At 73.5% G+C, this 57671-nt stretch carries 48 protein-coding genes (2 of these 48 only partly in view); 40 read left to right on the forward strand and 8 right to left on the reverse strand.

What is annotated here, in order from left to right; genetic code table 11:
* The 6 genes from IEZ25_RS13535 to IEZ25_RS13560 all read left to right on the forward strand — a co-directional run.
* On the forward strand, positions 1-242 hold the 3' portion of the coding sequence (locus IEZ25_RS13535) for an NTP transferase domain-containing protein (RefSeq protein ID WP_191199966.1). It extends 385 nt beyond the left edge of the window; only the last 242 of its 627 coding nucleotides appear in the window; its start codon lies beyond the left edge, outside the window; its stop codon occupies positions 240-242.
* Positions 243-253: 11 nt separating this feature from the next.
* A complete protein-coding gene (locus tag IEZ25_RS13540; RefSeq protein ID WP_191199967.1) occupies positions 254-1540 on the forward strand; it encodes a sensor histidine kinase in 1287 nt (428 codons plus the stop codon).
* Entirely contained in the window at positions 1537-2214 is a 678-nt protein-coding gene (locus IEZ25_RS13545; protein ID WP_191199968.1) for a response regulator, read from the forward strand. The genes IEZ25_RS13540 and IEZ25_RS13545 overlap by 4 nt, the downstream gene beginning before the upstream one ends.
* 97 nt (positions 2215-2311) lie before the next feature.
* Entirely contained in the window at positions 2312-3109 is a 798-nt protein-coding gene (locus IEZ25_RS13550) for an ABC transporter ATP-binding protein (protein WP_191199969.1), read from the forward strand.
* On the forward strand, positions 3106-5061 hold the full coding sequence (locus IEZ25_RS13555; RefSeq protein ID WP_191199970.1) for an FtsX-like permease family protein: 1956 nt from the start codon (positions 3106-3108) through the stop codon (positions 5059-5061). The genes IEZ25_RS13550 and IEZ25_RS13555 overlap by 4 nt, the downstream gene beginning before the upstream one ends.
* Before the next feature lie 66 nt (positions 5062-5127).
* A complete protein-coding gene (locus tag IEZ25_RS13560; RefSeq protein WP_191199971.1) occupies positions 5128-6330 on the forward strand; it encodes a serine hydrolase domain-containing protein in 1203 nt (400 codons plus the stop codon).
* Here the strand turns inward: IEZ25_RS13560 and IEZ25_RS13565 are convergent.
* Positions 6327-6656 (reverse strand): hypothetical protein, encoded by a 330-nt coding sequence (locus IEZ25_RS13565; RefSeq protein ID WP_191199972.1) that lies wholly within the window; start codon positions 6654-6656, stop codon positions 6327-6329. The two genes, IEZ25_RS13560 and IEZ25_RS13565, sit on opposite strands and share 4 nt — an antisense overlap.
* Positions 6657-6774: 118 nt before the next feature.
* Between IEZ25_RS13565 and IEZ25_RS13570 the strand changes: the two genes are divergently transcribed.
* Genes IEZ25_RS13570 through IEZ25_RS22300 form a run of 10 tightly spaced genes read left to right on the forward strand, consistent with a single transcriptional unit; the run spans position 6775 to position 21756 of the window.
* Entirely contained in the window at positions 6775-8163 is a 1389-nt protein-coding gene (locus tag IEZ25_RS13570; protein ID WP_191199973.1) for a serine hydrolase domain-containing protein, read from the forward strand.
* Positions 8164-8199: 36 nt separating this feature from the next.
* On the forward strand, positions 8200-9813 hold the full coding sequence (locus IEZ25_RS13575) for an ABC transporter substrate-binding protein (RefSeq protein WP_191199974.1): 1614 nt from the start codon (positions 8200-8202) through the stop codon (positions 9811-9813).
* A 2-nt stretch (positions 9814-9815) separates the two neighbouring features.
* On the forward strand, positions 9816-10856 hold the full coding sequence (locus IEZ25_RS22295) for an ABC transporter permease (RefSeq protein WP_318152220.1): 1041 nt from the start codon (positions 9816-9818) through the stop codon (positions 10854-10856).
* 2 nt (positions 10857-10858) lie between these two features.
* Entirely contained in the window at positions 10859-12805 is a 1947-nt protein-coding gene (locus IEZ25_RS13585) for a dipeptide/oligopeptide/nickel ABC transporter permease/ATP-binding protein (protein WP_191199975.1), read from the forward strand.
* Positions 12802-13542, forward strand: coding sequence for an ABC transporter ATP-binding protein (locus IEZ25_RS13590; RefSeq protein WP_191199976.1), 741 nt, complete (start codon positions 12802-12804; stop codon positions 13540-13542). Before IEZ25_RS13585 ends, IEZ25_RS13590 begins: the two co-directional genes overlap by 4 nt.
* Positions 13539-16877: a serine hydrolase gene (locus IEZ25_RS13595; protein WP_191199977.1), complete on the forward strand. Its 3339-nt coding sequence runs from the start codon at positions 13539-13541 to the stop codon at positions 16875-16877. The genes IEZ25_RS13590 and IEZ25_RS13595 overlap by 4 nt, the downstream gene beginning before the upstream one ends.
* Positions 16874-18034: a M20 family metallopeptidase gene (locus tag IEZ25_RS13600; RefSeq protein ID WP_318152221.1), complete on the forward strand. Its 1161-nt coding sequence runs from the start codon at positions 16874-16876 to the stop codon at positions 18032-18034. Before IEZ25_RS13595 ends, IEZ25_RS13600 begins: the two co-directional genes overlap by 4 nt.
* Before the next feature lie 32 nt (positions 18035-18066).
* Positions 18067-18948: a GNAT family N-acetyltransferase gene (locus tag IEZ25_RS13605; RefSeq protein WP_318152222.1), complete on the forward strand. Its 882-nt coding sequence runs from the start codon at positions 18067-18069 to the stop codon at positions 18946-18948.
* Positions 18945-20051 carry an o-succinylbenzoate synthase gene (gene menC, locus IEZ25_RS13610; protein ID WP_191199978.1) on the forward strand — a complete coding sequence of 369 codons (1107 nt, stop codon included), beginning with the start codon at positions 18945-18947 and terminating at the stop codon, positions 20049-20051. The genes IEZ25_RS13605 and menC overlap by 4 nt, the downstream gene beginning before the upstream one ends.
* A gap of 40 nt (positions 20052-20091) precedes the next feature.
* Entirely contained in the window at positions 20092-21756 is a 1665-nt protein-coding gene (locus IEZ25_RS22300; RefSeq protein WP_191199979.1) for a PucR family transcriptional regulator, read from the forward strand.
* 42 nt (positions 21757-21798) lie between these two features.
* Here the strand turns inward: IEZ25_RS22300 and ilvA are convergent, their stop codons facing one another.
* Complete coding sequence (gene ilvA / locus IEZ25_RS13620) at positions 21799-23043, reverse strand: threonine ammonia-lyase IlvA (protein ID WP_191199980.1); 1245 nt, start codon at positions 23041-23043, stop codon at positions 21799-21801.
* 186 nt (positions 23044-23229) lie between these two features.
* On the opposite strand from ilvA, the gene IEZ25_RS13625 reads away from it, so the two are divergent.
* Positions 23230-24609, forward strand: coding sequence for an L-serine ammonia-lyase (locus IEZ25_RS13625; protein WP_191199981.1), 1380 nt, complete (start codon positions 23230-23232; stop codon positions 24607-24609).
* Between the two features lie 15 nt (positions 24610-24624).
* Here IEZ25_RS13625 and IEZ25_RS13630 read toward each other — a convergent pair whose 3' ends face one another.
* On the reverse strand, positions 24625-25875 hold the full coding sequence (locus IEZ25_RS13630) for an MFS transporter (protein WP_191199982.1): 1251 nt from the start codon (positions 25873-25875) through the stop codon (positions 24625-24627).
* A gap of 166 nt (positions 25876-26041) precedes the next feature.
* Between IEZ25_RS13630 and IEZ25_RS13635 the strand changes: the two genes are divergently transcribed.
* From IEZ25_RS13635 to IEZ25_RS13660, 6 genes are all read left to right on the forward strand, one after another.
* Positions 26042-27103 carry an NADPH:quinone reductase gene (locus IEZ25_RS13635; protein ID WP_318152223.1) on the forward strand — a complete coding sequence of 354 codons (1062 nt, stop codon included), beginning with the start codon at positions 26042-26044 and terminating at the stop codon, positions 27101-27103.
* A gap of 117 nt (positions 27104-27220) precedes the next feature.
* A complete protein-coding gene (locus IEZ25_RS13640; RefSeq protein WP_191199983.1) occupies positions 27221-27901 on the forward strand; it encodes a response regulator transcription factor in 681 nt (226 codons plus the stop codon).
* A gap of 11 nt (positions 27902-27912) precedes the next feature.
* Positions 27913-30171, forward strand: a complete 2259-nt coding sequence (locus tag IEZ25_RS13645; RefSeq protein ID WP_191199984.1) for an aminotransferase class III-fold pyridoxal phosphate-dependent enzyme — start codon at positions 27913-27915, stop codon at positions 30169-30171.
* A gap of 10 nt (positions 30172-30181) precedes the next feature.
* A complete protein-coding gene (locus tag IEZ25_RS13650; RefSeq protein ID WP_318152224.1) occupies positions 30182-30880 on the forward strand; it encodes a response regulator transcription factor in 699 nt (232 codons plus the stop codon).
* Positions 30877-32565, forward strand: coding sequence for a sensor histidine kinase (locus tag IEZ25_RS13655; RefSeq protein WP_191199985.1), 1689 nt, complete (start codon positions 30877-30879; stop codon positions 32563-32565). Before IEZ25_RS13650 ends, IEZ25_RS13655 begins: the two co-directional genes overlap by 4 nt.
* A 34-nt stretch (positions 32566-32599) precedes the next feature.
* Complete coding sequence (locus IEZ25_RS13660; RefSeq protein WP_191199986.1) at positions 32600-33835, forward strand: alpha/beta hydrolase; 1236 nt, start codon at positions 32600-32602, stop codon at positions 33833-33835.
* Between the two features lie 34 nt (positions 33836-33869).
* Here IEZ25_RS13660 and IEZ25_RS13665 read toward each other — a convergent pair whose 3' ends face one another.
* On the reverse strand, positions 33870-34178 hold the full coding sequence (locus IEZ25_RS13665) for a CBU_0592 family membrane protein (protein WP_191199987.1): 309 nt from the start codon (positions 34176-34178) through the stop codon (positions 33870-33872).
* A 118-nt stretch (positions 34179-34296) separates the two neighbouring features.
* Here IEZ25_RS13665 and IEZ25_RS13670 point away from each other — a divergent pair, with 118 nt between their 5' ends.
* The 13 genes from IEZ25_RS13670 (at position 34297) to IEZ25_RS13730 (ending at position 50554) form a co-directional block, all read left to right on the forward strand.
* Positions 34297-35214 carry a LysR family transcriptional regulator gene (locus tag IEZ25_RS13670; protein ID WP_191199988.1) on the forward strand — a complete coding sequence of 306 codons (918 nt, stop codon included), beginning with the start codon at positions 34297-34299 and terminating at the stop codon, positions 35212-35214.
* A 36-nt stretch (positions 35215-35250) separates the two neighbouring features.
* Positions 35251-37782: an ATP-dependent helicase HrpB gene (hrpB, locus tag IEZ25_RS13675; protein ID WP_318152225.1), complete on the forward strand. Its 2532-nt coding sequence runs from the start codon at positions 35251-35253 to the stop codon at positions 37780-37782.
* A gap of 51 nt (positions 37783-37833) precedes the next feature.
* A complete protein-coding gene (locus IEZ25_RS13680; protein WP_191199989.1) occupies positions 37834-38400 on the forward strand; it encodes a TerD family protein in 567 nt (188 codons plus the stop codon).
* 458 nt (positions 38401-38858) lie between these two features.
* Positions 38859-40211: an HNH endonuclease signature motif containing protein gene (locus IEZ25_RS13685; protein ID WP_191199990.1), complete on the forward strand. Its 1353-nt coding sequence runs from the start codon at positions 38859-38861 to the stop codon at positions 40209-40211.
* Between the two features lie 67 nt (positions 40212-40278).
* Positions 40279-41730 carry a mycothione reductase gene (locus IEZ25_RS13690; RefSeq protein ID WP_191199991.1) on the forward strand — a complete coding sequence of 484 codons (1452 nt, stop codon included), beginning with the start codon at positions 40279-40281 and terminating at the stop codon, positions 41728-41730.
* Positions 41731-42032: 302 nt separating this feature from the next.
* Complete coding sequence (locus IEZ25_RS13695; protein WP_191199992.1) at positions 42033-42830, forward strand: SDR family NAD(P)-dependent oxidoreductase; 798 nt, start codon at positions 42033-42035, stop codon at positions 42828-42830.
* A gap of 9 nt (positions 42831-42839) precedes the next feature.
* Positions 42840-43913 carry a spore photoproduct lyase family protein gene (locus IEZ25_RS13700; protein WP_191199993.1) on the forward strand — a complete coding sequence of 358 codons (1074 nt, stop codon included), beginning with the start codon at positions 42840-42842 and terminating at the stop codon, positions 43911-43913.
* 138 nt (positions 43914-44051) lie between these two features.
* Entirely contained in the window at positions 44052-45389 is a 1338-nt protein-coding gene (locus IEZ25_RS13705) for an MFS transporter (protein ID WP_318152226.1), read from the forward strand.
* Complete coding sequence (locus tag IEZ25_RS13710; RefSeq protein WP_191199994.1) at positions 45389-46297, forward strand: isocitrate lyase/PEP mutase family protein; 909 nt, start codon at positions 45389-45391, stop codon at positions 46295-46297. The genes IEZ25_RS13705 and IEZ25_RS13710 overlap by 1 nt, the downstream gene beginning before the upstream one ends.
* A complete protein-coding gene (locus tag IEZ25_RS13715; protein WP_191199995.1) occupies positions 46294-47733 on the forward strand; it encodes a dihydroorotase in 1440 nt (479 codons plus the stop codon). Before IEZ25_RS13710 ends, IEZ25_RS13715 begins: the two co-directional genes overlap by 4 nt.
* Entirely contained in the window at positions 47730-48452 is a 723-nt protein-coding gene (locus tag IEZ25_RS13720; protein WP_191199996.1) for an isochorismatase family protein, read from the forward strand. Before IEZ25_RS13715 ends, IEZ25_RS13720 begins: the two co-directional genes overlap by 4 nt.
* Positions 48449-49831, forward strand: a complete 1383-nt coding sequence (locus IEZ25_RS13725) for an FAD-dependent oxidoreductase (protein WP_191199997.1) — start codon at positions 48449-48451, stop codon at positions 49829-49831. The genes IEZ25_RS13720 and IEZ25_RS13725 overlap by 4 nt, the downstream gene beginning before the upstream one ends.
* Before the next feature lie 48 nt (positions 49832-49879).
* Entirely contained in the window at positions 49880-50554 is a 675-nt protein-coding gene (locus IEZ25_RS13730) for a GntR family transcriptional regulator (RefSeq protein ID WP_191199998.1), read from the forward strand.
* Between the two features lie 27 nt (positions 50555-50581).
* Here the strand turns inward: IEZ25_RS13730 and IEZ25_RS13735 are convergent, their stop codons facing one another.
* Both IEZ25_RS13735 and IEZ25_RS13740 read right to left on the reverse strand, forming a co-directional pair.
* Positions 50582-51022, reverse strand: a complete 441-nt coding sequence (locus IEZ25_RS13735) for an SRPBCC family protein (RefSeq protein ID WP_191199999.1) — start codon at positions 51020-51022, stop codon at positions 50582-50584.
* Between the two features lie 41 nt (positions 51023-51063).
* Positions 51064-51681 carry a TetR family transcriptional regulator gene (locus IEZ25_RS13740; RefSeq protein ID WP_318152227.1) on the reverse strand — a complete coding sequence of 206 codons (618 nt, stop codon included), beginning with the start codon at positions 51679-51681 and terminating at the stop codon, positions 51064-51066.
* A gap of 94 nt (positions 51682-51775) precedes the next feature.
* Here IEZ25_RS13740 and IEZ25_RS13745 point away from each other — a divergent pair, with 94 nt between their 5' ends.
* Positions 51776-53221 carry a DHA2 family efflux MFS transporter permease subunit gene (locus IEZ25_RS13745; protein WP_191200001.1) on the forward strand — a complete coding sequence of 482 codons (1446 nt, stop codon included), beginning with the start codon at positions 51776-51778 and terminating at the stop codon, positions 53219-53221.
* A gap of 10 nt (positions 53222-53231) precedes the next feature.
* Positions 53232-53660: a Fur family transcriptional regulator gene (locus IEZ25_RS13750; protein WP_191200002.1), complete on the forward strand. Its 429-nt coding sequence runs from the start codon at positions 53232-53234 to the stop codon at positions 53658-53660.
* Positions 53661-53665: 5 nt separating this feature from the next.
* Here IEZ25_RS13750 and IEZ25_RS13755 read toward each other — a convergent pair whose 3' ends face one another.
* Together IEZ25_RS13755 and aztA are read right to left on the reverse strand one after the other, a co-directional pair.
* Positions 53666-54826, reverse strand: coding sequence for a YibE/F family protein (locus IEZ25_RS13755; RefSeq protein ID WP_191200003.1), 1161 nt, complete (start codon positions 54824-54826; stop codon positions 53666-53668).
* A gap of 61 nt (positions 54827-54887) precedes the next feature.
* Positions 54888-55514 carry a zinc ABC transporter ATP-binding protein AztA gene (aztA, locus tag IEZ25_RS13760; RefSeq protein WP_191200004.1) on the reverse strand — a complete coding sequence of 209 codons (627 nt, stop codon included), beginning with the start codon at positions 55512-55514 and terminating at the stop codon, positions 54888-54890.
* Positions 55515-55557: 43 nt separating this feature from the next.
* Here aztA and aztB point away from each other — a divergent pair, with 43 nt between their 5' ends.
* Together aztB and IEZ25_RS13770 are read left to right on the forward strand one after the other, a co-directional pair.
* Positions 55558-56454, forward strand: coding sequence for a zinc ABC transporter permease AztB (gene aztB, locus IEZ25_RS13765; protein ID WP_318152228.1), 897 nt, complete (start codon positions 55558-55560; stop codon positions 56452-56454).
* Positions 56451-57671, forward strand: partial view of an ABC transporter gene (locus IEZ25_RS13770; protein ID WP_191200005.1) — the 5' portion only. It continues 15 nt past the right edge of the window; only the first 1221 of its 1236 coding nucleotides appear in the window; it begins with the start codon at positions 56451-56453; its stop codon lies off the right edge, out of view. The genes aztB and IEZ25_RS13770 overlap by 4 nt, the downstream gene beginning before the upstream one ends.

Consider the following 57671-nt stretch of genomic DNA (forward strand, 5'->3'; position numbering starts at 1 on the left):
CCGCCTGTCGACCGGTGTTCGTGCCGGATCGGGACGGGGTCGGGACGACGGCGCTCCTCCACGGTGCAGACGTGCGGCCCGGCATCGCGTTCGGCCCGGAGTCCGCGTCGCGGCACCGGGGCCTCGGATACACCGAGCTCCTCGACGCACCGTCGGGGATGCGCGAGGACCTCGACACCCCCGACGACCTGCACAGGTCGGGCCTGGTCGTCGCCGGCCGAGAGGTCCTGGCCGCGCGCTAGCCTCTCGGTCCATGGGAGGTCGGCGCACGTGGCTCATCGTGGCCGGCGGCTCCTGGCTGCTCGCCGCGCTGCTGCTGACCGGGATCTCCGCGGCCGCGGCAGGTGCGCCCCCCGCCGAGCTTGCGGGCGCTCCGTCGATCGGCGACGCCGCCTGGGTGGTCGGACTGGTGCTGGTCACCCTGCAGGCGCTCGCGCTGGCCGGCGCGGACCGGCGCGTCCACGCGGCACTGGTCGTGGTGGCCGCCGCCGCGCCGATCGGCGGGCTCGTCGGGCTCGGCCCGGCGATCGGGTGCACCTCCGTGGCCGTGATCGTGGCTGCGTTCCGGGCCAGCGCGGACGCCTTCGTCGCCCGCACGTGGGTGGCGCTGTCGGGGGCCGCGGTGCTGGTGGCCTGCGGCGAGCTGGTCGTCCAGGTGCGGGCGGACGCGCCCGTGGCGCAGGCGCTCGGTGCATCGCTGCTGCAGGGCGTGGGCACGATCGGCCTGCCCGCACTCGTCGGTCTGGTGGTGGCGACCAGACGCGACAGCACCGCCGCCCGTGCGGACCGACTGCGCGCCGAGGCCGGGGAACGAGCCGCGCTGGTGGAGGCCGCCGTCGCGCGCGAGCGCACGGCGATGGCGCGCGAGCTGCACGACATCGCGGCGCACCACCTCACGGGCATCGCCGTCATGTCGGCGGCCATCGGCAAGCAGATCGACCGCGACCCCGAGGCCGCCAAGCTGGCCGTGGCGCAGGTCCGCGAGCAGAGCACGTCGATGCTGCGTGACATGCGCGGGCTCGTCGGCCTGCTCCGGCCGGACCCCACGGACCGCGGCGACGATGACGAGAGGGTGCCCCAGGAGTCGTTCGACGGCATCGCCGGCCTGGTCGACGCAGCGGCGCTGCGGGGTGAGCCCGCGGAGCTGGTCGTCCGGGCGCCGGAGGGTCCCGATCCCCGGGAGCAGGTCGGGCCGCTGGTCCAGCTCTCGGCCTACCGGACGGTCCAGGAGGCCCTCACCAACGCCGCCCGGCACGCGCCCGGCCAGCCGTGTCGCGTCGAGGTCGACGCGCGCTCGGTGCGCGAGGTCCGGGTCACGGTGTCCAACCGGATGCCCGTGCCGGGCAGGTCGGTCACCACCCGGGGCGGGGGGTTCGGCCTCGTCGGGATGCGCGAGCGGGCCGAGCTCACCGACTGCCGGCTGACGTGCGAGGAGGTCGACGGCGCCTGGCTGGTGACGCTGCTGATCCCGGTGCGCCAGGATCCACTGCTGGCCTCGCCCGACGACGGCGGCGCCCGAGCCGAGCGGGAGGCACGATGAGCACGGGACGGATCCGCGTGGTGGTGGCCGACGACCAGCCGCTGGTGCGCGCCGGCCTCAGCACGATGCTCGGGCTGGAGGACGACATCGAGGTCGTCGCGGCGGTGGCCGACGGGGAGCAGGCCGTGCAGGCCGCGCGCGAGCTCCGGCCCGACGTGGTGTGCCTCGACATCCGGATGCCGCGGATGGACGGCATCACCGCGGCCCGTCAGATCTGCGGAGCCGACGCCGACTCGCCCGTCCCGGTGCTGATCCTGACGACGTTCGACATCGACGACTACCTCTTCGGGGCCCTCGAGGCCGGGGTGTCCGGCTTCCTCCTCAAGGATGCCGAGCCGGCCGCGGTCGCCGACGCCGTGCGCTCGGTCGCCGCCGGGCACGGCACCATCGCCGACAGCCTGACCAAGCGCGTCGTGGGGGAGCTCGTCAGCAGGCGTCGTACGCAGCCGGTGACCGCCGCCCGCGCCGACGAGCTGCTGACCGCGCGCGAGCGCGACATCGTCCTGCTCCTCGCCGAGGGCATGTCGAACGACGAGATCGCCCAGGCGCTCGTCGTCGAGACGTCGACGGTCAAGTCGCACCTTGCGCGCATCCTGCCGAAGCTCGGCGTCCGCTCCCGCCTCCAGGCGGCGGTCTGGGCCTACCAGAACGGGCTGGTCGAGGTCGGCGGCTGACCACCCGGACGGCGGGCCTGCATCGAAGGATGCAACCTGCCGGGATCCCTCCTGCGGCTCTCGTGCGCAGGGGTCCGCGATTCCTAGCGTTGCGGGCATGTCCACCACCCACTCCTCCACCGTCTCCGGCGCCCCGTGCGCCTCCACCTCGGCGAGCGACCACGCCGCGGTCCGGCAGGTCGCCGTCCGGCTCACCGCCGTCCGCAGGACGTACGCCGGCAGCGTCCCCGTCGAGGCCCTGCGCGGCGTCGACCTCGAGCTGGTCGCCGCCTCGGTCACCGCTGTCATGGGGCCGTCGGGCTCCGGCAAGTCCACGCTGCTCAACATCGCCGCGGGTCTCGACGTGCCCACCAGCGGCACCGTCGCCGTCGGCGGGCACGACCTCGACACGATGTCGGCGGACGCGCTGACGCGGTTCCGCCGCGAGCACGTCGGCTTCGTCTTCCAGGGCTACAACCTCCTCCCGCACCTCGACGTCCTGTCCAACATCGCCCTGCCGCTGGTCCTCGCCGGACGCGGGCTCGACGCGGCCTGGACCGCCGAGCTCCTCGACCTCCTCGGCCTGACCGGCACGGAGCACCGCCGTCCCGGCGAGCTGTCCGGCGGGCAGGCCCAGCGCGTGGCGATCGCCCGCGCGCTGGTCACCCGGCCCGCCGTCGTGCTCGCCGACGAGCCCACCGGTGCGCTCGACTCGCGCACCGGCCAGCAGGTGCTCGACCTGTTCCTCGGCGTCGCCCGCCGGCTGGGGCAGACGCTCGTCATCGTCACCCACGACCCGTCGGTGGCCGCGGCCACCGAAGAGGTCGTGCTCCTCGCCGACGGTCGGGTCGCCGACCGCCTGGCCGCGCCGTCCGCCGAGCAGGTCTCCGACCGGCTCCTGGCACTGGGCCGGTGAGCGCCGTGATGACCTCCACCTGGGCGATGGCCGCCTCCTCCGCCCGTGAGCACCGCGCCGACCTGGCCGGCACCGGGCTCGTCCTGGCGGCGGCGGGCGCCGTCGTCTCGCTCACCGGAGTCCTCATGGAGTCGGGCATCCGCGCCTCGGCCGAGCACCCGGGCGCGGGGATGCTGACGGCACTCGCGTCCTCCTTCGCCGGGACGGCGCTGGTCGTCGTGCTGATGGTCGTCACGTCGGCCGTCGCCCTGACCCTGCGCCAGCGCCGCCGGGAGATCGCCCTCCTGCGCACCGTGGGGGCGACCGCGGAGCAGGTGCGCCAGCTGGTCTCCCGCGAGGTCGCCCTCCTCGCCGTCGTCGCCGTGCCCGTCGGCGCGGTGCCGGCCCTGGGGGGCGCGCACCTGCTGACGCCGCTGCTCGTCGACGCCGGCATGGTCGCTCAGGGCTTCCCCCTCACCGTGTCACCACTGCCCGTCCTGGTCGCCGTCGCCGGGCTGGTGCCCGCAGCCCTGCTCGCCGGGCGGCTGGCGACGCGCGAGTCCTTGCGGGCCGCCCCGGCCGAGACCGTGGGGCTCAGCGCGATCGAGGACCACCGGATCGGCGACGTGCGACGGATCTCGGCCGTCGCGCTCGCGGTCGGCGGCCTCTCCGCCGCGCTGAGCCCGGTGCTCGTCCCCGGCACCATCGGCGCCGCGTCCGCGGCCAGCTCCGCGCTCCTGCTCGTCGGCGCCGCCGCGTGCGCCGGCCCGGCCGTGGTCCACACGGTCTTCGGGAGGGCGGCGGCCCTGGCCCGACCCGGGGGCCGGCCGAGCACGCGCCTCGCCCTCACGAACGTGCACGGCTTCTCCCGCCGCCTGACCGCGGTCGTCGTACCCCTCGCCGCCGTGGTCGCCGTCGGCACCATGTCCTCCAGCGTCGACCAGGCGATGGAGCGGGCCGCCCACCGGCAGCTCTCCGACGCCGTGGGCGCCGACCTCGTCGCCGTCCCGACGACGACCGTCGAGCGGGCCGACCTCGACCGGCTCGCCGACGACCCGTCCGTCGCGGCCGTGGCGCCGCTCGGCTCGCTGGCTGCGCAGGTGCGCTCGGACCCCGACCTGCCGGACGCGCTCGCCTGGGAGACCGCCGGCCTGCGCGTGGTCGACCCGGCCACCGCGAGCGACGTGCTCGACCCCGACGTGACGTCCGGGGAGCTGGCGGCGCTGGCCACACCCGGCTCCGTCGCGCTGGGCACCGACGCCGCCTTCGAGCTGGGTGCGTCGGTGGGTGACCGCGTCGCGATGCGGGTCGACGGGCAGGAGCTGCAGGCCACCGTGGTGGCGCTCCACGACCGCGGGCTGGGCCTCGGCCAGTACCTGGTCGGCCCCGCCACCACGGCCGCGGCCGGCGCCGGTGCACCGGTCGACACCGTCCTCGTGCAGAGCAGGGACGGCCGGGCGGGTGAGGCCCGCGCCGCCGCCGAGCGCGACCTCGGCGCCTCGACGGTGGTGCGGCCCGCGCCAGACTGGGTGGCGTCGACGACCAGCCCGGATGCCGCCGGACAGCGGCTCTCCTCGGTCCTCCTGCTCGCCCTGCTGCTGTTCGTCGGCCTCGGCGCGGCCAACGCGATGGCCCTGTCCACGCGCAACCGCCGTGACGAGCTCTCGGTGCTCGCCCGCACCGGCGCGACCCGCCGTCAGCTGCTGCTGATGGTGCTCAGCGAGGCCGTGGTCACCGCCGGCCTGGCTTGGATCCTCGGGACGCTCGCCGTGCTGCCCGCCGTCCTCGCGGTGACCGCCGCGATGCTCGGTGCCGCCGTGCCCGCGATCCCGCTGGCGACGTACGCCGGTCTCTCGCTCGCCGTGTTCCTCGTCGCCGTGGTCGCGTCGCTGGCCGCCGCCGTCGCGATCACCCGCCGGGCGGTCGGCACGGCACGGACCCGCGGGACGCCCGGCCTCGCGGTCGCGCACTGACGCACCTGCGCATCCGGTCGTCCCAACCACCTGCGCCACCGACCCCACCACAGAAGGAGAGCTCCCATGTCCCGCATCCGAACCAGGTCCGGACTCCGCACCGCAGCACTGGCCACCACGCTCGTCGGCGTGACCGCCACGCTCGTCCCGGCGACCGGCGTGGCCGCCGCCGACACCTGGACCCCGGCGTCCGCGTCGGTCCACGCCAAGGACGCGGCCGGCCGCGTCCAGCAGCGCCTCGACGAGCTCGTCTCCGAGACCGGGCTGCCCGGTGCCATCGCGACCGTGAAGGACTCCCGGGGCCGGACCCGCACCTACGTCGCCGGCACCGCGAGGATCGGCACGGACCAGGCCATCGACCCGGACTCCCGGGTGCGGGTGGCCAGCAACACCAAGATGTTCACCGCGACCGTGGTGCTCCAGCTCGTCGCCGAGGGCGACGTCGAGCTCGACCGCCCGGTCGAGACGTACCTGCCCGGCCTGGTGCGCGGCTCGGGCAACGACGGTCGTCGCATCACGGTCCGCCAGCTGCTCCAGCAGCAGAGCGGCCTGCCCGACTACGACTCGCTCGTCATCGAGGCCGGTGGCTCGATGGACGCGGTGAAGCACACCTACTTCGAGCCGCACGAGCTGTTGGACGCCGCTCTGGCCGAGCGACGCGAGTTCCGTCCCGGCACGAAGTGGGCCTACAGCAACACCAACTACGTCGTGCTCGGCATGCTGGCCCAGAAGGTGACGGGTCGTCCCATCGGGGAGCTGATCACGCGTCGCGTCATCGAGCCGTTGGGCCTGACCGACACCTACTGGCCGCGGGTGGGCGAGCAGCGCCTGCGCGGGCCGCACCCGCACGGCTACCTCGCCGAGGCGCCCGACGCACCCTGGACCGACGCCACGCGCATGGACCCCTCGCTCGGCTGGGCCGCCGGCCAGCTGGTGTCGACGCCCGGTGACCTCGGTCGGTTCATGGAAGGACTGCTGGGCGGGGAGCTGCTCCCGCGGGACGTGCTCGCCGAGATGAGGAAGGGCGTCCGCGCTCCGGGTTTCGACGCCGAGCCGGGCTGGCGCTACGGCCTCGGACTGGCCTCGCGCGAGCTGGGGTGCGGCGTGACCGGGTGGGGCCACGGTGGCGACATCCAGGGCTTCGAGACCCGCAACCTGATCACCGACGACGGGCGCTGGGCGGCCGTCGCCGTCACCGGGCTCCCCACGAGCCTGGAGATGGTGGCCGCGGTGAGCGGCACCGTCGAGGACCTGGTCTGCGCGTCCTAGCCACCTGCTGCCTCGCGCACCACTCCGGGCACGACCGTCTGGGGTGGTGCGCTGCGCTCGCGGACCTCCAGCACGCCGATGACGCGCTGGAGGCGCCGGCGCACACGTGCCACCTGCCAGGCGCCGCCCATCACCTCGACCTGCACCTGCGCCGTCGCGTGGTCACCCACCGCGCTCGACCTCGCCACCGACTGCGGCAGGTAGGAGAACGCTCCGACGTGGTGCTGACCCAGGACGGCGACGATCCGGTGGAGCATCGCGTCGTCGTGGGCGACGTCGGCCACCAGCGTGCAGCCGTCGTCGACGGTCGTCGTGAGGGGGTCCACGCGTCGCAGTGTGTGGCGGGCCTCGGCGCCGCAGTTGGTGTGGCTCGACAAGGAACGCACCGTCTGCTTGGCCGAGCGTACGAACACCGACGGCTGGGGAGTTCCTAGCGTGGCTCTCATGAGTGACCTGGAGCACATCCGGACCTGGTTCGACGAGCACCTGCCCGAGCTGCTGGAGCAGCACCGGGTGCCCTCCGCGGCGTGGGCGGTCCTCAAGGACGGCGAGGTCGTCGAGGGCGCGCACGGCGTGCTCAACCTCGCAACGGGCGTCACCGCCACGCCGGAGTCGGTCTACCAGATCGGCTCGATCACCAAGCTGTGGACGAGCACGCTGGTCCTGCAGCTGGTCGACGAGGGGCTCGTCGACCTCGACGCGACCGTCCGCACCTACCTGCCCGAGTTCGCGATCGCCGACGAGGCGGCGGCCGAGGCGATCACCGTGCGCCAGCTGCTCAACCACACGGCGGGCTTCGAGGGCGACATCTTCACCGACACCGGTGTGGGGGACGACTGCGTCGAGAAGTACGTCGCCACCCTCGGCGGCACCCCGCAGCTGTTCGCCCCGGGGGAGCAGTTCTCCTACAACAACGCCGGGTACTGCGTGCTCGGCCGCCTGGTCGAAGTGGTCCGCGACACGACGTACGACCAGGCGCTGCGCGAGCACCTGATCGGCCCCCTCGGCCTGCGGCACGCCGCGCCGAGCGTGCACGAGGCGATCATGCACCGCGCCGCCATGGGGCACCTCGAGTCGGGAGAGGAGGGCACCCTCGAGCCTGCCCCCTTCTGGTCGATGGCCCGCTCCAACAGCCCGGCCGGCTCGACGCTGACGATGAGCGCCCGCGACCTCGTCGCCTTCGCCCGCATGCACCTCGAGGACGGGGTGGCCCCTGACGGCACCCGGGTCCTGGCAGCCGGCACCGCCGAGCGGATGCAGGCCCACGAGGTGGACCTGCCCGAGCTGGGCCTGATGGGCAGCTCGTGGGGGCTCGGGTTCGAGCGGTTCGACACCCCCGACGGTCCGATCGTGGGCCACGACGGCAGCACCGTCGGCCAGGGTGCGTTCCTGCGGATGGTCCCCGCAGAGGGCGTCGCCATCGCCCTGCTGACCAACGGCGGCGACATGATCTCGCTCTACCACGCCATCGTCGGGCAGGTGCTGGACAGCGTGACCGACGTCCACCTGCCCGGCCTCCCGCAGCCGCCCGCGGAGCCGGAGCGCATCGATGCCCGGCGCTTCGTCGGCACCTACTCCGCCGACGTCTTCGACCTCACCGTGAGCCAGGACGACGACGGTCGCATCTGGATCGAGCAGGTCCCCAAGGGCCTGTTCATCGAGATGGGCGGGCAGGTCGAGCGCTCCGAGCTGGTGGCCTACCGCGACGACATGCTCATCCCGGTCGAGCCCGACCGCGGGATGTACATGCCGCACGCCTTCCTCGGCGACGACGGGGAGGGCAACGCCCTCTACCTCCACCTCGGCCGCGCTGTCCGCCGCGCCGGCGCCTGACCCACCTCCCACCTCCCGCACGGAAGCGAGACCGGCATGAAGCTCACCCCGATCGGCCCGGCAGCACTGGTCCTGGCGCTCTCGGCGGCCACGCTGTCCGCCTGCGGTGGCGGTGGGGGAGGCGGCGGTGCCGGTGGGACCGACGCCCCGGCGGACTACGTCGACGGCGCCACGTTCACCCTCGGGCTGTCGTCCGACCCCGGCAACCTCGACCCGCTGATGGGTGCGGGCTCCGCGCTGTTCGCGGTCACCCAGTTCGCCTACGACCCGCTGGTCAGCGTCGACGGGAAGACCGGGGAGATCGGCTCCCAGCTCGCCACCGACTGGACGGTCGACGACACCACCGTCTCGCTGACCCTCGCGGACGACATCACCTGCGCCGACGGGGCCGACCTCACCGCCACCGACGTCGCCGACAGCCTCAACTTCGTCGCGGACCCGGAGAACCAGAGCCCGTTCCTGGGCACCTTCTTGCCGGTCGGCGCGAAGGCGAAGGGCGACGATGCCACCGGCACGGTCACGCTGACCCTGGCGAGCCCGTCGCCGTTCGTGCTCAACGGCCTGGGCAGCCTGCCGATCGTGTGCCCGTCCGGCATGGACGACCGCTCGTCGCTGGCGAAGGCCACCAGCGGCACGGGACCCTACGAGCTCACCGAGGCCGCGCCCGGTGACCACTACACCTACACCTTGCGCGAGGGCTACACGTGGGGTCCCGGCGGTGCGGGCACCGACCAGAAGGGCCTGCCTGCGCAGGTCGTGGTGAAGGTCGTCGAGAACGAGACCACCGCCGCCAACCTGCTCCTGTCCGGTGGCCTCAACGCCGCCCAGATCGCCGGTCCCGACGGCGACCGCCTGGAGAAGTCCGGGCTGTCCGCCGCCGAGACCACCGGCCTCGTCGGCGAGCAGTGGTACAACCACGCCGACGGTCGCGTGACCAGTGACCCGGACGTGCGGATGGCGCTCACCCAGGCCCTCGACCTCTCCGAGCTCGCCGACGTCGTGACGTCGGGTCGCGGCGGACCGGCCACCACGCTGGCCGTCAACGAGCCGGTCGCCTGCCCCGGCGACTCCGTCTCCGGTGCACTGCCCGCCCACGACCCGGACGCGGCGGCGAGCCTGCTCGACGCCGCCGGCTGGCAGGAGGGCGGCGACGGCGTCCGCACGAAGGACGGCCAGCGCCTCGAGGTGACCTTCCTCTACCAGAACAACCTCGGCAGCAGCGGTGACGCGGCGGCGGAGCTGGCCGTGCAGCAGTGGAAGGCGATCGGCGTCGACGCCACCGCGAAGTCGCAGAACGAGACGACGCTGACCGGCACGATCTTCGGGGCCGGCGACTGGGACGTCGCGTGGGTCTCGCTCAACGTGGGCTCGCCCGACCAGCTCGTGCCGTTCCTCTCCGGTCCGGCCGCGCCGGACGGCACCAACTTCTCCGCCATCGACGACGACGACTACCAGGCCGGCGTCGACCAGGCGATGGGGATGACCGGCACCGACTCCTGCGACACCTGGCTCGACGCGGAGGCGCTGCTGGTGCAGAAGGCCGACATCGTGCCCTTCGCCAACAACACGGTGCGCACCTTCGCCAAGGACGCCGAGTTCGAGACCCCGGGACAGCTCGTCCCGCTCAGCATCCGGATGGTGGCCAAGTAGCGGTGTCCGCCACCACGACCCCGATCGGCCATGCCGCCCCGGCTGGCCCGACCAGCGCGGGACCCGGCGCCGACGCGGCGCACCCGCGGGTGTGGGAGCGGCCCTGGGCACGGTTCGCCGTACGCCGGCTGGGCCGCCTGCTCGTCTCCCTCTGGGTGCTGGTGACTGCGTCGTTCGCGATGATCCACCTCATCCCCGGGGACCCGGTGCGCGGGGCGCTCGGTCCGACGGCGCCCGCGGACCTGGTGGCCGCGCGTCGGGCCAGCCTCGGGCTCGACGACCCGATCCTGGTCCAGTACGCCCACTACCTGCGGTCGTTGTCCACCGGTGACCTCGGCACCTCGCTCGGCTCCCAGCTCCCGGTGGCCGACATCGTGGGCCAGCGGCTCCCGGCGACCCTCCTGCTGGGCCTGCTCGGCTTCCTGCTGGCCGTCGCGATCGCGGTGCCGCTCGGCACCCTGGCCGGTGTGCTGACCCGTCGCGGGCACGGTCGCCGCACCGAGCTCGGCTTCACCACCTCCAGCATCGTCATCGCGACGGTGCCCGACTTCCTCCTCGGCGTGGGGCTGGTCTACGTCTTCGGCGTGCACCTGGGCTGGCTGCCGGTCGCCGGCAACGAGTCGGCGTCGGCGTACGTCTTGCCGGTCGTCTCGCTGGCGGTGGGCCCGGCCGCGATCCTGGCGCGCATCGTGCGCGTCGAGCTCGTGGAGGTCCTCGACGCCGACTACGTCCGCACCGCCCGCGCCAAGCGTCTGGCGCCGTGGAAGGTCTACCTGGGCCACGCGCTTCCCAACGCGCTGACCTCCGCGCTGACCATCGGTGGTCTGCTCCTGGGCTCGATGGTGGCCGGGACGGTGCTGGTGGAGAACGTCTTCGCCTGGCCGGGTCTGGGCAGCACCATCGTCTCCTCGATCCTCGCCAAGGACTACCCGCTCGTGCAGGCCATCGTGCTCGTCTACGGCATCGGTGTCCTGGTGGTCAACAACGTCGTCGACGTGGTCCTCGCCCTGCTCGACCCGCGCTCGATGATCCGGGAGGACTGAGCATGTCCGCACCGACGTCACGAGCCCGTGCCTGGCGAGGCGTGCTGACCACGCCCCTGGGTGCGACGGCCGCCGTGCTGCTGGCCCTGGTCCTGGCCGTGGCCGTGCTCGGCCCGGTCCTGTGGACCCAGTCCGCGGACGCCGTCGACACCGGCAACATCCTCGGAGCGCCGTCCGGTGAGCACTGGGCCGGCACCGACAACCTCGGCCGCGACATCGTCGCCCGGGTGCTGGTCGCCGGGCGGCTCTCGATCCTGCTCGCCTTCGCCGCCATCGGCATCGCCATCGGGGTGGGCCTCCTGCTCGGCTCCGCACCCTTCCTGCTCGGCAACGGCCGCGCGGCCCGCCTGGTCTCCGCGGGCGTCAACGTCGCCGTGGCCTTCCCCGGCCTGCTGCTCGCCCTGTTCTTCGCCGTCGTCTTCGGCGTCGGCGCGACCGGCGCGGTGCTCGCGATCGGGCTCGCGGGCGCCCCCACCTTCGCCCGCCTCACGCAGACCCTCGTCGCCGGCCTCGCCGGGCGGGAGTACGTCGCCGCGGCCCGCGTCGCCGGTGTCGGCCGCCTCCGCATCCTGGTGCGGCACGTGCTGCCGAACCTCCGCGAGCCACTCGTCGTCAACGCGACCATCGGTGCGGGCAGCAGCCTGCTCGCCTTCGCCGGCCTGTCCTTCCTCGGCCTCGGCGTGCAGTCACCGTCGTACGACTGGGGCCGACTGCTCTACGACGGCGTGGGCTCGCTCTACGTCAACCCCGCCGCCGCCCTCGCGCCCGGCCTCGCGGTGCTCGTCGCCGGGCTCGCCTTCAACCTGTTCGGCGAGGCCGTGGCCAAGGGGCTCGGCGTGACCGAGCTGACCGGACCGCGCGTGCGCAGGCCGGCCACGAAGGCCGCGCCCGAGCCGGACGAGCAGCGCGACCACAGCGAGGGCCGACCCAGCGCCGACGTCGTCCTCGAGGTGCGCGACCTCAAGGTCAGCTTCGCCGGCCGCGACGGGCAGCTGCGCCCGGTGCGCGGGGTGAGCTTCTCGGTCCACCGCGGCGAGGCGCTCGGCGTGGTCGGGGAGTCGGGGTCGGGCAAGTCGCTGACCGCGCTCGCGGTCACCCGGCTGCTCGGTGACGACGCCACCGTCGAGGCCGAGCGGCTGCGGCTGCTCGGCCAGGACCTGCTCGCCGAGGCCACCCCCGCCCAGCGTCGGCTGCTCGGCACGTCGCTGGCGATGGTCTTCCAGGACCCGATGTCGTCGTTCAACCCGACCCGGCGCATCGGCCGCCAGCTCGCCGAGGTGGGCACCGAGCACCAGGGGATGACCCGTGCCGAGGCCATGGCGCGCGCGGTCGACCGGCTCGACGCGGTCCGCGTGTCCGACGCCGCCGACCGGGTGCGCCAGTACCCCCACGAGTTCTCCGGCGGCATGCGGCAGCGCGCCATGATCGGCATGGGGCTGATGGGCTCGCCGTCGCTGATCGTCGCCGACGAGCCGACCACCGCACTCGACGTCACGGTGCAGCAGCAGGTCCTCGACCTGCTCTCCGCCATCCGGGACGCCGACGACCTCGCGCTCGTGCTGATCAGCCACGACGTGACCGTCGTGGGCGAGGTGTGCGACCGCGTCCTGGTGATGTACGCCGGGCGGATCGTCGAGGACCTCGCCACGGCCGACCTCGCCACGGCCGCGCAGCACCCCTACACGCGGGCGCTCGTCGCCGCCGTGCCCGACATGGCGACCGACGTCTCCGAGCCCCTCGCGACGATCCCGGGCCGACCGGTCGGTCCCGCGGACACCCCGGCCGGCTGTGCGTACGCCGACCGCTGCCCGCTCGCCGACGTCCGCTGCCGATCGGAGGAGCCACCGCTCGAGCGGACCGCCGCCGGTGGCCGCGTCGCCTGCTGGCACCCCGGTGGTGAGCCGGACGTGGTGCTGGCGGGCCCCGACCTCAGGAGGGTGGAGCGATGAGCGAGCTGCGCTTCGAGGACGTCAGCGTCCGCTACGGGCGCCACACCGCGGTCGACGCGGTCAGCCTGACGGTGCCGCCCGGCACCGTCGTGGGACTGGTCGGGGAGTCCGGCTCGGGCAAGTCGACCCTGGCGCGGGCCACGGTCGGACTGGTCGAGCCCACCTCCGGCACGATCACGCTCGGTGGGGCTCCGCTGCCGCGCCGCGGACGACGCCCGCTGCAGATGGTCTTCCAGGACCCCTACTCCTCCCTCGACCCCCGGATGAGCATCGGCAGCAGCATCGCCGAGGCGATGCCGCGTGACGAGACCACCGCGACCCGTCAGGGACGCCGCGAGGAGGTACGTCGACTGCTCGAGCTCGTGCACCTCGGATCGACGAGCCCCGACGCCCGGCCGGGGAAGCTCTCCGGTGGACAGCGTCAGCGGGTCGCCCTCGCGCGGGCGCTCGCCGGGCGGCCCGACGTGATCATCGCCGACGAGATCACCTCGGCCCTCGACGTCTCCATCCAGGGGGCCGTCCTCAACCTGGTCCGCGAGCTCCAGCAGGAGCTGGGCCTCTCGATGCTCTTCATCTCCCACAACCTCGCCGTGGTCCGCTACGTCGCCTCGCGGGTCGCCGTGATGCGCGCGGGCCGCATCGTCGAGGAAGGCACCACCGCCACTGTGCTCGGGCAGCCCGAGCACCCCTACACCCGCGAGCTGCTCGACGCCGTCCCCGGAAGGAACCCCCGATGACCACCACGCCCGAGACCCCCGAGACGGAGACCGCGCAGGCCCCGAGGCGGCTGCGGATCGACGACCTGCTCGACCTCGCCGTCCCCTCGCAGCCCGCGCTGTCGCCCGACGGCCGGCAGGTGGCCTACGTCCTGCGCACGCTCGACTGCGACGCGGACCGGGCCGTGGACCAGCTGTGGCTGGCCGACACCAGCGGCGACGCGCCCCCGCGCCGCCTCACCCACGGGCCGTCGGACACCGCGCCGGCGTGGTCGCCCGACGGCGCGACACTGGCGTTCCTCCGCGACGGCCGGGTCGCCGTGGTGGCCCTCGCCGGTGGCGACGCCGAGGCCTTCGCCCACCTCCCCTCCGGCGCGAGCGGCCCGCAGTGGAGCCCGGACGGCGAGCGGCTCGCCTTCACCGCGCCCGTGGATCCGGCCGGGACCGACGTCCCTGGCACCGCGCCGATGGTGACCAGGGGGACCGACTACCAGGCCGACGGTGTCGGCATGCACGGTGCGGTGCGCCACCAGCTCCACGTCGTCGGCGCCGACGGCACCGGCCTGCGCGTCCTCACCGACGGCGAGCACGGTGTCGGCAGCCCGGCGTGGTCGCCCGACGGCGAGACGATCGCCTTCACCCGCGGCACCGGTGACCGGTTCCGCGTCCCGGTGCACGTCCTGCCGTCCGGCGAGGTCGGCGCCCGGCCGCGGCTCGTCGGCCTCGCCGACGGCATCTCCTCGGTCGTCACCTTCGCCGCCGACGGGGAGTCCCTGCTGGTCGTGGCCCACCCGGGCGACCCGGTCGGGCACCAGCGCCTGCTGCGCCTGCCGCTCGCCGGCGGCGACGCGGTCGAGCTCGGTGCCGACCTCGACCGCAACGTGATGGGCGGCGCCCCGGCCTACCCCGGCGGCACCCCCGCCGAGCACGACGGGCGCGTCCTGTTCTGCCTGCGCGAGCGCGGCTGCACCCACCTGTGGTCGGTCGCCGCCGACGGGTCCGACGCCCGGTCACTCGTCGACGGCGCCGGTCGCGTGGTGTCCGGCCTCTCGGTCGCCGCCGGTCGGGCGGCGTACGCACTCGCCACCCCCGACAGCTATGGCGAGATCGCGGTCGTCGACCTCACCAGCGGCGCCGAGACCGTCCTCACCGACCACGGGGCCGCCCTCGCCGACGTGGTGCACCACCCGCGGGAGGCGCGCACCTTCACGATCTCCGACGGCATCGAGGTCGAGGCCTGGCTGGTGCACGACCCCGAGCAGCAGGGCACCCGCCCGGTGCTGCTCGACGTGCACGGTGGGCCGCACAACGCCTGGAACGGCGCCGCGGACGAGATCCACCTCTACCACCAGGAGCTCGTCGAGCGCGGCTGGGCGGTGCTGCTGGTCAACCCGCGCGGCAGCGACGGCTATGGCGAGGAGTTCTTCGCCGGCGTGCGCGGCGGGTGGGGCACGGCCGACGCGAAGGACTTCCTCGAGCCGCTCGACCAGCTGGTCGCCGACGGCTTCGCCGACCCGCACCGGCTCGCCGTCGCCGGCTACAGCTACGGCGGGTTCATGGCGTGCTGGCTGACCGGGCACGACGACCGCTTCGCCGCTGCCGTGGCCGGTGGCACGGTGAGCGACCTGGTGAGCATGTACGGCACCAGCGACGACCTGTGCCTGAGCGCCTACGAGCTCGGCGGGACGCCGTGGGAGGAGCCGGAGGCCTACGCCGCGATGTCGCCGCTGACCCGCGTCGCCGACGTGCGGACCCCGACCCTGGTGCTGCACGGTGCCGAGGACCGCACCTGCCCGCTCAACCAGGCCCAGCAGTGGCACACCTCGCTGGTCGAGCGCGGGGTGGAGTCCGAGCTGGTCGTCTATCCCGGGGCCAGCCACGTCTTCCTGCTCCTCGGCCTGCCCTCGCACCGGCTCGACTTCAACCGGCGCACCCTCGAGTGGGTCACCACCCACACCACCGGCGGCGGGCGCACGTCGCTCGACGCGGCCCACTGGGAGCGCCGGCTGCACGTCCTGGCCGAGCGCTACGGCGTGCCGGGCGCACAGCTCGGCATCCTGCGGATGGACGGCTCCGCCGGCACCGACGACGTGGTCACCGCGACCCACGGCGTGCTCAACGTCCGCACGCAGGCGCCGGTCTCGGCCGAGGCGCTCTTCCAGATCGGCTCGATCAGCAAGGTGTGGACCGCGACCGTGGTCATGCAGCTGGTCGACGAGGGGCTGCTCGACCTGGACGCGCCGGTCGTGAAGGTGCTGCCCGGCCTCGAGCTGGCCGACCCCGAGATCACCGCGGCGGTCACCACCCGCCACCTGCTCACCCACACCAGCGGCATCGACGGGGACGTCTTCACCGACACCGGCCGCGGCGACGACTGCCTGGAGACCTACGTCCGGCTGCTCGGCGGTGCCGGGCAGAACCACCCGGTCGGGGTCACCTGGTCCTACTGCAACTCCGGCTACTCCGTGCTGGGCCGGATCATCGAGGAGCTGACCGGGCTCACGTGGGACCAGGCCATGCGCGAGCGGCTCTTTGAGCCGCTCGCGCTCGAGCACACCGCGACGCTCGCCGAGGACGTGCTGATGCACGCCGCCGCGGTCGGGCACGACGACCGCGACGGAGTGCCGACGCCTGCCGCCGCCTGGCAGCTGCCGCGCTCCATCGGCCCGGCCGGGTTGATCTGCTCCGACGCCGAGGACGTGCTGGCGTTCGCGCGGCTGCACCTGACCGGCGGGCTCGCCGCCGACGGCACCCGGGTGCTGAGCGAGGAGAGCGCCGCGGCGATGGCCTCGCACCAGGCCGACCTGCCGGACACGCTGGTGCTCGGCGACTCCTGGGGACTGGGCTGGATCCGGTTCGGCTGGGACGGCCGGCGCCTGATCGGCCACGACGGCACCACCCTCGGCCAGAACGCCTTCCTGCGGGTCCTGCCCGACGAGGGGCTGGCCGTCGTGCTGCTCACCAACGGCGGCCACGCGCGCGACCTCTACCAGCGCCTCTACGAGGAGGTCTTCGAGGGCGTCGCCGGGGTCACCCTCCCGGAGCCCTTCGCGCCCCCCGCCGACGCCGAGGTCGACATCACGCCCTACCTCGGCACCTACGAGCGGTCCTCGGTGCGCATGGAGGTCGTGGCGGGCGACGACGGGCCGGTGCTGCGCACCACCCTCCTCGGTCCGCTCGCCGAGCTGGAGCCCGACCCGACCGACGAGCACGAGTTGGTGCCGGCTGCCCCCGGGCGGTTCGCGGTCCGGCCGGGCGGCGGGGAGACCTGGATGCCCGTGACGTTCTACGAGCTCGAGACGGGTGAGCCCTACGTGCACTTCGGCGTGCGCGCCACCCCGCGGGTGTCGCCGTGACCGAGGTCGCGACCGGGGCCGTGCGCGAGGGCGTGGCGCTGGACGAGCTCCTGGCCGACATCCGCGAGCTCGTCGAGTGCGAGTCACCCTCGGACGACCTGGCCGCAGTGGCCCGCTCGGCGGACGTGGTGTCCGCGGTCGGCACCGCCCGGCTCGGCACACCGCCGGAGCGGATCGTGCTCGACGGTCGGACGCACCTGCGCTGGCGGCTGGGCGGGGCACCGACGCGCGTGCTCCTGCTCGCCCACCACGACACCGTGTGGCCCCTGGGCACGCTCGAGCGGCGGCCCCTCGTCGTCGCGGACGGCGTGCTGCGCGGCCCCGGCTGCTTCGACATGAAGGCCGGGCTCGTGATGGCGCTGCACGCGGCCGCCGGCCTCGACGGGGTGACCGTGCTGGTCACCGGCGACGAGGAGATCGGCTCGCCCAGCTCGCGCGGGCTGATCGAGGAGGAGGCCCGCGGCCTCGACGCGGCCCTGGTGCTGGAGGCGTCCGCCGACGGCGGTGCCTTCAAGACCGAGCGCAAGGGCGTCTCGCTGTACGACGTCCGGGTCTCCGGGCTCGCCGCCCACGCCGGCCTCGAGCCCGAGCGGGGCGTCAACGCCACCCTCGAGCTGGCCCACGTGTCGCTCGCGCTCGCCGGTCTCGGCGACGACGGGCTGGGCACGACGGTCACGCCGACGGCGGCGCGGTCGGGCACGACCACCAACACGGTCCCGGCGCATGCCTCGGTCGCGGTCGACGTACGCGTGTGCACGCGTGCCGAGCAGGACCGGGTGGACGCCGCCGTGCGTGCGCTGACCCCGACGCTGCCGGGCGCCCGGCTCGACGTCCGGGGCGGGCCCAACCGTCCCCCGCTCGAGGCCAGGTCGTCCGCCGCGCTGTTCGCGCGCGCCCGGTCGCTGGCGGAGGCGATGGGCCGTCCGGCTCCGCCCTCCGCCTCGGTGGGCGGGGCGTCGGACGGCAACTTCACCGCCGGCGTCGGCACGCCGACGCTCGACGGCATGGGTGCCGTCGGCGGAGGGGCGCACGCCGAGCACGAGCACGTGCTGGTCGACCGCCTCGTGGGACGCACGGAGCTGCTGCGCGCCCTGGTCCGCGACGTGCTGGCCGATCGGACGAACCCGTCCCCCGCCGATGGTCGGGGACGACGATGACGCAGGGCAGGAGCGAGACCAGCATGTCCGTCGTGAGCGATCTCGGCCTGGTGCCACCCATCAGCATCGACGACCTGGAGCAGGCCAGCCAGGTGTGCGACGCGGCCGCGCGCGGTGCCGGGGTGAGCGTGCGCAGCCTCACCGACCTGGCCGACCTGGCGCGGGTGGTCGAGCTGTTCGCCGACGTGTGGGGCAGGTCCGCGAACCCGCCGGTGTCGCTCGAGATGCTCCGGGCGCTCACCAAGGCCGGCAACTACGTCGGCGGGGCGGTGGAGCACGGCCGGCTCGTCGGTGCGTGCGTGGGGTTCTTCCACGCGCCGTCGGAGGACGCGCTGCACAGCCACATCGCCGGCGTCGTCCCCGAGGCGACCGGACGGAGCATCGGCTTCGCCCTCAAGCTGCACCAGCGTGCCTGGGCGCTCGGACGCGGCGTCGAGGAGATCGCCTGGACCTTCGACCCGCTCGTGGCCCGCAACGCCTGGTTCAACCTCGTCAAGCTGGGCGCGCAGCCGTCGGAGTACCTCGCGAACTTCTACGGCCCGATGCAGGACGACCTCAACGGCACCGACGACACCGACCGGCTGCTGGTCCGCTGGCGGCTGCGCGACCCCGAGGTCGCCGCCGCGTGCGCCGGCCGGCTGCGCGGCGCCGACGTGCCCTGGTCGAGCGCCGCCGGGGCGGTCGAGGTGCTGCGGCCCGACCGTTCCGGGCGCCCGGAGAGGATCGACGCGGAGGGGCCGCTCGCCCTGGTCCGGGTGCCGACCGACGTCGAGCGCCTGCGCGTGACGGACCCCGCGACGGCCCGGTCGTGGCGGGAGTCGGTGCGCGAGGTGCTCGGCGAGATGCTGCAGGCGGGCGGCCGGGTCGAGGGCTTCGACCGCACCGGGTGCTACGTGGTCAGGAGGACCTCATGAAGATCACCGGCGTCGAGCTCCGACGCATCGCCATGCCGCTGGTGGCGCCGTTCCGCACGTCCTTCGGGACCGAGACCGCACGCGACGTGCTGCTCGTCCGCGTGGTCGGCGAGGACGCCGAGGGGTGGGGCGAGTGCGTGGCCATGTCGGCCCCGCTCTACTCCAGCGAGTACGTCGACGGCGCCGTCGACGTGATGCGCCGCTACCTGCTGCCGCGGATCCTCGACGGCGTGCCCCTGGGGGCGCACGAGGTCGCGCGCCGGCTCGAGCCCGTGAAGGGGCACCGGATGGCGAAGGCCGCGCTGGAGATGGGCGTCCTGGACGCCGAGCTGCGCGGAGAGGGACGCTCCTGGGGCCGCGAGCTCGGTGCCGTGCACGAGCGCGTCCCCTGCGGTGTCTCCGTCGGCATCATGGACTCGGTGCCCGAGCTCCTCGACGCCGTCGACGGCTACCTCGCCGAGGGCTACCTGCGGATCAAGCTCAAGATCGAGCCCGGCTGGGACGTCGAGCCGGTGCGCGCGGTGCGCGAGCGATTCGGAGACGACGTGCTGCTGCAGGTCGACGCCAACACGGCGTACACCCTGGGTGACGCGCCGCACCTGGCGAGGCTGGACCCGTTCGACCTGCTGCTGATCGAGCAGCCCCTCGACGAGGAGGACCTGCTCGGCCACGTGGACCTGGCGCGGCTGATCCGCACCCCGGTCTGCCTCGACGAGTCGATCACCTCCGCGCGCGACGCGGCTGCGGCCATCCGGCTGGAGGCCTGTCGCATCGTCAACGTCAAGCCCGGTCGGGTCGGGGGCTACCTCGAGGCCCGACGCATCCACGACGTGTGCGCGGCGGCCGGGGTCCCGGTGTGGTGTGGCGGCATGCTCGAGACCGGCCTGGGGCGGGCGGCCAACGTCGCCCTCGCTGCGCTGCCGGGCTTCACCCTGCCGGGCGACACGTCGGCCTCGGGCCGCTACTTCGCCACCGACATCACCGAGCCGTTCGTCCTCGACGACGGGCACCTCGCCGTCCCGGACGGACCGGGGCTGGGCGTGAGCCCCGACCCGGACCGCCTCGAGGACGTGACGACCTGGAGCGAGTGGTTCGCCGGGTGAGCGCTGGCGTGCTCGCGCCCACCTGCCTACGGTGACCTCCGTGGACCTCGACCAGCCGCGGCCCCGGCTCAGCCTCCGCCGGGTGCTCGACGACCTCGGCGTCACCTTCCTCGACCTCGTGCTCGGGCAGGCGGACGAGTCCGGCGAGGTCGGTGGCGTGGCGATCTGGGACGCCGCGGACCCGCCGTCGCTGCCGCCCCGCGCCCTCGTGCTCGGCGTGGGGGTCTCCGACCCCCACGAGGTGCGCGAGCTGCTCGCGCACGTCGCCGACCACGACGTGGCCGGAGTGGTGCTGCGCGCGCCGGTGCAGCACGACGCGGACGTCACCGAGCTGGCCGGGCGCACGGGAGCGTGCGTCCTGGGACTGTCACGGGGTGCCTCCTGGGCCCAGCTCACCGAGATGATCCGCTCGATGCTGACACCCGGCGACCTGCCGGCCGGCCAGCAGTCGCCGGACTCCCTCGGTGGCCTGCCGTCGGGTGACCTGTTCGCCGTCGCCAACGCCGTCGCCGCCCTCATGGGCGCGCCGATCACCATCGAGGACCGCAGCTCGCGCGTGCTGGCCTTCTCGGGTCGGCAGGACGAGGCCGATCCCTCCCGCGTGGAGACGATCCTGGGCCGTCAGGTGCCCGAGCGCTACGCCCGGATCCTGCAGGAGCGCGGGGTGTTCCGCGCCCTCAACCGCAGCGACGACCCGGTCTTCATCGAGCCGCTGCCGTCGGAGGAGGGCCGGTTCACGATGCCGCGCGTCGCGATCGCCGTGCGCGCCGGGGACGAGGTGCTCGGCTCCGTGTGGGCGGCGGTCAGCGAGCGGCCGGACGCCGCGCGCCTGGAGGTCCTGCAGGACTCGGCCAAGCTGGTCGCGCTCCACATGCTGCGCCACCGGGCGGGCTCCGACGCCGCCCGACGGATCCGCGCCGACCTGCTCAGCACCTCGCTCGCCGGGGGCACCAACGCCCACGACGCCCTGGTGCGTCTCGGGCTCGCCGGACGACCGCTGACCGTGCTGGGCCTGCGCCTGGTGCTGCCGCCCGGCGAGGAGCAGTCCGATGTCGGACCGGACGACGCATCCGTCGCGCAGGAGCGACAGCGGCTGACGGACGCGTTCGCGATGCACCTGGCCGCGGTGCAGCCGGTCTCGGCCGTCGCGGCGATCGGCGACACGACCTACGGACTGCTCGCCGCCGCCGAGCCGCTCGACGAGGCCGAGGGCCGGGCCGCCCGCCTGCTCGCCGACTTCGTCGCTCGCGTGGACGACCGCGTGCACCCCCTCGCCGCCGTGGGTCCGCTGGCCGCGGACCTCCAGGGCATCACCCGCAGCCGGATCGGCGTGGACCGGGTGCTCCGGGTGCTCGCCGAGGGGGGCGGGGGCCATCGTGTGGGCCGGCTCGAGGAGCTGCAGGGACAGGCGATGGTGCTCGACCTGCGTGACCAGGCCGTCCAGCGGGGCGAGCAGGTCCGCGGCGGACTGGCCCGTCTGCTGGCCTACGACGACCAGCACGGCTCGCAGCTCGTCGGCACGCTGCGCGCCTGGCTCGACGCGCTCGGCGACGTGGGCGTCGCGGCCGAGCAGATGTTCGTGCACCCCAACACCTTCCGCTACCGGCTGCGCCGGGTCGCGGAGGTCGGCGAGGTCGACCTGGACGACGCGGAGCAGCGCTTCTCGCTGATGCTGCAGCTGCGGGTGTTCGGGCTCGGCCGCTGAGCCGGGTGCCGGGGCGGGCTCAGCCGCCACGGTGGGAGCGGGCTACTGCACGAAGCGGAACAGCGGGCTGCTGGGCTCGACGAGCTCGACGCGGAGGGCTGAGTCGGCCATCCGGCGCAGCAGCGGCTCGTAGTCCTCGCGCCGCTGGAGCTCCAGCCCGACCAGGGCGGGCCCGGTCTCGCGGTTGGACCGCTTGACGTACTCGAAGAGCGTGATGTCGTCGTCGGGCCCCAGGACCTCGTCGAGGAAGCGCCGCAGGGCGCCGGGCTCCTGGGGGAAGTCGACGAGGAAGTAGTGCTTGAGCCCCTCGTGCACGAGCGCGCGCTCGACGACCTCGGCGTAGCGGCTGACGTCGTTGTTGCCCCCGGAGAGCACGCACACGACGCTCGAGCCGGCGGCGAGGTCGAGCGGCAGCCGCAGCGCTGCCGGGGCGAGCGCGCCGGCGGGCTCGGCGATGATGCCGTCGGACTGGTAGAGGTCGAGCATCTCCACGCACGCCAGGCCCTCGGGGACGGTGGTCATCCGGGGCCGGTGCCGGAGGACGGCGTCGTAGGTCGTGGTGCCGACGCGTCGGACCGCGGCGCCGTCGATGAATCCGTCGAGAGTGGGCAGGTCGACAGGACCGCCGGCGTCGAGGGCCGCGGCCATCGAGGCGGCTCCGGCGGGCTCGGCGCCGATGACGGTGGTGGTCGGCGACCGCTCGGCGAGGAGCGCGAGCACGCCCGCGAGAAGACCCCCGCCGCCGACGGGCACGACGACGGCGTCCGGCGGCTGCGGCAGCTGGTCGAGCAGCTCGGCGGCCACCGTGCCCTGGCCGGCGACCGTGCGGTCGTCGTCGAAGGCCGGCACGGGCGTCGCGCCCGTCTCGACGGCGTACGCGTGGGAGAGCGCGGCAGCGTCGTCGTAGGTGTCGCCGTCGACGACCACGTCGACGAAGTCGCCACCCAGCAGCGCGATCCGCGCACGCTTCTGGCGCGGTGTGGTGCGGGGGAGGTGGATCCTCGCGTGGACCCCGGTGCGGGCGCAGGCGAAGGCGACGCCCTGCGCATGGTTGCCCGCGCTCGCGCAGGTGACGCCCGCGGCACGCTCGTCGGCGGACAGTCGGCTGATGAGGTTGTAGGCACCGCGGGCCTTGTAGGAGCGGACCTCCTGCAGGTCCTCGCGCTTGAGCCACACGTCGAGGCCGGTCAGGGCGGAGAGCCGCGGCGAGCGGTGCAGCGGCGTACGTCCGACGACGCCTGAGAGACGGGCTGCGGCGTCCTCGACGTCCTGCGCGGAGACGGTCATGGACCAAGGGTGGCAGTTGCCGGTCGTCGGCTCGCACGAGGACCTTTCGGACGAGATGTCCACGCCCGAGGTGTTGCGTCCTGAGCAACCCGTTGCGCTGAACGCGACGAAAACCTTGTGCTGCGTGCTCCGCGACCTCATGATCGAGGTCTGCCGACCTCAGTGTCCGCGGCGGAGGGAAACGCGATGACCATCAGCGTGTTCGACCTGTTCAAGGTCGGCATCGGCCCGTCGAGCTCGCACACCGTCGGGCCGATGAGGGCGGCGTACCTCTTCTCGTCCGGCCTGGCCGCGGACGGCCTGCTCGACGAGGTCGCGCACGTGCGCGTGGAGCTGTTCGGGTCGCTCGGCGCGACCGGGCACGGGCACGGCAGCGTGAAGGCGGTCGTGCTCGGCCTCGCGGGCGAGCAGCCGCACCTCGTCGACCCGGTCGCCGCCGACCCGATGGTGCAGCACGTGCGCGACACCGGCGAGCTGCTGCTCGCGGGCACGCACCGGATCGCCTTCGACGCCGACGAGGACGTCGTGATGCACCGCCGCAAGCGGCTGGAGTTCCACACCAACGGCATGGTCTTCCAGGCCAGCGACGCCTCCGGCGCCGAGCTGCGGCGCCGGGAGTACTACTCCGTCGGAGGCGGCTTCGTGCTCGACGAGGACGACGTCGGCAACCCCGTGCTCGTCCCCGACCAGACGCCGGTGCCGCACCCGTTCACCACGGCCGACGAGCTGCTCGCGATCACCTGCGAGACCGGGCTGCGGATCAGCGACGTGATGCTCGCCAACGAGCTCGTGCGTCGCTCCGAGGACGAGATCCGGCGGGAGCTGCTCGCGATCTGGGGCGTGATGCAGGAGTGCGTCCAGCGCGGACGCACGACCCGCGGCGTGCTCCCGGGCGGCCTCAGGGTGCGTCGACGCGCCGCCGAGCTGCAGGCCCGGCTGGAGACCGAGGCGGCGGCCGGCGTCGCCGACCCGCTCGAGGCGATGGAGTGGGTGACGCTCTACGCCCTCGCGGTCAACGAGGAGAACGCCGCCGGCGGGCGGATCGTGACGGCGCCGACGAACGGCGCGGCCGGGATCGTCCCGGCGGTGCTGCTCTACTACCACCACTTCGTCCGCGGCTCGGACGACGACGGCATCGTCCGCTTCCTGCTCACCGCCGCCGCGATCGGGCTGCTCTTCAAGGAGAACGCCTCCATCTCCGGTGCCGAGGTCGGCTGCCAGGGCGAGGTCGGGTCCGCGTGCTCGATGGCTGCCGGCGCCCTCGCCGAGGTGCTCGGCGGCACCCCTGAGCAGGTCGAGAACGCCGCCGAGATCGGCATCGAGCACAACCTCGGCCTCACCTGCGACCCCGTCGGGGGCCTCGTGCAGATCCCCTGCATCGAGCGCAACGCCGTCGCGTCCATCAAGGCGATCACCGCCGCCCGGATGGCCGTGCGCGGCGACGGCTCCCACTTCGTCTCGCTCGACAAGGCGATCAAGACGATGCGCGAGACCGGTCGCGACATGAAGGACAAGTACAAGGAGACCGCCCGCGGCGGGCTCGCCCTCAACGTCGTGGAGTGCTGAGCCCGATCAGCACACCTAGAGGGCGCTGAGCGCGTCCGTCGCGTCGGCGGCGGGCGGCGCGGCCGCCCGGGTGGCCGCGCGGAGGCGACGCTGCTGCGTGGTCATCAGCACCACCGCCACCGCGGTGGCCGTGACGGTGACGGCGAAGGCAGCCGTCGCGCCGGACTTGTCGGCGAGCCGCCCGGCGACGCTCGAGCCGAGGGCGTAGCCCAGGCCCGTCGCGCTGGCCAGCATCGTCATCGCCGCGCCGACGCGAGCCGGCGGCACCACGCGCTCGGCGAGGGAGAACACCGCGATCATGTAGGGCGCGACGGCGAGCCCGAGCACCAGCACCGTCGCGGCCGTGCCGAGGAGGCTGTCGACCAGGAGCAGCGGCAGCGAGAGGACGAACAGCGCGCCCGCCGCCACCAGGGCGCGGCGCTCGTGCGGGACGCGCTCGGGGACGTACGCCGTCGCGAGCCCGGCGACCGCGCTGCCGACACCGAGCGTGGCGTGCACGAAGCCGGCGAGGCCGGGGCGTCCCATCTCGGTCGCGAGCACCGTGGCCCCGGTCTGCGTCGCCCCGAAGAGCGAGCCGATCGTCACCTGGGCCACGACGAGCACGAGGAAGGCGGCTCCCACGAGCCGCCCGGTCAGGGCGGGCCGGAGCCCGTCGTGGGCGAGCCGGGCCGAGGGGTCGAGGGCGAAGGCCGACCCGAAGACCGCGAGCAGCCCGGCCGCGAGCAGCAGGGCACCCGAGGGGGAGAACGCGGCGACCGACAGCCCGACCAGCGCCGGGCCGATCGCGAAGGAGGCCTCGTCGGCCGCGCCCTCGTAGGAGAACGCCGCGTCGACGAGTCGGCGCTGGTGGGTGCCGGTCGACCGGGTCAGCGGGCGCCAGCGCACCCGGGCCAGCGGCCCGACCTGGGGCAGCGCCAGCCCGGTGAGCGCGGCCGTCAGGACCACCGCGGCGTCGCCCGCGTCGGCGTGGACCACGGCGACGAGCAGCGCCAGCCCGGCGGCGCCGAGCAGCGACTGGGCCAGGACGACGCCGCGCTGGCCGACCCGGTCGGCGAGGGTGCCGGCGATCGGGGCGCCGACGGCGTTGGCGACGGCGAGGGCACCGGCGCTCAGCCCGCCGAGGCCGTAGCTGCCGCTCGACGTGGCGACGAGGAGGAGGGTGCCGAGCTGGCTCATCGCGAGCGGCAGCCGGCCGACGAACGCCACGACGACGTAGGTCGGGCCGGCGAGCTGGAGAAGTCGGCGGTAGGAGGCGAGAGGGGTCACGGGTGGTCCTTGGGTGCGTCGGAACGACGCGCCGAACCCACCTCCAAGACGCGTGAAACCCTCTGCTCCCCGAAGTCTAGGAGCGGTCCTGGCGACGCACCCAATTCGAGCCGGGTCGAGACCGGCGGCATAGTCCGGCGGTGTCGTGCGTTGTCGCCAGGTGGACGTGACCCCACGCCACGACAGCGACGAGAAGGGCATCCCGATGCGAGCAGTGGTCTACACCGAGAGCGGCGACACCTCCGTGCTGGAGGTGGTCGAGCGCGAGGTCCCCGAGCCGGGGCCGGGTGAGGTCCGGGTGCGGATCGTGCGCGCGGGGGTCAACCCGACCGACTGGAAGTTCCGCGCCGGCGGGATGGGCGAGCTCGCCTTCCCCGAGATCGTGCCGGGCCAGGACGGCGCCGGGGCGGTCGACGCCGTCGGTCCCGACGTGGTGGACCTCGCGGTCGGCGACCGGGTGTGGACCATGCTGGCGCAGCACCAGCGTCCCGGCGGAACGGCGCAGGAGCAGGTCGTCCTCCCGCTCGAGCGCCTCACGAGGCTGCCCGACTCGGCGTCGTACGACGTCGGCGCGGCGCTGGGCGTCCCCGCCGTGACCGCCCACCGCGCGCTCACGACGTCGGAGGACGGACCGGACCGGCTCGCCCCCGGAGCGATGGCGGGCCTCACGGTGCTGGTCGCCGGCGGCGCGGGTGCCGTGGGCAACGCGGCCGTCCAGCTCGCCCGCTGGGCCGGCGCGACGGTCATCAGCACGGTGAGCAGCGCGGAGAAGGCGACCCTCGCCACCGCCGCCGGCGCCCACCACACGGTGAACTACCGCGACGGCGACACTGCCACCGCGATCCGCGACCTGGCTCCCGACGGCGTCGACCTCGTCGTCGAGGTGGCGCCCGCGCAGAACCTCGGGCTCGACCTCCAGGTCATCAACCCCCGCGGCACGATCGCGATCTACGCCAACAACGGCGGCAACGAGATCACCCTCGGTGTGCGCGAGACCTTCTCGACCAACGCGCGCTTCCAGTGGGTGCTGCTCTACACCGTCGGCCAGGCGGCACTCCGCGCGGCGGCCGAGGACATCACCGCCGCCCTCGAGGACGGCGCCTTCGGGATCGGCGAGGACCGTGGCCTGCCGCTGCACCGCTACCCGCTCAAGGAGACCGCCGCCGCACACGCCGCGGTCGAGGACGGCGCGGTCGGCAAGGTCCTGCTCGAGGTGAGCGATGCCTGACCGGTCTCGGTCGGGAGGCGGACCAGGGACGAACGGTCACGGTCTCGTGCCGGACGGTGTATCTCTTGTGGCGGAAAGGTAAAGAAACCGTGCTCCTCGGGCTCCTATGCTCAGGGGGTGCACGTGCTGATGGTGGAGGATGACGAGGACCTCGCGACCTCGTTGGCGCACCTGTTCCGTGCCGGGGGGTTCGAGGCGTCGATGGTCGCGACGGGTCAGGCGGCCATCACGGCCATCGAGGACTCCCCGCCCGACCTGCTGATCCTCGACCTGACGCTGCCGGACATGGACGGCGTCGAGGTCTGCCAGGTGCTGCGCACGCTGGGCTACAACGGCGGGCTGGTCATCATGTCGGCCCGCAGCGACGAGCTCGACGTCGTCGCGGGGCTCGACGCCGGCGCCGACGACTACCTGGTCAAGCCGTGCTCGATCGCCGAGCTGCAGTCGCGGGTCCGATCGGTGCTGCGTCGGGTGCACCGCACCTACGACGCCAGCGCGCAGGGACTCGCCGACAAGCCGGTCCTCGAGGTCGTCGACCACCACATCACCTTCGACGGCGAGGAGATCACCACCCGCGGCCGGGAGTTCGACGTGCTCTCCCTGCTCATCGCCCAGCGTGGACGCGTCGTCATGCGCGAGACCCTCATGGACAAGGTGTGGGGCACCGACTGGGAGGGCTCGCCGATGGTCCTCTCCGCCGCCATCGGCCGGATCCGCGGCCGGCTCGACGCGGTCGGCGCCTCCGAGCAGGTCGAGAACGTCCGCGGCGTCGGCTTCCGGCTCTCCTCCTCCGACTGACGCGGGCCTCGATGGTGCACGCGGTGATGGACGAGCCCGCGCCGCGGCTCGCGCCCGAGCGCGTCCGCCGACTGGTGCCCGAGCGGTGGGGCGTGCCCGCCGGAGCGGTGCGAGCGCTCGCCAGCGAGCGCGACCTCAACGTGCTGGTCGACGGGCACGTGCTCAAGGTCTCCAACCCCGCCGAGGACCGGGCGCTGGTCGAGATGGAGGTCGCCGCGACGCGCCACGTCGCCGCCGTCGACCCGTCGCTGCCGATCCCGCGGGTCGCGGACGGCACGGGCCTCGGCCCGGTCGTCGAGATCGCCGACGACGAGGGTCGTGACTGCCTGGCGCGCCTCATCACGGTCGTGCCCGGCGAGCAGCTGGAGGGCATGGTCGTCACCGAGGACCTCGCCGAGCAGGTCGGCGCGGCAGCGGCACGCGTCGCCCGGGCGCTGCGGGGCTTCTTCCACCCGGCCGCCGGTCACCGCGACCTCGACTGGGACGTACGCCGTCTTCCGCAGGTGGCCGCCGACCTGCCCCGGGGCGATCCGCTGCGTGCTCTCGTCGACCGCGTCACGCCGGCACTCGCGCGGTGCCCCGCGCTCCCCGGCGGCATCCACCACGCCGACGTCACCCTGACGAACCTCCTCGTCACCGACGGCACCGTCACCGGCGTCATCGACTTCGGCGACATGCACCACACAGCCGACGTCGCCGACCTCGCGGTGACGCTGGCCTCGGTGCTGCGCAACACCAGCGAGACCCAGGTCTGCTCGCTCTGGGAGCTCGCGGGTGCGACGCTCCGCGGCTACCAGCGCTCCCGGCCCCTGACGCCCGACGAGGTCGACGTGCTCGGCGAGCTGGTCCTGGCGCGCCTCGCGCTCAGCGCGATCATCTCGCGCGAGCGCGCCGCGGCCCACCCGGACAACACCGACTACATCACCCAGTACGACGACGCCGACACACGGACGACGACCGAGCTGGCGCGGCTCTCGCCCACCGAGCTCGCCGCCCGCCTCCACCGGCTGGCCGGGACGTCGTCGGCCCCCTGGTCCGAGGTCCGCGAGCGGCGGGTCGCCGCGATGGGTGGCCCGGTCGCCCCGTTGTTCTACGACGAGCCGCTCGAGATCGTCCGCGGCGAGGGTGCGTGGCTGACCGACGCCTCCGGGCGTCGCTACCTCGACGCCTACAACAACGTCGCGGTCGTCGGCCACGCCGACCCGACGGTGGCCCAGCGGGTCTCGCGCCAGCTCCGCACCGTCAACACCCACTCCCGCTACCTCCACCCCGAGGTCGTCGAGCTCGCCGAGCGGCTCGCCGCCACCATGCCCGACGGGCTCGACACCGTGCTGTTCACGACGTCGGGCACCGAGGCCAACGAGGTGGCCTGGCGCCTGGCCACGGAGCTCAACGGGGGCACCGGCGCGCTGGTCGTCGAGCACAGCTATCACGGCAGCACGAAGTGGATGGCCGACCTCAGCTCCAACGAGTGGCCGCCGGGGCACCGGCCGTCGGCCGTCGGGACCTTCCGCGCACCGATCCGCCCGGCCGACCTGTCGGCCGCGGCGACCGGCGAGCAGGTGCAGGCCGCGGCCCGCATGCTCGCCGGTGCCGGACACCCGCCGGCACTGCTCCTCGCCGACTCGGGCTTCACCAGCGAAGGCGTCCACGACGCGCCGGCGTCGTACTTCGAGGGCCTGCTCGCCGGTGCCCACGCAGCCGGTGCCCTCTACCTCGCCGACGAGGTGCAGGTCGGCTACGGCCGCACGGGTCCGGGGCTCTGGCGCTTCCGGCAGTCCGGCGTCGTGCCCGACCTCGTCACGCTCGGCAAGCCGATGGGTGCGGGCTACCCGATGGGCGCGGTGGTCACCCGACGTGAGCTCGTCGACCACTTCGCCGGCCGCTACGAGTACTTCTCGACCTTCGCCGCCACCCCGGCCGCGGCCGCTGCAGGCAACGCGGTGCTGGACGTCCTCGAGGACCGCGGCCTGCCGGAGCGGGCGGTGATCACGGGCGGCCACCTGGTCGAGCGGTTGCGCGCGCTCGCCGCGGACTCCGACCTGCTCGGCGAGGTGCGGGGCACGGGCCTGGTGGTCGGCGTCGACGTCGTCGACCGTCCGACCGCACGGCGGCTGCTGCAGGCGCTGGTCCTCCGGGGTGTGCTCGCCGGGCTGACCGGTCGTGACGGCGCCGTGCTCAAGGTGCGCCCACCGCTGGTCTGGGACGAGACGCACGTCGACGTCTTCGTGGACTGCCTGGAGCGTTCGCTGACCTCCCTCGCCCCTTAAGGTCGGGCGCGTGGCACGGATCCTGGTCGCCGAGGACGACCCCAAGCAGGCCGAGCTGGTCCGGCGCTACGCGGTCGCCGAGGGCCATGACGTGACGGTGGTCGGTGACGGGCGCGAGGCCGTCGACGTCGTCCGCCGCCGGGTCCCCGACCTGCTCGTGCTCGACGTGATGATGCCCGGCATGGACGGCCTCGACGTGTGCCGCATCCTGCGCGCCGACGAGGCGACGGAGTCGGTCCCGATCCTGATGCTGACCGCACGAGCGACCGAGGACGACCTGCTCCACGGCCTCGACCTCGGCGCCGACGACTACCTGACCAAGCCCTACAGCCCCCGCGAGCTGATGGCCCGCATCCGCTCGCTGCTGCGCCGCCGGCGCATCGACGCCGCGGAGGCCGGCCGCTCCGCGGTGGCGCTCGGCCCGCTGACGGTGTCACCGGCCACGCACGAGGTCCGCTGGCACGGCGAGGTCGTCACCTGCACGCCCGGCGAGCTGCTGCTCCTCGAGGCTCTCGCCGCCGAGCCGGGCCGGGTGTTCTCGCGCGCGCAGCTGCTCACCCGGCTGCACGGCCACGGCGACGCGGCGTACGTCACGCCCCGCACCGTCGACGTCCACGTGGCCAACCTCCGCAAGAAGCTCGACCCCGCGCTGATCCGCACCGTCCACGGCGTGGGGTACGCCGCCGCGGACCCCTCGGCCCCCTCATGACCGCGCCGTCGGACCGCGTGCCGTGGCGGCGCAGCCTGTTCGTCCGGCTGTTCGCGCTGGCCGCGGTGATCGTGCTGGTCGCGGTCGCCGCGACCACCTGGGCGACCGTGCGGGCGACCTCCGTCGCGGTCCGCGAGAGCCAGGCCGCCTCGCTCGAGGAGGACGCCCGCGCCTACGACGCCCTCGTCGAGCACGCCGCCACCCATCGCGGCTGGGGCGGCGCCGCCGACCTCGTCGCCGATCTCGCCGACGAGCTCGGCCGCCCCGTCACCATCACCGATCTCACCGGTGCCGTGCTGCTCGACTCCGACGGCGGCACCGAGTCGCGCGCACCCGCTGCTGCCCGTGCCACGCTCGACGTCCTGGACGTCGATCCGGTCCTCCGCGACCCGCTCGACGTCGTCTCGACGCCGGCCGAGCAGCTCGTGCCAGCTCCGTGCGACCGCGGCGAGAGGTGCCGGGTCTACGCCGTCGCGACCACCGGCCAGGTCGACGGCCGGGTCGCTGCCTCGCCCGAGAGGCTGACGACCGTGATCACCCGCGTCCAGCGGCGGACCGACCGGTGCCTGCGGGCGGCCGGGCTGCCGCGCGTGCTCTCGGTCCGCGACGATTTCTCCGCGATCGTGCCCTACCGCCGCGGCCACGACACCGTCTCGCAGTGCCTCGACCGGGCCGGGCGCGACGTGCTCGGGCCCTTCGTCGCACCGCCCGCGCTGCTCTACCTCGACGCCGACCCGGCCCCGCCCGAGGTGTTGTGGGACCTCTCGCCTGCCAGCCAGGAGCGGATCGGCCTGCTCGCGGGGGGCGTGCTGCTGGTGACACTGCTGCTCTGCGCGCTCCTGGCCGGCAGCATCGTGCGTCCCCTGCGACGGATGGCCGAGGCCGCGCACCGGGCCGGCGAGGGCGACCTGTCGGTCCGGGTGCCCGTCCGACGACAGGACGAGGTCGGCGAGGTCGGCTCGGCCTTCAACCTGATGGCCGAGCGCCGCGCCGCCGACGACGAGGCCCGCACCCGGCTGACCAGCGACGTCTCCCACGAGCTGCGCACCCCGCTGGCCAACGTCCGCGGTTGGCTCGAGGCCGCGCAGGACGGGCTCGTCGACACCGACCGGGAGCTGCTCGACAGCCTCCACGACGAGACCCTGCTCCTGCAGCGGTTGGTCGACGACCTGCGCGACCTCGCCGTCGGCGACGCCGGCGGGCTGGTCCTCGACCTCGAGCCCGTCGACCTCGGGGAGCTCGTCGAGCGGATCGCGCAGTCCTTCGGCGGTGTCGCCGGGACCGGGGGTGTGACGCTTTCCGTATCGGCCGGCCGCGCCGCGGTCGTCGACGCCGACCCGGTGCGGCTGCGCCAGGCGATCGCCAACCTCGTCGCCAACGCCCTACGTCACACGACGCGCGGCGGGACCGTCACCCTGCACGCCGGACCCGGCGTGATCGAGGTCGTCGACACCGGCGAGGGCATCTCGGCTGCGGAGCTGCCGCACGTCTTCGACCGGTTCCGGCGGGTCGACCCGTCGCGCAGCCGGGTCACGGGCGGCAGCGGGCTCGGGTTGGCGATCGTGCGCCAGATCATCGAGGCCCACGGCGGCACCGTCACCCTCGAGAGCGAGCCCGGGGTCCGGACCGTCGCGACCGTCCGGCTGCCGCAGCCCACGGCTGACGGATGTGTGACACCGTCCTGACACGTTCCTGACATCCCTCGGCCAGCGTGCAGGCATGAATCGCCACCACCTGCTGCCAGGGCTCCTGCGACGCGGGCTGACCCTCGCCGTCGTCGGCCTGCTCGCCTCGTCGCTCACCGCCACCACGACGGCCTACGCCGCTTCCGTCGGCACGGTCGACCGCACGGGCTCCGACGCCGGCATCGAGGTCGCGGTCTACGACTACGACCTCGGTGACGCGGCGATGACCGTGCCCGGCTTCCACGGCTTCACCGACGACGGCGCGGTGACGAAGGACCGCGCGGCGATCGAGCTGACCGGCCGGGTCTACGCGCCGGTCGACGCCGCCGGCCGCCACCTGCCGGTGGTCGTGCTCGCACACGGGCTCTTCTGGACCTGCGCCAACGACACGAGCGGCAAGGCCGAGGGGAGCTGGCCGTGTCGCGAGCGCTTCGTGGGCATCCACAGCGACCAGGGCTACGACTACCTCGGCCAGACGCTGGCGGCCCGCGGGATGCTCGTGGTCTCCGTCGGCGCCAACGGCGTCAACGCCGGTGAGCTCGGCGAGGTGGCCGACCGGGCCCGCGCCCTCGTCGCCTTCCGCCACCTGCGGCTGTGGCAGAGGCTCACCGAGCGGGGCAGCGGCCGGCTGGTCGGCGCGCTGACCGACGCGACGACCGGTCAGCCGGTGACGCCGGACCTCGCAGATGCTGCGGACTTCCAGCGCGTCGGCCTGATGGGTCACTCCCGCGGCGGCCGCGGGATGATGTGGGCCGCGGCGAAGAAGAACCGCCACCTCGTGCCCGACGGCGTACGCCTGCGCGCGGTGTTCGGCATGGCCGCCGCCGAACCGCCGTTCATGGACCGCGCGTTCAAGCGCCTGCAGGTCACCGACGTGCCGCTGATGACGTGGGGCGGCACCTGCGACGCGACCGGTGCCGACGAGTTCAACCGGCTCGCCCGGCGGGCGCACAACCGGGTCAACATCCACATCACCGTGCACGGCGCCAACCACAACAACCTCAACACCCGATGGGCGGCGAGCAGTGGTCTGCCGGGTGGAGAGGACGACGCGTCGCACCCGAAGGGACGCCCGGGCCGGTGCTACACCCGGGACGGCGGTCTGACCAGGACCCTCGGCGAGGACGACGAGCGCACCGTCGCCGCGACCTACATCGAGGCCTTCTTCGCCCGCCGCCTGCAGGGCGACCGGTCGTTCGACGCGGTGCTGGCGGGGACGAGCAAGCCGGTGGAGGGCCTCACCCGGGTGGACGTGACGTCCTACCGCTGACACCCGACTGCCCGGTCCGGCGCCTCCGTGGGCGTCAGACCAGGCAGTCGGTCAGCGGCTCGTAGAGCGCCTCGATCGCCGACCGCGCGCGCGAGCGGCGGCTGCGGACCCGGCGGCGTACCTCGACCACGATGCTCTGCAGGCCGACGGCGGCCCACACGACGTTGGACGCGACGCTCGGCCACGCGCCGTAGTAGGCGCTGGCAGCACCGCCGAGGAGACCTCCGACGGTGTTCATCAGTGCATAGGTGAGCGAGTCGGAGCCGAGCTTGCCCCGCCAGAGCAGGATGTAGGCCGCGAACGTCCCCATCGTGCCGACCCACCCCAGTGTTGCCGCGATCATCGTGCTGTTCCTGCTTCTCCTCGACGGCTCCCACAGCCGCTGTCCGTTGAAGTGTGAAGCACCGCGAGCATTCAGATCAAACGCACATCTCTACACCAGTGGTTTAGAGTTTCTTAACGTGGAGATCGATCCCCGGCGCCTGCGGTTCCTGCTCGCCGTGGCGCGCTCCGGCGGCGTGCTCGCGGCCGCCGACGACCTGCGCGTCACGCCATCCGCCGTTTCCCAGCAGTTGGCCAGGCTGGAGGCAGAAGTCGGCCGGCCGCTCGTCCGGCGGACGTCGACGGGCACGGTGCTGACCGACGACGGGCTGGCCCTCGCCGAGGCCGCCGAGGACGTCGAGAAGGTGCTGACCGAGGCCAGGGCCCGTCTCGTCGACGACGAGGACGAGCCCGGTGGCACGGTGCGGGTCGGTGGCTTCCACAGCTTCCTGTCGCAGGTGCTGCTGCCGCAGATCCCGGCCTGGCGCGAGCGCCACCCGCGGCTGCACTTCGAGATCGTCGAGTCGGCGGAGGAGGAGACGCTCCGCAAGCTGCGCGCCGGCGAGCTCGACATCGTCATCCTCGAGATCGACGCCGAGCAGACGACCCGCAAGCTGCCGGCCCGCCTCACCGAGACGCCGCTGCTCGACGAGCCCTGGAAGCTCGTGGTCCCCGCCGGCACCATCACCACCGAGGACTCCATCGACCTGGTCCGCCTCGGCCTGCCCTGGCTCGGCGTCGACCCCGACGGTGCCGGCGCGAGCGCCCTCGAGCGCGTCCGCCGCAGCACCGGCAGCGCCATCCCGACTGTCCACCGCTACACCGAGACCCGCTCGGCGCTGGCCCTCGTCGCCGCCGGCGAGGGCATGGCCCTGCTGCCGTCGCTCGCGCTCGAGGGGATCATGCAGGAGGGCGTCGAGACCCTCGACGTCCCCGGGCTGGGCCAGCGCCGCATCGTGCTGCGCCGCCACGAGGGGCGCGGAGTCGCGAAGGTGGTGGACCTCGCGGCGTCGCTCATCCGCGACGCGGCCTCCGCGGTGTCGTTCGGGGTGGACTGACGGCTCCGGGGCAGCCGGGTCAGGCACACTGCACGCGTGTCCGACCCGTTGCGCGACCTGCTCGCCGCACCGCCCGACCTCCCGGTCGCGGCGGGCCTGGAGGCCCTCGTCGAGGCGCTCGGCACGCGCGGGGTCGCGGTGGTCCACGCGCCTCCGGGCACCGGCAAGACGACCCTGGTCCCGCCCGCGGTGGCCGGGGTGGTCGACGGGCGGGTCGTCGTCACACAGCCCAGCCGCATCGCAGCCCGCGCCGCTGCACGTCGGCTGGCGCATCTGCTGGGCGAGCCGGTCGGCGAGACGGTCGGGTACTCGGTGCGCGGCGAGCGACGCACCGGCCGGCGCACACGGGTCGAGGTGGTCACGACGGGCCTGCTGCTCCGCCGGATCCAGCACGATCCCGAGCTGGTCGGTGTCGGGGCCGTCGTGCTCGACGAGGTGCACGAGCGCCACCTCGACGCGGACCTGACCCTGGCGCTGCTCGTCGACGTCCGGACCCATCTGCGCGAGGACCTGTCCCTGCTGGCGATGTCGGCCACCGTCGAGGCCGACCGGACCGCCACCCTGCTCGGCGACGGCACTCCGGTGATCCGCGTCCCCGGTGCCCTGCACCCGGTGCAGACGATCTGGTGCCCGCTGCCCGCGGGAGCGCGTCGTACCGACGACCGGGGCATCACGCCGGCGTTCCACGACCACGTGGCAGCGACCGTGCGTCGTGCGCTGGCCGAGCACGAGGGGGACGTCCTGGTGTTCGTGCCGGGTGTGGCCGAGGTCGAGGCGACCGTACGCCGCCTGGCCGGCGTGGACGCGTCCGTGCACGCCCTGCACGGCCGTCTGTCCGGCGTCGCGCAGGATCGCGCGCTCGCCGAGGGCCCGCGTCGACGGGTGATCGTCTCGACCGCGGTCGCCGAGTCGTCGCTGACGGTGCCAGGCGTACGCGTCGTGGTGGACGCCGGGTTCTCACGCGAGCCGCGCACCGACCACCGTCGCGGACTGGCGTCCCTGGTCACCGTCGCGGTGAGCCGGGCGGCGGCCGAGCAACGGGCCGGGCGGGCCGGACGGCTGGGGCCGGGTGCGGTGCTGCGGTGCTGGTCCGAGGCCGAGCACGCGCACCTGGCCGCCCACCCCGAGCCCGAGATCGCCACCGCCGACCTGACGGCCTTCGCCCTCGAGGTGGCCTGCTGGGGCGGCCCGGGCGTCCGTGACCTGGCGCTGCTCGACCAGCCGCCGGCGCACGCCCTGTCGACGGCCCGGGACGTGCTGATGGACCTGGGTGCGATGACCGAGGACGGCAACGCCACCTCCCGCGGCCGGGTGATCGCCGGTGTGCCGGTCGATCCCAGGCTGGCGCGTGCCCTCATCGACGGGGCGGGTCCGGTCGGCGCGAGGCGGGCCGCGGAGGTGGTCGCCCTGCTGAGCGAGGACGTACGTGCTCCCGGCGGGGACCTGGTCGCTGCTCTCCGCTCGCTGCGCGGTGACCAGCGGGCGGGATCGTGGCGCCGCCAGGTCGCCCGGCTGGAGGAGGTCGTCGCTCGGCAGTCCTCCGCCGGTGGTCGGGGGGTGACGTCGAGCCCCGCTCGAGCGCTGACCGATGACGTGGCGGTCGGACTGGTGGTGGCGCTGGCCCACCCGGACCGGATCGCGCGCAAGCGCTCCGGCACGTCGAGCTACCTGATGGCGTCGGGGACGGGCGCCGCGCTCGATCCACGTGACCCCGGCCCGCTGGCCGGGCTGGAGTGGCTCGCGGTCGGCGACGCACAGCGACGGCCCGGGGAGCGGGAGGCCCGGATCCGGGCGGCGGCACCCCTGACCGAGGACCTCGCGCTGGAGGCAGCGGGGTCGTCGTGGACCGAGGTCGACGAGGTCACCTGGACCGGTGGGCGGGTGCTGGCTCGCCGCCGCACGCTGCTCGGCGCGATCGAGCTCAGCTCGGTGCCGCTCAGCGATCCACCCGCCCAGGCCGTGAGCGGCGCGATCCGGGAGGCCGTCGCGACCGAGGGCATCGCCCTCCTCTCGTGGACGCCGGCGGCCACGGCGCTGCGTGCCCGCCTGGACTTCCTGCACCGCGCGCTGGGTGCCCCGTGGCCCGACGTGGGCGACGCGGCGCTCACCCGGGACCTCGACACCTGGCTCGGGACGCAGCTGGCGCGGGTGCGCTCGGCGCAGGACCTGCGTCGGATCGACGTGACGGCTGCCCTGCGGGCGATGGTGCCGTGGTCGGAGGCCGGCAGGCTCGACGACCTGGCCCCCGAGCAGGTCGAGGTGCCCAGCGGGTCGCGCGTGCGGGTCGACTACTCCCAGGAGCAGCCGGTGCTCGCCGTGCGGCTGCAGGAGGTCTTCGGTTGGACCGCGGCACCGGTCCTGGCCGACGGTCGGGTCCCACTGCTGCTGCACCTGCTCTCGCCGGCGCGACGCCCGGCGGCCGTGACCGCAGACCTGGAGTCCTTCTGGGACAACGGCTACCCGGGCGTGCGCGCCGACCTGCGGGGGCGCTACCCCAAGCACGCCTGGCCCGAGGACCCACGCACCGCACCGGCCACCGCGCGTACGAAGCGAGCTCGTCAGGACTGAGTGGACGGTCGCGGTAGGTTCGGGAGCATCGACGACCGACGGGAGCGACCTGTGATCGAGCTGACCGAGGGTCAGGAAGTCAGGCTCGCCTCCGCGGGCGGGAAAGAGCTGTCGAAGGTGCAGATGGCCGTCGGCTGGGACCACGCCCCGACGGCCGGCTTCATCGGCAGCGGTGCAGCGCCCATCGACCTCGACGCCTCGGCCGTCCAGTTCGCCGGCGGCCAGTTCTTCGACCTCGCCTTCTTCAACCACCTGGCGACCCGGGACGGATCGGTGGTCCACCTCGGCGACAACACCACCGGGAAGGGCGAGGGCGACGACGAGGTGATCACGGTCGACCTGGATCGGGTCTACCCCAAGGTCGAGTCGATCCTCTTCCTGGTCACGAGCTATCAGGGCCACTCCCTGGAATACGTCCGCAACGCCTACTGCCGCCTCGTCGACGACGACGGCACCGAGCTGGCCCGGTTCACCATCACCCTCGGGGTCCGGGAGACCGGGCTCGTCATGGCGAAGCTGTCCCGCGACGGGTCGGGCTGGAAGCTCGGCGCGATCGGCACCGGCATCGCCCTCAAGACGCCCACGGACTCGCTCGAGTCGCTCCTGCCGTTCGTCTGAGCGGTGGCGTTCGCGGCCGACAGTGCCGTCGCCCGTCGGCTGCGACCGATCGGCGACGCGGCCGGTGACGGCTCCTTGCTTGCTCTCCGGGAGGACGACGAGGGTGTGACACGCGCAGTCGTGGTCGGCTCGGATGGCGGTGCCCATCGAGTGGCCGGGTCGGGGGTCGAGCTCCCCACCCTGCTGGCGATCGGCTACGTCGAGATCACCGAGGACGAGCTCGGGACGCCCCCCGAGGAGGACGAGGCGGTCGAGGCCGTCGCTGGTCTCCGCGCCTGGGTGGGCGATACCGTCGCGGTCGAGGTGCCCACGTCGGGCCTCCGACTCGGCTGGGCGAGTGGGGCTGCGCCTGCGCCAGCGGACCACCGACCGTCCACAGGCGCCGTTGGATCGGGGTTCTCCACAGCCTTGGCCGCAGGTGCGGCTCAGGTGTCGGTGGGTCTCACGAGGCTCGTGCCATGACCTCTCGCCAGCACTCCGCGCAGCACCCGATCGTGGGTGCTGCGGTGGGTGTCCGCGCGGTGCTGAAGTCGGTCGCCGACGCGAACCCGTCGTTCATGACGGCCGACGACAAGGCGGTCGCGCTGCGCGAGCTGGTCGCAGCGGAGGCGCAGCTGGCGGAGCTGCGGTTGCGGGTGCTGGCCGACGCCGGCGACGTGGCCGCAGCGACCGCGGCGAAGGATGCAGCGGGGTGGCTCGCCCACCACACGCGGACGCGGTTCGCCGACGCACGAGCCGACCTGGCGCTCGCGCAGGCGATGGATCGGTGCCGCCCGGTCCTGGCTGCGGCGATGCGGGAGGGCACGGCGACGCTGGCGCAGGCACACGTGGTCCGTCGCGCCCTCGAGGCACTGCCCGCGTCCGTCGACGTCGAAACGACAGCCCGAGCCGAGGCGTTCCTGGTCGAGCAGACAGCCCAGCTCGGGCCGAAGGAGCTGGGCCGGGTCGGGCGACGGATCCTCGACGTCGTGGCCCCCGAGATCGCCGAAGCCGCAGAGGCCGCCCGCCTCGCCGAGCTCGAGGCGAACGCCGAGCAGCAGACCCGCCTGACCATGCGACGACTCGGGGACGGCACGACCCGCATCAGCTCGCGCGTGGCGGACGCGGTCGCCACCAGGTTCGCCACCTACCTCGAGGCCTACGCCAACCCGCGGCGCGAGGTGTCGAGCACCCGCGTGGACGCTGACCGCGCCGGGGGAGCAGCCGCGGAGGAGGCGACCGCGCAGGCGACCGCCCACGACCCGGTCATCCGACTCGCCTATCCCAGGCGGATGGGGAGGGCGTTCGCCGCGTTCCTCGAGGCCATCGACCCGAGCCGGCTCCCGATCCACGGCGGCGACGCCACCACCATCGTCATCACGATCCCGCTCGAGAAGATGCAGTCCGACCTCGCGGCTGCTGACCTGATCGGCGGCGGGCTCGTGCCCGGCGACGACTCGGACGGGAGTGACGCCGGCGGCGACCGGATCACCGCCGCCCAGGCCAGACGGCTCGCCTGCAACGCCAGGATCCTCCCGATGGTCCTCGGTGGCCGCAGCCGCCCGCTCGACCTGGGTCGCGCGCGCCGCTTGTTCAGCGCCGGCCAGCGCATCGCCATGGCGATCCGCGACCGGACCTGTCGCGGCGAGGGCTGCGACGTGCCCGCGACCTGGTGCGAGGCCCACCACCTCGAGCCCTGGCAGCGCGGCGGCCGCACCGACCTCGACGAGGGCATCCTCTTCTGCAGCCACCACCACCATCGCGCCCACGACCCCGCCTACACCGCCGAGCGCCTCCCCGACGGCGACACGCGTTTCCACCGACACAGATAGGCCGCCGGGGGAGTGCCTCACCCCCAGGGGGCCGGTGCGTTCCGGGTCGGCTGCCTAGCCTCGCTGTGTGACCACACAGCACTACGACCTCGTCATCGTCGGCGCCGGATCCGGCAACATCATCGTCGACGAGCAGTTCGACGACTTCCGCGTCGCACTCGTGGAGCGGGGACCGTTCGGCGGCACCTGCCTGAACCGCGGGTGCATCCCGTCGAAGATGTTCATCCTTCCCGCGGACGTCGCCACCACCGCTCGTCGCGGTGATGCCCTGGGCGTCCCGACACGGGTCGGCCCGGCCGAGTGGAGGACGATCCGTGACCGGGTGATCGCCAAGGTCGACGCGGACGCCGCCGACGGGCTCGAGGGGCGCGAGGAGGCCGACAACATCGACGTCTACCAGGGGACCGCGAGCTTCACCGGTCCGCGCACGCTCGCGATCGACGTGGACGGCAAGATCACCGAGGTCACCGGCGACCAGGTCGTGCTGGCCACCGGGACGCGTCCTGTCGTGCCCGACATCCCCGGACTCGAGGAGGCCGGCTTCGAGACCAGCGACACGATCATGCGGCTCGAGGCGTTCCCCGCCCGGCTCGGGGTCGTCGGCGGTGGATACGTCGGGTCGGAGCTGGCGCACGTGTTCTCCTCCTACGGCGCGGAGGTCGTGCAGGTCGAGGGGGGCGACAGCCTCCTGAACGACCAGGACGCCGACGTCGCCGCGCACTTCACTTCTGCCGTCGAGCGACGGTGGGACGTACGCCTCGGCACCGAGCTCGAGAAGGTCAGCGGCGGGGGCGGTGACCCGATCACCCTCCACCTCGCCGACGGCGAGGAGGCCGAGGTCGACGTCCTGCTGCTGGCCATCGGCCGTCAGCCGAACTCGGACCTGCTCGACCTCGAGCGAGCGGGCGTGGACGTCGACGACAGCGGCCGGATCGTCGTCGACGAGCACCAGCGCACCAGTGCCGACGGCGTGTGGTCGCTCGGCGACGCCAGCAGCGACCAGCCGCTCAAGCACGTCGCCAACCAGGACGCGCGCGTGGTCCAGCACAACCTGCTGCGAGCGCTGCGACACACGGGTGACGGGCCCTCGGACCTGGCCGTCAGCGACCACCGCGCGGTTCCCCAGGCCGTCTTCACCCACCCGCAGATCGCCCGCGTGGGCCTCACCGAGGCCGAGGCGCGCGACGAGCACGGCGACGACGTGGTGGTCGCGCGACACGACGTCGCCGACGTGGCGTACGGCTGGGCGCTGGCCGGTGACCTCGACGACGACGCCGAGGCCAACGGCTTCGTCAAGCTGGTCGGACGACGCTCGACCGGCCGCCTCGTCGGAGCCCACCTGGTCGCGCCGATGGCCTCGGTCCTGGTCCAGCCGCTTGTGATGGCGATGGCCCACGACGTGCCCGTCGCGGGGCTGGCCCGCTCGACGTACTGGATCCATCCCGCCCTGACCGAGGTCGTCGAGAACGCCCTCATCGCGCTCGAGTCCGCGCTCGAGTCCGCGCCCGACGACGCCTGACGGAGCACTCCCGCGCCTGACGGGACCGCAGTGTCGGTGCCCGGGCGTACGGTGGCAGTGCAGTCGTGGGGTGCGGCCTGGCCATCTTCCGGGGCCAGGCCGCAGTCTTCGATCACCCAGCACGGGTGGAAGTCACCACCCGGTAGTGGTGAGGTCACTCGAAGACGGCCCCCACGGTAGGCAACGTCCCGGGCCCGGACCACCGCCCCAGGGGTGGCACTGCCGGGGAGACGAGCGCCGCGACGCCGGTTCAACCCCTGAGGGGGTGGGCCCCTCCCGGCTCCGGATGATCACCTCGAGCCATGGACCTCGGCATCGCAGGCAAGAAGGCGCTCATCACCGGCGGGGCAGGTGGCATCGGTCGGGCGACCGCGGCCGTCCTGCTCCAGGACGGCGTGGAGGTCGTGCTGTCCGACACCGATCGGGACGAGCTCGACGAGGCCGTCGCGTGGCTGCCCGACGGCGCGCGTGTGCACACGGTCGTCGCCGACCTCGTCGACGACGCCGCCGCCGTCCAGCTGGCGCGAGACGTCGAGGCGGCCGTGGGTGACATCGACATCCTCGTGAACGGTGCCGGCATCACCGGCCCGACGGGCGCCTTCCACGAGCTCGACGACGCCGCGTTCACCGAGGTGCTGACGGTCAACCTCCTCTCGGCGATCCGCGTGACGCGCGCGTTCCTGCCGGCGCTGCGAGGCACGGGGTGGGCACGGATCGTCTTCGTGAACTCCGAGGACGCGATGCAGCCCTACGACGACGAGCTGCCCTACTGCGCGGCCAAGGCCGGCCTGCTCGCGTTCGCGAAGGGGCTGTCGCGGACCTACGCCGACGAGGGTGTGCTGGTCAACAGCGTCTCGCCGGCCTTCATCAGCACCCCCATGACCGACGCGATGATGGACCAGCGCGCCGAGGAGGAGGGTGGCACGCGCGACGAGGCGATCTCCTCGTTCCTCGACGAGGAGCGACCCTTCATGGAGCTGGGTCGGCGTGGCGAGCCCGAGGAGGTCGCGGCCGTCATCGCGTTCCTGTGCTCGGCCCGGGCCAGCTTCGTCAACGGGGCGAACTACCGTGTCGACGCGGGCTCTGTCGCCTCGCTGTGAGGTGACTCGATGGTCCGATCACCCGCGGCGCGGATGCTCGACATCCGCCGGATCTACCACGAGCCCGACGTGCCCGACCTCCCGCGCGGACGGCAGGTGCTCGACCGGTTCCCCGATGCCGAAAGGGTCGAGGTGGCCGCTCACCAGGACATCCCCGGCCTCTACGGCAACCCCGGCACGGTCACCGACTGGGTCCGCAACAAGCGCGAGGTGCTGGTGCTGGGCTCCAAGAAGAGCCTCGCGGCACGCCCCAACGGTCGCTCCGCGGACTTCATCGCACCGTCGACGGCCAACGGCTGCGCGATGGCGTGCAACTACTGCTACGTCCCGCGCCGCAAGGGCTACGCCAACCCCATCACCGTCTTCGTCAACACCGACAGGATCATCGGCTACCTCCAGCGGCACGTGGCACGGCAAGGACCCAAGCCCGCGCCCAACCAGTGCGACCCGGTGGACTGGGTCTACGACATCGGCGAGAACGGCGACTGCTCGGTCGACGCCCTGATCTCGGACAACGTCGCCGACCTGGTGTCGGCATTTGCGGAGCTCGACGGTGCCAAGGCCAGCTTCGCCACCAAGTTCGTCAACCCCGACCTGCTGACGTACGACCCGCGCGGGGGCACGCGGGTGCGCTTCTCCCTCATGCCGCACGACGTCTCGCGTCAGCTCGACCTCCGCACCACCCCGGTCTCGCAGCGCATCGCGGCCGTCAACGACTTCGTCGCCGCGGGCTACGAGGTCCACCTCAACCTCAGTCCGGTCGTGGTGTTCGAGGGTTGGCTCGACGGCTGGCGCGCCCTCCTGCGTGAGGTCGACGACGTCCTCGACTCTGCGGCCAAGGCGCAGCTGGCCTGCGAGATCATCATGCTCACCCACAACGAGGCACTGCACGAGGTCAACCTCCAGTGGCACCCGCGCGGCGAGGACCTGCTGTGGCGCCCCGACCTCCAGGAGCACAAGCAGAGCCACAGCGGGCAGCGCAACCTGCGCTACCGCGCATCGTGGAAGCGCACCTGGCTGGACCGGCTGATCGCGGTGATCGATGAGGAGGCTCCATACCTGATGGTGCGCTATGCGTTCTGACGAGCGACTCTCAACTGTTGACAGTTGTCAGAAGTGAGCTCTACCGTCGTGTGACCCGGCCCACCATGCCCCCGGTCGTCCCCGCCCGATGGCGCGGACAGGTGGTGGCCGGGCACCACTCTCACCCGAGGAGACGCCGTGGACCCGCAGAGCGCCACGCCCCACATGCCCGCCCCGCCGCAGCACGCCGCCGAGGCGCCCGAGGCGGAGGTCCAGCCCCGCGTCGTGCTCGCCGGAGCCGTCGGCTCGATCGTCGAGTACTTCGACTTCGGCGTCTACGGCTACGTCGCGACGATCATCGCCGCGAAGTTCTTCGTCACCGGCGACGACACGGCCGCACTGCTGCTGACGCTCGCGACCTTCGGGCTCGCGTTCGTCCTGCGCCCGCTCGGCGGCATCGTCTTCGGTCACTTCGGCGACAAGCACGGCCGCAAGAACGCGCTGGCCGCGACGGTCGTGCTCATGGCGATCGCCAGCGGCCTGATCGGCGTGCTGCCGACCTACGCCTCCATCGGCGTCGGTGCCGCGGCCCTCCTCGTGCTCGCCCGCTGCATGCAGGGCATCGCGGCGGGCGGCGAGCTCGGTGGTGCGGCGTCGTTCGTCGCGGAGTACGCCCCGAACGAGAAGCGCGGCCTGCTCTGCGCCTTCGTCCAGATGGGCGCGCTCGCCGGCTCCCTGCTCGCCTCGCTCGTCGTGACGCTGCTCTTCACGATCCTCGGCGACGGCGTGATGAACGACTGGGGCTGGCGGATCCCGTTCCTCATCGCCATCCCGCTCGGCGTGGTCGGCCTCGTCATCCGCGCCAAGCTCGGCGAGACGCCTGCGTTCACGGCTGCCGAGGACGAGATCGAGGAGGAGAGCGCCCCGATCGTCGAGCTGCTGCGCGACCACTGGCGCGCGACCCTGACGTGCGTGGGCCTGTCGATCCTGCTCTTCTCGGCCTACTACGTCGTCTACGTCTACGTGAACATCCACCTGCAGCGCTCGGTGGGGATGGAGACCCGCACGGCCTTCTGGTCGACCACGCTCTGCCTGGCGGTCGCCGTGGCGTGCATGCCGTTCTTCGGACGGCTCTCGGACCACATCGGTCGTCGCCCGGTCTTCCTCGGCGCGTCCGTCGCCGCGATCGTGCTGCCGCTGCCCGGCTTCATGCTGCTCGAGTCCGGCACAGCCGGCGCCATCCTCGCCCACGTCGTCCTCGGCCTCATCGACTCCGCCCTCATGGGCGTCGCGCTGTCGGCGTACGCCGAGATGTTCCCGACGCGGGTCCGCTTCACCGGCATCGCGCTGGGCTTCAACGTCGGTGCCGCGCTGGCCGGCGGCACCGCGCCCTACGTCTGCACCTGGCTCGTGGACGCCACCGGCTCGCCGCTGTCTCCCGCGTGGTTCCTCATGGGCACCGCGGTGATCACCCTGCTGACCGCCCTGCGGATGCGCGAGACCAAGGGCCTGAACCTGAAGACGGTGACCGCCTGATGTTCCACGCCCCCGCCCGGCTCCGCGCCCTGCTGACCGGCCAGGACCTGCCACTGCTCCTGCCCGGCGCGCCCAACGCGCTGACCGCCCGCGTCATCGAGGAGGCCGGCTTCCACGCGGCCTACGTCTCCGGCGCCGGCGTGACCAACACGTTCCTCGGCATGCCCGACCTCGGCCTGATGTCGGTCACCGAGCTGACCTCGCACGTCGCCGCGATGGCCGACGCGGTGAAGATCCCGCTCGTGGTGGACGCCGACACCGGCTTCGGCAGCGCGCTCAACGTGCGCCGCACGGTGCGCGCGCTCGAGCGCGCCGGCGCCGCCGGCATCCAGCTCGAGGACCAGGTCATGCCGAAGAAGTGCGGGCACTTCGCCGGCAAGGAGGTCGTCACGACCGGCGAGATGGTCGGCAAGATCAAGGCGGCCGTCGACTCCCGCGAGGACGACGACCTGGTGATCATCGCCCGCACCGACGCCCTGGCGATCGAGGGCGTCGACGCGGCCTGCGAGCGGGCCAATGCCTACCGGGAGGCCGGCGCGGACGTGCTCTTCGTCGAGGCGCCGACCAGCATCGAGCAGATGCGCGAGATCACCACCTCGGTCAAGGGCCCGCACGTGGCCAACATGGTCGAGGGCGGGCTCACTCCGATCGTGTCCCGCGAGGAGCTGGCCGAGCTGGGCTTCTCCGTGGCGCTCTACGCCAACGCCGCGATGCGCGGCGCGGTGCAGGGCATGCGCGAGGTGCTCGACCACCTCGCCGCCCACGGTGACACCAGCGGCGCGAGCGAGCTCATGATCAGTTGGCAGGATCGTCAGTCGCTCGTCCGCAAGCCGGAGTTCGACGTCCTCGACGCGCGCTACGCCGACCGGGACGAGCAGGCCGACGCCACGAGCGAGGAGGAACGATGAGCGACACCGTGACCGAGCCCCCCGTCCACGACCTCGTGCTGCGCGGCGGCCGGGTCTTCCAGGAGGGCGTGGGCCTGGTGGCCCTCGACGTCGCCGTCGACGACGGCCGGATCGCAGCGCTCCACGCCCCGGGTGCCCAGGTGCTCGCGCGCGAGAGCGTGGACCTCGACGGGTTGGCCGTCCTTCCCGGCGGGATCGACCCGCACGTCCACCTCGGCAAGGACATCCGTGTCCCGCGCGACCCCGACGACGGTGAGCGCGAGACGGCCTCGGCCGTCGCCGGCGGCATCACCTCGATGCTCGTCTACCTGATGAGCGCCGACGACTACCACCAGGTGCAGGCCGACTCGCGCGCCGCGATGGAGGGCAACAGCCACTGCGACTTCGGCTTCCACCTGGTGCTCGGCACCAGCGAGCAGGTCGCCGACATCCCGTCGTACGTCTCCGAGCTCGGCGTGCCCAGCTTCAAGTTCTTCATGAACTTCCGCGGCGACGAGGGGAAGTACCTCGGGCTCCCCGGCAACGACGACGCCTACATGTACGACCTGCTCGGCCGGTCCGCCGACGCGGGTGCCCTGGTGTGCCCCCACCCGGAGAACATCGAGCTGGTCTGGAAGCTGCGCGAGCAGCCGAAGGACGAGACCCTCGGCCCGCTCGAGGCGTGGTACCGCTCCCGCCCGCCGATCGTCGAGGCCGAGGCCGTGCAGCGGGTGGCCTACTTCGCGAAGGCGACCGGTGCGTCGGTCTACGCCGTGCACACCTCCAGCCAGATGGCGCTCGCGGCCATGCAGCTGCAGCGCACCGACTACGACAACCTCTTCGTCGAGACCTGCACCCAGTACCTCACCCTCGACACCTCCGCCGACTGCGGCACCTACGGCAAGGTGAACCCGCCGCTGCGGCACGCGGAGGACGTCGAGGCGCTGTGGGAGGGCGTGGCCTCCGGGGCCGTCGACACGATCGGCTCCGACCACAACGCGCGACACCGGAGCAACAAGGAGAAGGACATCTGGGCAGCCTCCGCCGGCTTCCCCGGCACCGGCCTGGTCCTGCCCGTCGGGCTGGCCGAGGGGCTGCGGCGCGGCATCGAGCTCGAGCGCATGGTCCAGGCGACCTCCACCCGCGCGGCCCAGCTGTTCGGCCTCTACCCGCGCAAGGGCACGATCCGGGTCGGGTCCGACGCCGACCTCGCGGTGGTGGACCTCGACGGCAGCTTCACCGTCACCGCCGAGACCCAGCACTCGGCGGCGGCGTACTCGCCCTGGGAGGGCACCGAGGTCGACCTGCGCGTCGTCCACACCGTCGTCGGCGGTCGCTTCGCCATGCGCGACGGCGTCGTCGCGGACACGCCGACCGGGCGCTACCTCAGCCGCACCGAGAGCGGCGCCGCCGCGCTGCACACCATCACCCAGCAGGAGGGCGAGACCCCCGCATGAGCATCCCGACCAGTGACCGTCCCTGGGAGGTGGGCGGCGCCGGCATCGTCGACGACACCACGCGCCGCCGCTACGAGCTCGCCGGCTTCGGCAGGCCCGTCGGCATGGGCAGCCGTCCCGCGCTGCTGATCATCGACGTGCAGTACCGCACGATCGGCACCACGCCCGCACCCTTCGAGGAGTCCGTCCAGGAGTTCACCACCTCCTGCGGCGAGGTCGGGCACGCGGCCGTGGCCCACATCGCCGACCTGGTGGGCCTCTTCCGTGCCAAGGGCTGGCCGATCCTCTACCCCCACGTCGCCCCGAAGCAGGCGTACGACACCGGTGCACTGGCTGCCAAGGTGCCCGGGATCATGGACGTGCCGGCCCGCGGCTACGACTTCGTCGAGGAGGTCGCACCCGTCGAGGGCGACGTGCTGGTCCCGAAGCGGCACCCCAGCGCGTTCTTCGGGACACCGCTGGCGAGCTACCTCGTCGAGGCCGGTGCCGACACGCTCGTCGTCACCGGGTGCACCACGTCGGGCTGCGTGCGCTCGAGCGTCGCCGACGCGTTCTCCTACAACTTCAAGGTGAGCGTCCCGTCCGACGCGGTCTACGACCGCAGCCCCGTCGTGCACGAGGCGAACCTGTTCGACATGGCCCAGAAGTACGCCGACGTCGCGACCACCGCAGAGATCCTGGAACGGCTCAGAACCATCCCCGAGGCGGGAGCCCGATGAGCGCAGCCACCGACGTCGACGTCATCGTCGTCGGCTCCGGCGGGTGCGGGCTCGCGGCCGGTCTCGCCGTGGCCGACACCGGTGCGAGCGTCGTCGTGCTGGAGAAGATGGACACCGCGCGGGGCAACACCTACGTCTCGACCGGCTCCATCCCCGGCGCCGGCACGACCTACCAGCGCGCGGCGGGCATCGAGGACGACCCGGCGCGCATGGAGGCTGACCTCCTGCGCCAGTCCGGTCCGCACGAGGCCGAGGACCTCACCGCGCTGCTGTCGCGCACCTCCGCGTCGCTGGTGGAGTGGCTGGTCGAGGACCACGCGATCGGTCTGCAGGTCATCACCGAGTACAAGCACGTCGGTCACAGCGTGCCGCGGCTCCACGCGCCCGCCGACAAGCGCGGCGCGTCGCTGATGAAGGACCTGCTCGCCGCCGCCGACAGGGCGGGTGTGGACGTGCTCGTCAACAACCCGGTGACCGAGCTGCTCGTCGAGGACGGCGCCGTCGTCGGGGTGCACGTCGACGGCCCGCGCTGCGGTTCCTACGACCTCCGGGCCGGCGCGGTGATCCTCGCCGCCAACGGCTTTGGCAACTCCTCCTCGCTGCGCGCCCGCTTCCTGCCCGACGTCGGCGACGCGCCCTACCTCGGAGCCGAGGGCTCGACGGGCGAGGCGATGACGTGGGCGATGGACCTGGGCGCAGCCACCGCCAACATGGAGGCCTTCCAGGGCTACGCCGCCGTCGCCGACCCGCACGGCTCGATCACCTCGTGGACCACGGTCGAGCAGGGCGCGGTCCTGGTCGACCCCGACGGGCGCCGGATGGGCGACGAGTCGGTCGGCTACTCCGGCTTCGCCGCCGTCGTGTCCGCGAGCACCACCACCTCGTGGGTCGTGATGGACGCAGCGATCCGCGAACGGGTGGCCGCGAAGGAGCCGGAGTTCGCCGAGCTCGTCGAGATGTCCGGGGTCAGGGAGGCGGAGACCGCAGAGGGCCTGGCCGAGGCGATCGGCTGTGACGCAGCCACGCTGCGGGCCACCCTCGACGCCGCCGGTGCCGCCGCTCGTGGCGAGTCCGACGACGAGCTGGGTCGCACCGACTGGGGCTACGGCGCGCTCGCCACGCCGCTGTGCGCGGTCCGCTCGCAGCCGGCCCTGTTCCACACCCAGGGTGGCGTGCGCGTCGACGCCGACGGGCGGGTGCTCCGCGCCGACGGCTCGGTCGTCGAGGGGCTGTACGCCGGTGGTGGTGTCGCGGCCGGCATCTCCGGGCGGTCCGGTGGAGCGGGCTACTCCTCGGGCAACGGCCTGCTCACCGCGCTCGGGCTCGGGCGGCTCGCGGGGGACCACGCCGGCCGCCGGGCTGCTTCCTCGCGTGCCTGAGGCGATCCGGTAGTTTCGCCGCAGACGGCGGGCGAGCAGGAGGCACATGTGGCAGGCGCATCGATGCCGGCACCGCTCGACGGCGACGCCACCTACGCGGACCGGAGCGTGGCGGTGCTGCGCACGATGATCCTCGACGGCTCGCTCTCGCCCGGCGAACGGCTCAACGAGGTGCACCTCTCGCAGGCGCTGGGCATCAGCCGCGGGCCCCTGCGCGAGGCGGTGCGCCGGCTGACGAGCGAGGGGCTGCTCCACCTCGTGCCGCACCGCGGGGCGTTCGTGCCGGCCTTCACCTCGGGCCAGCTCGCCGACCTCTACCAGCTGCGCATCGCTCTGGAGACGCACGCCGCTCGGCTCATCGCCGAGCTCGAGGACCGCTCGGGCGTGGAGGAGCTGGCCACCGCGCTCGACGACGCCGCAACACTGCTCGACGAGCAGGACTCGGCGGCGTACCCCACTGACCAGGACTTCCACGGCACCCTGCTGCGTCTGGCCGCCAACCCGGCGCTGATCGAGGCCGCGGAGTCGGTGTCGGCCCGGATCAGCCTGGCGCGGTCGCGATCGGCCAGTCAGCCGGCACGGGCCCGGGCGGCACTCGCCGAGCACCGCGAGATCCTCGCCGCCCTGGTGGGCGGGGACGCGGACGCGGCAGCCCGGCTGCTGCGGGCCCACCTCGAGCGCTCCCTGGACAACGCGACCTCGCTGCTGGACGCGCCGTCCTGAGGCCGGGGACCGTGCCCGAGCGACTCCCTACGCCAGCCGGTTGAGGACGTTCGTCATGTCGTCCTCGGTGTCTCCGCCGATCTTCTCGAAGACGATCTTCATGATCGGGTCGGCGATCTTGGCCGCGCCCTTCAGCTCGATGACGGCCTCGTAGGTCACCCGGCTGCCGGAGCCGTCGGGGTTCGGCACGACAGTGATGGTGTCGGTGGAGGTGGCGGTGTCGTTGCGACCTACCAGCACGATCGTGTCCGCGGTCAGCTGCTCGAGCGTGTAGGTGAGCTCGGTGCTGACGCCCGCGATCTTGGAGGTGTTGTGCCAGGTGGACCCGACCTGGACGGGCCCGGAGTCGTTGCGCGTGCACGACTCGGTGCCGGGGTCCCACTCCTCGGCGTTGCTGAAGTCCTTGAGGTAGTCCACCACCACGGCGGGCTCGGGGTGGACGTCGAAGGTGCGGCTCACGGTGGTCATGCTTCGACAGTAGGCACGTCGGGCCGGACGACGGTTCGCCCTCAGGGGTGCCCGGGCGCGGTCATCGTGTGGAGGTGCCGGCACGCGGCGGCGTACGTCGCCAGCAGGTCGATCCGGTCGCCGCTGTCGCGGGCCTCGGCCCACCGGTCCATCGCGACCCGGACGGCGACGCCGGCCGCCTGGACGGTGACCCGGGTCCCGAGGTCGTCGTCGAGGTCGAGGGCCGCGGTGGCACGCGCCACGAACGCGTCGAGCCGCTGGGCGTCGATGCTGACGGCCGCCTGGCGCAGCGCCGGTTCGGCGAGCATCAGGCGCCGCACGCGCAGGACCAGGCGACCGGCGTCGCTCCGTCCGTCGTCGAGGGCGGTGAGGATCTCGCCCCACATGTCCTCGAGCTGGGCGAGCAGCGGGCGGCCGGGAGCGAGGTCGTCGAGCATCTGCTCCACCCGGTCGTCGAGGTCGACGTGCGACACGAGCGCCGCCGCCTCCTTGGTCGCGAAGTAGCGGAAGAAGGTCCGCGCGGAGACGCCGGCCGCGGCGGCGATGTCGTCGACGGTCGTCTGGTCGACTCCCCGACGCTCGAAGAGGTCGAGAGCGGCGTCGCAGATCTCGCGCTCGGTCTGCTGGCGGCGGCGTTCGCGGAGGGCGGGCTGGCTCACCCGCCCAGGATAGGGAATGTCGGCGGTTTCCGCCTTGTTGGCAGTCACTGACACAATTCCCGCGACGACCACCGAGCACGAGGACTGATCCGCCGTGACCACGACCGACACCCCGACCGCCGCCGAGGTCGAGGCCGCCCGAGCAGGCGGGCACGGGCGACTCATCGGCCTGCTGGTCGCGTCCGCGTTCGTGGTGATCCTCAATGAGACGATCATGAGCGTCGCGCTGCCCGACCTGATGCGCGAGTTCGACGTCCCGGCGACCACCGCCCAGTGGCTGACGACCGCGTTCATGCTGACCATGGCCGTCGTCATCCCGGTGACCGGCTGGCTCCTGGTGCGGGTCCCGCTGCGGGCGGTGTTCATCGCCGCGATGTCGTCGTTCAGCGTGGGCACGCTGATCGCCGCGACGGCCCCGGTGTTCCCGCTGCTGGTCACCGGGCGCGTGGTCCAGGCCGTCGGCACCGCGCTGATGATGCCGCTGCTGATCACGACGGTTCTCAACGTCGTCGAGGAGGAGCGCCGCGGCCGGATGATGGGCACGATCTCCATCGTCATCTCCGTCGCGCCCGCGATCGGGCCGACGGTCTCGGGCCTGGTGCTCGACTCGCTCTCGTGGCGATGGATGTTCTGGATCGTGCTGCCCTTCGCGCTGCTGGCCCTGGCCGCGGGCTCGCGCTGGGTGCGCAACGTGACCGAGCCGCGGCGGGTGCCGATCGACGTGGTGTCGGTGGTGCTGTCGGCGCTGGCCTTCGGTGGCCTGATCTACGGCCTGAGCAGCATCGGCGAGAGCGCGAGCGGCCACACGCCGGTCCCGGTCTGGGCGCCCCTGGTCGTCGGCGCACTGGCGCTCGTCGTCTTCGTGGCGCGCCAGCTCCGGCTCGGCGACGCGGCGCTGCTCGACCTGCGGGCCTTCGCCGTGCGCACCTTCTCGATCGCCGTGGCGCTGGTGGCGGTCAGCATGATGGCGTTGTTCGGCACCCTGATCCTGCTGCCGCTCTACCTCCAGGGCGTGCTCGAGCTCTCGGTGCTCGATACCGGCCTGATGCTGCTGCCGGGCGGGATGACCATGGGCCTGCTGGCGCCGCTGGTGGGCCGCCTGTTCGACAAGGTCGGGCCGCGGCCCCTGGTCGCGCCCGGTGCTGCCGCGCTCAGCCTCGCCCTGTGGGGGATGACGACCCTCGGTGCCGGGTCCGACCGTTCGACGGTGATCGGGCTGCACGTCGTGATGTGCGTCGGGCTGGCCTTCATGTTCACGCCGCTCCTGACCTCGGCGCTCGGCTCGCTCCCGCCGCACCTCTACTCCCACGGCAGCGCGATCGTCTCGACCCTCCAGCAGCTCGCCGGTGCCGCCGGGACGGCGCTCTTCGTGACGGTGATGACGCGGGTGGTGGTGTCCCGCACCGACGAGGGCGCGACGCTGGTGGCGGCCACCGCCGACGGCGTGCACGCCGCGCTGATGTACGGCGCCGTGATCTCCGCGCTCGCGGTGGGCGTCTCGCTGTTCGTGCGCCGGCCGGCCCGCACGGCCCGCCGGTAGCATGCACCGCATGTCAGCGCAGATCCCCGGTCCGGGCACCACTGGCGGTGGCCGTCGGGACACCCGCCAGCGGCGGCTGCTGCGTGACCGGCTGGCCGAGCAGGACGCGTTCGTGAGTGCGCAGCAGATGTACGACGACCTGCGCACGAGCGGCGACCGGGTCGGCCTGGCCACGGTCTACCGCACGCTGCAGACGATGACCGAGGCCGGCGAGCTCGACGTGCTGCGCTCCGACGAGGGTGAGGTCCTCTACCGCCAGTGCGGGCCGAAGCACCACCACCACCTGGTCTGCCGCAGCTGCGGGGTGACCGTCGAGGTCGACGGGCCCGCCGTCGAGCGCTGGGCCACCAAGGCCGCCGACGACCACGGCTTCACCGACGTCACGCACGTCGTCGAGCTGTTCGGGCTCTGCGCGGCGTGCTCGCGGAAGAAGCGCTGAGCGCTCTAGCCCACCGAGTCGGTCAGCGGGGATCGAGGCCGGAAGGCCCACGCGGCCAGGGCGGTCGTCATCGGCACGGCCGCGATGAGCCCGATGGTCGCCACGGCGCTCCGCACGACCTCCTGCGCGACGACCTGGCTCGGCACCACCGCGGCGAGCGAGCCGTTGTCGGCCACCATCAGCACGAGCAACGGCAGCGACGAGCCGGCGTAGGCCAGCACGATGGTGTTGACGACCGAGGCGACGTGCGCCCGCCCGACGCGGCTGCCGGCGCGGTGGAGCTGGCGGAAGCCGTAGGCCGGGTTGGCGCGGGCGAGCTCGTCGACGGTGGCCGCCTGGGTCACCGTGACGTCGTCCAGCACGCCCAGCGAGCCGATCACGATCCCGGCCAGCAGCAGCCCGCGCATGTCGATGCCCTGGGTGAGGCCGACCGAGGCCGACAGGTCGTCGGTCACCCCCGTCAGGTGCAGGCCCGCCACCGCGACCGCGGCCAGCAGTCCGGTCAGGGCCAGGCTCGCGAGCGTGCCGAGCACCGCCACGGTGGTGGAGAGGCTGAGCCCGTGGGTCAGGTAGAGCACCACCAGCACGACCGCTGACGACCCGACGACGGCCACCAGCAAGGGGTTCTCGCCGCCGAGGATGGCGGGAATGACGAAGAGCGTCAGGATCGCGAAGGTCGCGCCGAGGCCCACCAGCGCGCTCACCCCGCGCCAGCGGCCGAAGGCGACGAGCGCCAGCACGAAGGCGGCGGCGAGGAGCCACAGGCCGGTGCCGCGCTGGTGGTCGACGACCGACCAGGTCACGCCGTCGGGCGACTCGCTGCGCAGCAGCAGGACGTCCTGGCCGACCTCGACGTCCGGTTCGCCGAGCCCGCCGGGCAGGGGTGCGGTGACCTCCTCGCCGGTCTCCAGCACCACCCGCACCCGGCCGCACCGCTGGACCTCCTCAGGCGCGCCGTCCGGGCAGGTCTCGACCACCGCGGCGGTGACACGGCCCGGGACCTCCGGGGCACCCGCGTCCGTGGCGCCGAGGGTGGTCGACGAGGGCCAGAGCCAGACCAGCGCCACCAGCGTCAGCAGGGCGAGGGGTGCGACGACCGCGAGGGCGGCCGTGCGGTGCAGCCGGGACCCGCTCGGATCCGCACGGCGGTGGTGGTGCGCGCCCATGCGTCTCCTGTCGGGTGGGGCTCGTGGCGGACCAGCATGGCAGGCCCGCGGCTGCCTCGCCTCAGCGGACCCGGCGCCCGCCGACCAGCCGGACCACGTGGTCGGCGGCCGCGATGTCCTCCTCGTCGTGGGTGACGCAGACGACGGCGACCCCGCGCTCGGTCGCCTCGGCGGCCAGGATGCGGCGAGCCGTCGCCCGGCTGTCGGCGTCGAGGCCGGCGGCCGGCTCGTCGAGCAGCAGCACGTCGGCGCGCTGCACGATGCCCTGGGCCAGGAGTGCGCGCTGTCGCTGCCCGCCGGACAGGGCGGCCAGCGCCCGGTGCTCGAGGCCGGTCAGTCCGACCCGCTGGACGGCCTCGGCCACGGCGAGCCGCACCTCGGCGCGCGGTCGACGGCGGCCCCACGTGCCCATCGCGACCACGTCGGAGACCGTGACCGGAAGGGTGTCCGGGACCGCCGGTCGCTGCACGACCAGCGCGGTGCTGCCACGCCGCTCGACGGTTCCGGCGCGCGGTCGTCGTACGCCGGCCAGCAGCTCGACGAGCGTCGACTTCCCGGCGCCGTTGGGGCCCGCGACGACGGTCACCGAGCCTGCGGTCAGCGCCACGGACACGTCGTGCAGGACGTCCTCGCGGTCGTGGGCGAAGCAGAGGCCGCGCGCGGCCAGGGGTGTCGAGGTGGGGGACATGCCGTGATCATACGCAATTGGTAATCGTTCTCATCTTCATTTAGTGTCCCGGTCCGTGATGCTCCTCGACCCGTTCGCCCACGACTTCATGCAGCGCGCCCTGATCGGCGGGTCACTCGTGGCCGTCGTCTGCGGCGTCGTCGGCACGTGGGTCGTCATCCGCGGGATGGCCTTCCTCGGAGAGGCGATCGGCCACGGGATGCTGCCGGGCGTCGCGCTCGCGACCCTGCTCGGCCTGCCCGTGGTGCTGGGCGGGGCGGCCAGCGCGGTCGTCATGAGTGCCACGATCGGCACGCTGCACCGCCGCGGTCGGTTGTCCTACGACACCGCGATCGGGCTGCTCTTCGTCGCCATGCTCTCGCTGGGCGTGATCATCGTGTCGCACTCGGGCAGCTTCGCGACCGACGCGACCGTGATGCTCTTCGGTGACGTGCTCGCCCTGCGGGCCGGCGACATCACCATGCTGGCGATCGCCCTTGCGGTGACGCTGGTGCTGGCCGCCGCCTTCCACCGGGCCTTCGTCGCCTCGGCCTTCGATCCCCGGGTCGCGCACGTCCTCGGTCTGCGTCCCGCGCTCGCCCAGGGGGTGCTCGTCGGCCTCGTCACCCTCGCGGTGGTCGCGTCCTACCAGGCCGTCGGGTCGCTGCTGGTGATCGGCCTGCTGCTCGCCCCGGCGGTCGCGGCCGGGCAGTGGACCCGCCGGATCCCCACGACGATGGCGCTCGCCGCGCTGCTCGGCGTGGGGGCAGTCCTCCTCGGCCTGCTCGTCTCGTGGCACGCCGGCACCGCCGCCGGATCGACGATCGCCTTCTCCGCGGTGATGCTCGCCGCCCTCTCTGCCGCTTCGGCCGCCCTTCTCACGCGTGTGCGACGCCAGGTCCCGGCCTCGGGCGCCGCACACGGCGCGCCCGTCCTCGCCACCTCCGACCGGAAGGCATGACCATCCGCACCCGAGCCGCCCTCGCGGGCACCCTCCTCCTCGTCACCGGCACGGCGTGCTCCGCCGACCCCGCCCCAGGTCCGTCGACCGAGTCCCTCGACAGCGACGACCACGGCGAGGTGGCCGGGGCGCAGGAGGTGGCCGAGCCCCAGCTCCACCTCGTCACGATCGCACCCGACGGTGCGGTGGGGATGCTCGACCTGCTCACCGAGGAGGCGGGCGACCTCGACCAGGTCGGCGCCCCATCGGCTGTCGCGACCGACGGGCGCTACGTGCTCGCCACGGTGCCCGGTGGCGTCGACGTCGTCGACAGCGGCGCATGGACCTGGGACCACGGTGACCACTTCCACTACTACCGCGCCGAGCCGCGCGCCCTCGGCACGGTGGCCGGCACCGGTCCGGCCACCATTGCGACCGGTCCGCTCTCGACGGCGGGTGGCACCGGCGTCTTCTTCGAGGAGACCGGTGAGGCCGTGCTGCTTGACAACGCGGCCCTGGCCCGTGGCGCGGTCGAGGAGACCTTCCGGTTGGAGGCCGAGCCTCACGCAGGGCTCGTCGCGCCGTTCGCGGACGGCGCCGTCGTCAGCGTCCCCGACGGGTCCGGGGGTGCCGGTGAGGTCGAGCTCGTCGGCGCCGACGGCGAACCGGTCGACGGCTTCCGCGAGGAGTGCGCCGACGCCAGCGGCACCATCACGACGGTGGTCGGGCTCGTCGTCGGCTGCGCGGACGGCGCGCTGCTCTGGACGTACGACGACGGGGAGCCGGCCGTCGAACGGATCGCCTACCCCGACGGGCTCGTCGCACCGCCCGCGAGGACGTTCGACGCACGCAAGGGACGGCCGACCGTCGCCGCTCTCGCCGGCCGGACCGGCTTCTGGCTGCTCGACACCCGCGAGCGCAGCTGGGACCTGGTCGAGACCGGGACGCCGCTCGTGGCGGTGTCCGCCTCGGACGACGCCGACGGCCACGTGGTCGCCCTCGACCGGTCCGGCCGGGTGCGGGTGTACGCCGCCGGGTCGGGCGAGCAGCTCGCCGCCACCGGGCCGCTGCTGGCGGGCTCGCTGCGCGACGACGCCGCGCAGGTCGGCCTGGTGGTGGACCAGGGCCGGGCCTACGTCAACGCGCCCGCAGACGGGGTCGTCCTCGAGATCGACTACGCCGACGGCGCCCGCATCGCCCGGCGCCTCGAGACGCAGCCGGCGCCGGCCTTCTTCGCG

Source organism: Nocardioides hwasunensis (assembly GCF_014779665.1).
GTDB classification, from domain to species: Bacteria; Actinomycetota; Actinomycetes; order Propionibacteriales; family Nocardioidaceae; genus Nocardioides; species Nocardioides hwasunensis.

Excerpts from the sequence above, each read along its gene's own strand:
- IEZ25_RS13540 (WP_191199967.1), top strand. The coding sequence starts at position 254 with ATGGGAGGTCGGCGCACGTGGCTCATCGTGGCCGGCGGCTCCTGGCTG.
- IEZ25_RS13545 (WP_191199968.1), top strand. The coding sequence starts at position 1,537 with ATGAGCACGGGACGGATCCGCGTGGTGGTGGCCGACGACCAGCCGCTG.
- IEZ25_RS13550 (WP_191199969.1), top strand. The coding sequence starts at position 2,312 with ATGTCCACCACCCACTCCTCCACCGTCTCCGGCGCCCCGTGCGCCTCC.
- IEZ25_RS13560 (WP_191199971.1), top strand. The coding sequence starts at position 5,128 with ATGTCCCGCATCCGAACCAGGTCCGGACTCCGCACCGCAGCACTGGCC.
- IEZ25_RS13570 (WP_191199973.1), top strand. The coding sequence starts at position 6,775 with ATGAGTGACCTGGAGCACATCCGGACCTGGTTCGACGAGCACCTGCCC.
- IEZ25_RS13575 (WP_191199974.1), top strand. The coding sequence starts at position 8,200 with ATGAAGCTCACCCCGATCGGCCCGGCAGCACTGGTCCTGGCGCTCTCG.
- IEZ25_RS13585 (WP_191199975.1), top strand. The coding sequence starts at position 10,859 with ATGTCCGCACCGACGTCACGAGCCCGTGCCTGGCGAGGCGTGCTGACC.
- IEZ25_RS13590 (WP_191199976.1), top strand. The coding sequence starts at position 12,802 with ATGAGCGAGCTGCGCTTCGAGGACGTCAGCGTCCGCTACGGGCGCCAC.
- IEZ25_RS13595 (WP_191199977.1), top strand. The coding sequence starts at position 13,539 with ATGACCACCACGCCCGAGACCCCCGAGACGGAGACCGCGCAGGCCCCG.
- menC (WP_191199978.1), top strand. The coding sequence starts at position 18,945 with ATGAAGATCACCGGCGTCGAGCTCCGACGCATCGCCATGCCGCTGGTG.
- ilvA (WP_191199980.1), bottom strand. The coding sequence starts at position 23,043 with ATGACCGTCTCCGCGCAGGACGTCGAGGACGCCGCAGCCCGTCTCTCA.
- IEZ25_RS13625 (WP_191199981.1), top strand. The coding sequence starts at position 23,230 with ATGACCATCAGCGTGTTCGACCTGTTCAAGGTCGGCATCGGCCCGTCG.
- IEZ25_RS13645 (WP_191199984.1), top strand. The coding sequence starts at position 27,913 with ATGGTGCACGCGGTGATGGACGAGCCCGCGCCGCGGCTCGCGCCCGAG.
- IEZ25_RS13655 (WP_191199985.1), top strand. The coding sequence starts at position 30,877 with ATGACCGCGCCGTCGGACCGCGTGCCGTGGCGGCGCAGCCTGTTCGTC.
- IEZ25_RS13660 (WP_191199986.1), top strand. The coding sequence starts at position 32,600 with ATGAATCGCCACCACCTGCTGCCAGGGCTCCTGCGACGCGGGCTGACC.
- IEZ25_RS13665 (WP_191199987.1), bottom strand. The coding sequence starts at position 34,178 with ATGATCGCGGCAACACTGGGGTGGGTCGGCACGATGGGGACGTTCGCG.
- IEZ25_RS13685 (WP_191199990.1), top strand. The coding sequence starts at position 38,859 with ATGACCTCTCGCCAGCACTCCGCGCAGCACCCGATCGTGGGTGCTGCG.
- IEZ25_RS13695 (WP_191199992.1), top strand. The coding sequence starts at position 42,033 with ATGGACCTCGGCATCGCAGGCAAGAAGGCGCTCATCACCGGCGGGGCA.
- IEZ25_RS13700 (WP_191199993.1), top strand. The coding sequence starts at position 42,840 with ATGGTCCGATCACCCGCGGCGCGGATGCTCGACATCCGCCGGATCTAC.
- IEZ25_RS13710 (WP_191199994.1), top strand. The coding sequence starts at position 45,389 with ATGTTCCACGCCCCCGCCCGGCTCCGCGCCCTGCTGACCGGCCAGGAC.
- IEZ25_RS13715 (WP_191199995.1), top strand. The coding sequence starts at position 46,294 with ATGAGCGACACCGTGACCGAGCCCCCCGTCCACGACCTCGTGCTGCGC.
- IEZ25_RS13720 (WP_191199996.1), top strand. The coding sequence starts at position 47,730 with ATGAGCATCCCGACCAGTGACCGTCCCTGGGAGGTGGGCGGCGCCGGC.
- IEZ25_RS13725 (WP_191199997.1), top strand. The coding sequence starts at position 48,449 with ATGAGCGCAGCCACCGACGTCGACGTCATCGTCGTCGGCTCCGGCGGG.
- IEZ25_RS13735 (WP_191199999.1), bottom strand. The coding sequence starts at position 51,022 with ATGACCACCGTGAGCCGCACCTTCGACGTCCACCCCGAGCCCGCCGTG.
- IEZ25_RS13750 (WP_191200002.1), top strand. The coding sequence starts at position 53,232 with ATGTCAGCGCAGATCCCCGGTCCGGGCACCACTGGCGGTGGCCGTCGG.
- IEZ25_RS13755 (WP_191200003.1), bottom strand. The coding sequence starts at position 54,826 with ATGGGCGCGCACCACCACCGCCGTGCGGATCCGAGCGGGTCCCGGCTG.
- aztA (WP_191200004.1), bottom strand. The coding sequence starts at position 55,514 with ATGTCCCCCACCTCGACACCCCTGGCCGCGCGCGGCCTCTGCTTCGCC.